52 protein-coding genes, 1 tRNA gene, 1 rRNA gene and 2 pseudogenes (1 of these 56 running past the window's edge) are annotated in these 57,671 nt (G+C 68.6%); 12 read left to right on the top strand and 44 right to left on the bottom strand.

All coding sequences use genetic code 11. From position 1 onward, the window contains the following. Together ACGGCP_RS06895 and ACGGCP_RS06890 are read right to left on the bottom strand one after the other, a co-directional pair. Positions 1-124, bottom strand: a pseudogene (locus ACGGCP_RS06895) (phage holin family protein); its annotated part reaches 161 nt to the left of the window's first position; the annotation flags it as partial. A 46-nt stretch (positions 125-170) separates the two neighbouring features. After that, positions 171-854, bottom strand: coding sequence for a hypothetical protein (locus tag ACGGCP_RS06890; RefSeq protein ID WP_392962203.1), 684 nt, complete (start codon positions 852-854; stop codon positions 171-173). Between the two features lie 156 nt (positions 855-1,010). Between ACGGCP_RS06890 and ACGGCP_RS06885 the strand changes: the two genes are divergently transcribed. Together ACGGCP_RS06885 and ACGGCP_RS06880 are read left to right on the top strand one after the other, a co-directional pair. Further along, positions 1,011-1,409, top strand: a complete 399-nt coding sequence (locus ACGGCP_RS06885; protein WP_392962200.1) for a hypothetical protein — start codon at positions 1,011-1,013, stop codon at positions 1,407-1,409. A 273-nt stretch (positions 1,410-1,682) separates the two neighbouring features. Continuing rightward, complete coding sequence (locus tag ACGGCP_RS06880) at positions 1,683-3,158, top strand: tyrosine-type recombinase/integrase (protein ID WP_392962198.1); 1,476 nt, start codon at positions 1,683-1,685, stop codon at positions 3,156-3,158. Between the two features lie 857 nt (positions 3,159-4,015). Here the strand turns inward: ACGGCP_RS06880 and ACGGCP_RS06875 are convergent. The 5 genes from ACGGCP_RS06875 to ACGGCP_RS06855 all read right to left on the bottom strand — a co-directional run bounded on the left by ACGGCP_RS06875 (position 4,016) and on the right by ACGGCP_RS06855 (position 7,589). Further along, positions 4,016-4,450 (bottom strand): NUDIX hydrolase, encoded by a 435-nt coding sequence (locus ACGGCP_RS06875; protein WP_392962195.1) that lies wholly within the window; start codon positions 4,448-4,450, stop codon positions 4,016-4,018. Continuing rightward, positions 4,443-5,714: a DegT/DnrJ/EryC1/StrS family aminotransferase gene (locus tag ACGGCP_RS06870; RefSeq protein ID WP_392962193.1), complete on the bottom strand. Its 1,272-nt coding sequence runs from the start codon at positions 5,712-5,714 to the stop codon at positions 4,443-4,445. The genes ACGGCP_RS06875 and ACGGCP_RS06870 overlap by 8 nt, the downstream gene beginning before the upstream one ends. Continuing rightward, positions 5,711-6,703, bottom strand: coding sequence for a Gfo/Idh/MocA family protein (locus ACGGCP_RS06865; RefSeq protein WP_392962190.1), 993 nt, complete (start codon positions 6,701-6,703; stop codon positions 5,711-5,713). Before ACGGCP_RS06865 ends, ACGGCP_RS06870 begins: the two co-directional genes overlap by 4 nt. Positions 6,704-6,786: 83 nt before the next feature. Further along, positions 6,787-7,215, bottom strand: coding sequence for a hypothetical protein (locus ACGGCP_RS06860; RefSeq protein WP_392962187.1), 429 nt, complete (start codon positions 7,213-7,215; stop codon positions 6,787-6,789). Then, complete coding sequence (locus tag ACGGCP_RS06855; protein WP_392962184.1) at positions 7,212-7,589, bottom strand: hypothetical protein; 378 nt, start codon at positions 7,587-7,589, stop codon at positions 7,212-7,214. Before ACGGCP_RS06855 ends, ACGGCP_RS06860 begins: the two co-directional genes overlap by 4 nt. 97 nt (positions 7,590-7,686) lie before the next feature. Here ACGGCP_RS06855 and ACGGCP_RS06850 point away from each other — a divergent pair, with 97 nt between their 5' ends. The 3 genes from ACGGCP_RS06850 to mobF all read left to right on the top strand — a co-directional run bounded on the left by ACGGCP_RS06850 (position 7,687) and on the right by mobF (position 14,616). Continuing rightward, positions 7,687-9,084, top strand: a complete 1,398-nt coding sequence (locus ACGGCP_RS06850; protein ID WP_392962181.1) for a helix-turn-helix domain-containing protein — start codon at positions 7,687-7,689, stop codon at positions 9,082-9,084. Beyond that, entirely contained in the window at positions 9,081-9,626 is a 546-nt protein-coding gene (locus tag ACGGCP_RS06845; protein WP_392962178.1) for a flavoprotein, read from the top strand. The genes ACGGCP_RS06850 and ACGGCP_RS06845 overlap by 4 nt, the downstream gene beginning before the upstream one ends. 307 nt (positions 9,627-9,933) lie before the next feature. Continuing rightward, a complete protein-coding gene (gene mobF, locus ACGGCP_RS06840; protein ID WP_392962175.1) occupies positions 9,934-14,616 on the top strand; it encodes a MobF family relaxase in 4,683 nt (1,560 codons plus the stop codon). A gap of 264 nt (positions 14,617-14,880) precedes the next feature. Here the strand turns inward: mobF and ACGGCP_RS06835 are convergent, their stop codons facing one another. The 4 genes and pseudogenes from ACGGCP_RS06835 to ACGGCP_RS06820 all read right to left on the bottom strand — a co-directional run bounded on the left by ACGGCP_RS06835 (position 14,881) and on the right by ACGGCP_RS06820 (position 17,575). Further along, positions 14,881-15,906, bottom strand: coding sequence for an ISL3 family transposase (locus tag ACGGCP_RS06835; RefSeq protein ID WP_392962172.1), 1,026 nt, complete (start codon positions 15,904-15,906; stop codon positions 14,881-14,883). 108 nt (positions 15,907-16,014) lie between these two features. Then, a pseudogene (locus ACGGCP_RS06830) lies at positions 16,015-16,201 on the bottom strand (DUF1737 domain-containing protein). Then, positions 16,185-16,679, bottom strand: a complete 495-nt coding sequence (locus ACGGCP_RS06825; protein ID WP_392962170.1) for a GNAT family N-acetyltransferase — start codon at positions 16,677-16,679, stop codon at positions 16,185-16,187. The pseudogene ACGGCP_RS06830 and the gene ACGGCP_RS06825 overlap by 17 nt, the downstream one beginning before the upstream one ends. 56 nt (positions 16,680-16,735) lie before the next feature. Beyond that, a complete protein-coding gene (locus tag ACGGCP_RS06820) occupies positions 16,736-17,575 on the bottom strand; it encodes an alpha/beta fold hydrolase (protein ID WP_392962167.1) in 840 nt (279 codons plus the stop codon). A 72-nt stretch (positions 17,576-17,647) separates the two neighbouring features. Here ACGGCP_RS06820 and ACGGCP_RS06815 point away from each other — a divergent pair, with 72 nt between their 5' ends. Beyond that, positions 17,648-18,598 (top strand): GlxA family transcriptional regulator, encoded by a 951-nt coding sequence (locus ACGGCP_RS06815; RefSeq protein WP_392962165.1) that lies wholly within the window; start codon positions 17,648-17,650, stop codon positions 18,596-18,598. A 513-nt stretch (positions 18,599-19,111) separates the two neighbouring features. Here the strand turns inward: ACGGCP_RS06815 and ACGGCP_RS06810 are convergent. From ACGGCP_RS06810 to hemW, 21 genes are all read right to left on the bottom strand, one after another. Continuing rightward, complete coding sequence (locus tag ACGGCP_RS06810) at positions 19,112-19,573, bottom strand: cupin domain-containing protein (protein ID WP_392962162.1); 462 nt, start codon at positions 19,571-19,573, stop codon at positions 19,112-19,114. Further along, positions 19,570-20,337 (bottom strand): cysteine hydrolase family protein, encoded by a 768-nt coding sequence (locus ACGGCP_RS06805; protein ID WP_392962159.1) that lies wholly within the window; start codon positions 20,335-20,337, stop codon positions 19,570-19,572. Before ACGGCP_RS06805 ends, ACGGCP_RS06810 begins: the two co-directional genes overlap by 4 nt. Beyond that, a complete protein-coding gene (locus ACGGCP_RS06800; protein WP_392962157.1) occupies positions 20,334-21,914 on the bottom strand; it encodes an AtzH-like domain-containing protein in 1,581 nt (526 codons plus the stop codon). Before ACGGCP_RS06800 ends, ACGGCP_RS06805 begins: the two co-directional genes overlap by 4 nt. Further along, the gene (locus tag ACGGCP_RS06795) at positions 21,907-23,127 is read right to left on the bottom strand and encodes an amidohydrolase (RefSeq protein ID WP_392962155.1); all 1,221 of its coding nucleotides are present in this window, start codon (positions 23,125-23,127) and stop codon (positions 21,907-21,909) included. The genes ACGGCP_RS06800 and ACGGCP_RS06795 overlap by 8 nt, the downstream gene beginning before the upstream one ends. 71 nt (positions 23,128-23,198) lie before the next feature. After that, positions 23,199-24,368: an ABC transporter substrate-binding protein gene (locus ACGGCP_RS06790; RefSeq protein WP_392962153.1), complete on the bottom strand. Its 1,170-nt coding sequence runs from the start codon at positions 24,366-24,368 to the stop codon at positions 23,199-23,201. Positions 24,369-24,413: 45 nt separating this feature from the next. Continuing rightward, entirely contained in the window at positions 24,414-25,250 is an 837-nt protein-coding gene (locus tag ACGGCP_RS06785) for an ABC transporter permease (protein WP_392962150.1), read from the bottom strand. Further along, positions 25,247-26,059 carry an ABC transporter ATP-binding protein gene (locus tag ACGGCP_RS06780; protein WP_392962147.1) on the bottom strand — a complete coding sequence of 271 codons (813 nt, stop codon included), beginning with the start codon at positions 26,057-26,059 and terminating at the stop codon, positions 25,247-25,249. Before ACGGCP_RS06780 ends, ACGGCP_RS06785 begins: the two co-directional genes overlap by 4 nt. A 305-nt stretch (positions 26,060-26,364) precedes the next feature. Continuing rightward, complete coding sequence (locus tag ACGGCP_RS06775) at positions 26,365-27,054, bottom strand: GntR family transcriptional regulator (protein ID WP_392962144.1); 690 nt, start codon at positions 27,052-27,054, stop codon at positions 26,365-26,367. A gap of 965 nt (positions 27,055-28,019) precedes the next feature. Beyond that, positions 28,020-28,096: transfer RNA gene (locus ACGGCP_RS06770), tRNA-Met, on the bottom strand. 154 nt (positions 28,097-28,250) lie between these two features. Beyond that, positions 28,251-29,174 (bottom strand): GTPase Era, encoded by a 924-nt coding sequence (gene era, locus ACGGCP_RS06765; RefSeq protein ID WP_392962142.1) that lies wholly within the window; start codon positions 29,172-29,174, stop codon positions 28,251-28,253. Next, a complete protein-coding gene (locus ACGGCP_RS06760; protein WP_392962140.1) occupies positions 29,167-29,505 on the bottom strand; it encodes a cytidine deaminase in 339 nt (112 codons plus the stop codon). The genes era and ACGGCP_RS06760 overlap by 8 nt, the downstream gene beginning before the upstream one ends. Then, positions 29,498-30,796, bottom strand: a complete 1,299-nt coding sequence (locus tag ACGGCP_RS06755) for a hemolysin family protein (RefSeq protein WP_392962137.1) — start codon at positions 30,794-30,796, stop codon at positions 29,498-29,500. Before ACGGCP_RS06755 ends, ACGGCP_RS06760 begins: the two co-directional genes overlap by 8 nt. Before the next feature lie 6 nt (positions 30,797-30,802). Beyond that, a complete protein-coding gene (gene ybeY / locus ACGGCP_RS06750) occupies positions 30,803-31,276 on the bottom strand; it encodes an rRNA maturation RNase YbeY (protein ID WP_392962134.1) in 474 nt (157 codons plus the stop codon). Further along, positions 31,254-33,377, bottom strand: a complete 2,124-nt coding sequence (locus ACGGCP_RS06745) for a PhoH family protein (protein ID WP_392962131.1) — start codon at positions 33,375-33,377, stop codon at positions 31,254-31,256. Before ACGGCP_RS06745 ends, ybeY begins: the two co-directional genes overlap by 23 nt. A 142-nt stretch (positions 33,378-33,519) precedes the next feature. Continuing rightward, positions 33,520-33,873: a histidine triad nucleotide-binding protein gene (locus ACGGCP_RS06740; RefSeq protein ID WP_392962128.1), complete on the bottom strand. Its 354-nt coding sequence runs from the start codon at positions 33,871-33,873 to the stop codon at positions 33,520-33,522. Positions 33,874-33,887: 14 nt separating this feature from the next. Next, on the bottom strand, positions 33,888-34,613 hold the full coding sequence (locus ACGGCP_RS06735) for a 16S rRNA (uracil(1498)-N(3))-methyltransferase (RefSeq protein WP_392962125.1): 726 nt from the start codon (positions 34,611-34,613) through the stop codon (positions 33,888-33,890). A 20-nt stretch (positions 34,614-34,633) separates the two neighbouring features. Continuing rightward, positions 34,634-35,119 (bottom strand): hypothetical protein, encoded by a 486-nt coding sequence (locus ACGGCP_RS06730; protein WP_392962122.1) that lies wholly within the window; start codon positions 35,117-35,119, stop codon positions 34,634-34,636. Positions 35,120-35,365: 246 nt separating this feature from the next. Then, a complete protein-coding gene (gene dnaJ, locus ACGGCP_RS06725; protein ID WP_392962120.1) occupies positions 35,366-36,499 on the bottom strand; it encodes a molecular chaperone DnaJ in 1,134 nt (377 codons plus the stop codon). A gap of 15 nt (positions 36,500-36,514) precedes the next feature. After that, entirely contained in the window at positions 36,515-37,531 is a 1,017-nt protein-coding gene (gene hrcA, locus ACGGCP_RS06720; RefSeq protein ID WP_392962117.1) for a heat-inducible transcriptional repressor HrcA, read from the bottom strand. A 110-nt stretch (positions 37,532-37,641) separates the two neighbouring features. Beyond that, positions 37,642-38,766 (bottom strand): CapA family protein, encoded by a 1,125-nt coding sequence (locus tag ACGGCP_RS06715; protein ID WP_392962114.1) that lies wholly within the window; start codon positions 38,764-38,766, stop codon positions 37,642-37,644. A gap of 154 nt (positions 38,767-38,920) precedes the next feature. After that, the gene (gene hemW / locus ACGGCP_RS06710; RefSeq protein WP_392963561.1) at positions 38,921-40,081 is read right to left on the bottom strand and encodes a radical SAM family heme chaperone HemW; all 1,161 of its coding nucleotides are present in this window, start codon (positions 40,079-40,081) and stop codon (positions 38,921-38,923) included. A gap of 66 nt (positions 40,082-40,147) precedes the next feature. On the opposite strand from hemW, the gene ACGGCP_RS06705 reads away from it, so the two are divergent. From ACGGCP_RS06705 to ACGGCP_RS06690, 4 genes are all read left to right on the top strand, one after another. Further along, positions 40,148-40,939: an enoyl-CoA hydratase-related protein gene (locus tag ACGGCP_RS06705; protein WP_392962111.1), complete on the top strand. Its 792-nt coding sequence runs from the start codon at positions 40,148-40,150 to the stop codon at positions 40,937-40,939. 50 nt (positions 40,940-40,989) lie between these two features. After that, entirely contained in the window at positions 40,990-41,823 is an 834-nt protein-coding gene (locus ACGGCP_RS06700) for a hypothetical protein (protein ID WP_392962108.1), read from the top strand. 121 nt (positions 41,824-41,944) lie between these two features. Continuing rightward, positions 41,945-43,603, top strand: coding sequence for an alkaline phosphatase D family protein (locus ACGGCP_RS06695; protein ID WP_392962105.1), 1,659 nt, complete (start codon positions 41,945-41,947; stop codon positions 43,601-43,603). Positions 43,604-43,816: 213 nt separating this feature from the next. After that, positions 43,817-44,485, top strand: coding sequence for a hypothetical protein (locus ACGGCP_RS06690; RefSeq protein ID WP_392962103.1), 669 nt, complete (start codon positions 43,817-43,819; stop codon positions 44,483-44,485). A gap of 59 nt (positions 44,486-44,544) precedes the next feature. Here the strand turns inward: ACGGCP_RS06690 and lepA are convergent, their stop codons facing one another. Further along, the gene (lepA, locus tag ACGGCP_RS06685; RefSeq protein ID WP_392962100.1) at positions 44,545-46,377 is read right to left on the bottom strand and encodes a translation elongation factor 4; all 1,833 of its coding nucleotides are present in this window, start codon (positions 46,375-46,377) and stop codon (positions 44,545-44,547) included. A 368-nt stretch (positions 46,378-46,745) separates the two neighbouring features. Next, the gene (locus ACGGCP_RS06680; protein WP_392962097.1) at positions 46,746-47,768 is read right to left on the bottom strand and encodes a hypothetical protein; all 1,023 of its coding nucleotides are present in this window, start codon (positions 47,766-47,768) and stop codon (positions 46,746-46,748) included. A gap of 89 nt (positions 47,769-47,857) precedes the next feature. On the opposite strand from ACGGCP_RS06680, the gene ACGGCP_RS06675 reads away from it, so the two are divergent. Both ACGGCP_RS06675 and rpsT read left to right on the top strand, forming a co-directional pair. Beyond that, positions 47,858-48,454, top strand: a complete 597-nt coding sequence (locus tag ACGGCP_RS06675; RefSeq protein ID WP_392962094.1) for a TetR/AcrR family transcriptional regulator — start codon at positions 47,858-47,860, stop codon at positions 48,452-48,454. Between the two features lie 257 nt (positions 48,455-48,711). Then, entirely contained in the window at positions 48,712-48,984 is a 273-nt protein-coding gene (gene rpsT, locus ACGGCP_RS06670) for a 30S ribosomal protein S20 (RefSeq protein ID WP_205328010.1), read from the top strand. A 316-nt stretch (positions 48,985-49,300) separates the two neighbouring features. Here the strand turns inward: rpsT and ACGGCP_RS06665 are convergent, their stop codons facing one another. From ACGGCP_RS06665 to rrf, 10 genes are all read right to left on the bottom strand, one after another. Then, on the bottom strand, positions 49,301-49,552 hold the full coding sequence (locus tag ACGGCP_RS06665; RefSeq protein WP_392962090.1) for a hypothetical protein: 252 nt from the start codon (positions 49,550-49,552) through the stop codon (positions 49,301-49,303). Then, entirely contained in the window at positions 49,545-50,588 is a 1,044-nt protein-coding gene (gene holA, locus ACGGCP_RS06660) for a DNA polymerase III subunit delta (RefSeq protein WP_392962088.1), read from the bottom strand. The genes ACGGCP_RS06665 and holA overlap by 8 nt, the downstream gene beginning before the upstream one ends. Before the next feature lie 196 nt (positions 50,589-50,784). Beyond that, the gene (locus tag ACGGCP_RS06655) at positions 50,785-53,100 is read right to left on the bottom strand and encodes a ComEC/Rec2 family competence protein (protein WP_392962085.1); all 2,316 of its coding nucleotides are present in this window, start codon (positions 53,098-53,100) and stop codon (positions 50,785-50,787) included. A 72-nt stretch (positions 53,101-53,172) separates the two neighbouring features. Then, the gene (locus ACGGCP_RS06650; protein WP_392962082.1) at positions 53,173-53,907 is read right to left on the bottom strand and encodes a helix-hairpin-helix domain-containing protein; all 735 of its coding nucleotides are present in this window, start codon (positions 53,905-53,907) and stop codon (positions 53,173-53,175) included. A gap of 380 nt (positions 53,908-54,287) precedes the next feature. Then, a complete protein-coding gene (locus tag ACGGCP_RS06645) occupies positions 54,288-55,136 on the bottom strand; it encodes a DegV family protein (protein ID WP_392962079.1) in 849 nt (282 codons plus the stop codon). Between the two features lie 13 nt (positions 55,137-55,149). Further along, entirely contained in the window at positions 55,150-55,614 is a 465-nt protein-coding gene (locus tag ACGGCP_RS06640) for a hypothetical protein (RefSeq protein WP_392962077.1), read from the bottom strand. Between the two features lie 98 nt (positions 55,615-55,712). After that, a complete protein-coding gene (locus ACGGCP_RS06635; protein WP_392962074.1) occupies positions 55,713-56,369 on the bottom strand; it encodes a histidine phosphatase family protein in 657 nt (218 codons plus the stop codon). Continuing rightward, on the bottom strand, positions 56,366-56,788 hold the full coding sequence (gene rsfS / locus ACGGCP_RS06630; RefSeq protein ID WP_392962071.1) for a ribosome silencing factor: 423 nt from the start codon (positions 56,786-56,788) through the stop codon (positions 56,366-56,368). Before rsfS ends, ACGGCP_RS06635 begins: the two co-directional genes overlap by 4 nt. A 119-nt stretch (positions 56,789-56,907) precedes the next feature. Beyond that, positions 56,908-57,510, bottom strand: coding sequence for a nicotinate-nucleotide adenylyltransferase (nadD, locus tag ACGGCP_RS06625; protein WP_392962068.1), 603 nt, complete (start codon positions 57,508-57,510; stop codon positions 56,908-56,910). 69 nt (positions 57,511-57,579) lie between these two features. Then, positions 57,580-57,671, bottom strand: a 5S ribosomal RNA gene (gene rrf / locus ACGGCP_RS06620); the annotation flags it as partial.

The raw sequence follows: 57,671 nt of genomic DNA, 5'->3' as shown, positions 1-57,671 counted from the left end.
CGACCCCGATGAGCGTCACCGCGTTCTCGGCCGTGCTCGAACCGTCGACATGGATCCCGCTCAAGAACCACGCCGCGAACGCGAGCGCCGCGGCCGTGACCAGCGTGTGAACTATGAACCGCATGGCCTGGACGCTACCGCCGACCCGAGGCCCCCTCAGCCGATTCCGGTCAGAACGTCTTCGGCAGCAGCACCAGCACCAGCGCCGCGCCCAGGAACGTGGCGAACGAGGCGACCGAGAGCAACCATTGCGACCGGACCGTCCGCGACCGCCCGGCAACGCCCGCGAAGAACAGCGCGAGCGCGAGGATCACGGCCATGAACACGTAGTTGTCGGACCGCTGGTTGTCCTCGTGCGCCCGCTGCGTCGCGGCCTCCGCCTCCGCCACGAGTTCCGCCTCGGCCTGCTCCGACGCCAGCGTGTACTCGGGCATGACGAACGGCGTCGCGGGCGCGGCCGGATCGATCGGCGGGTGCGTGTCCACCCACGCGTCGACGGCCACCCGGAACTCGGGCCGAAACCGCTCGTACAGGAAACCGGAGACTTCGGCGGGGTCGGGCGCGTAGCCCCCCGCCGGGCGGGGGACCGCCCCGGACGCGATGTCCTCCTGCAGCGCTCCGAGCCAGGCGGTGAACGACACGACGTCCCCGAGTCGGTCCTGGCCCGCGTCGGTCGCGGCCTTGGCCGACTCCGTACGCGCGGCCCCGGCCTCGGCGAACGCGATCGCCTGCAGGCCGCTCCATTTGGCGCTCTGGAACCCGGCCCAGGCGGTGCCGACGGCGGCCAGCGCCATCACGATCGTCAGCGCCAGATCGAGCCACCGGTGCATCTCCGGCCGCGCCTCGTCCCCCATGGCCGCACTCCGATCCGTCCCCGATGGACCCGAACGTATCGGTGTCCGCAGCCGGGCATCGGCGATTCCGGCGGCGCGAACATTCGGAGACTCCAGGCGCGCAGGCGACCCCGGAGAGATGATCGATCCTGGAAGCACACTGATCGGGGAACCAAGATGATCAAGACCAGCCGCGCCCTGCCAGGGGCCGTCCTCCTCATCCTCGGCGGCCTGGTGCAGGCCGTCCAGGGCATCGCCGCCCTCGCCACCGGTGGCTACTTCGTCGCCCCGCCCGACTACGACTTCGGGATCAGCATCAGCGCCTGGGGCTTCGTCCACCTCGCCGTCGGCGTCCTCGCCATCGCGGTCGGCGTCGGCGTCCTCCGCGCGAGCCCCGTGGCCCGACTCCTCGGCCTCGCCCTCGCCGCCGCCTCGCTGCTGTCGAACTTCCTGTGGCTCCCCATCGAACCGCTGTGGTCGATAGTCCTCATAGCCCTCGCCGCACTGGCCCTATGGTCCCTCGCAACAGCAGGACCCGCACTCCTCCCACCGAAGGACACCAATCCCGCGCACTAATCCAGAACACAGAAAAACCCGGTTCCCTCTTTCGAGGAAACCGGGTTTTCCATCCAGTAGCGGGAGGCGGATTTGAACCACCGACCTCCAGGTTATGAGCGGCATTTGTCGTATATGCAGATCGATGGTTTCAGGCCCTAGATCTCCGTATCGTCCGAGGTCACACCCGACACATGCATGACATTGCATGTCATCTCAGGTTGGGCAGTGACCGCCCGTGGCAGGACATCCCACGGACAGATGACGGACGAGAATCGACGGAGGACCACCCCCGTGGGCTACTGCAAGAAGCGACCGAACAAGAACGGCAACCCCCGCTACACGGCCGTGTACATCGACAACGACGGCCTGGAACGATCAGCGGGCACCTTCCCCACCTTCAAGGAAGCCACCGAGAAGTGGAAGGACGCGGAGGCCAAGGTCAACGCCGGCCGCGGCGCCCACCTCATCCGAGGCCGCGTCCTGTTCCAGAGCTACGTAGAGGAGACCTGGCTGCCGAACCTCGCGGTGGAGGTCAAGACCAAAGAGAACTACACCTACAACGTCTACGCCCACCTCATGGCGTTCTTCGGGCACCGCCGCATGCTCGACATCTACACCAGCGACATCCGCGAATGGCTCACTGGACTCAAGAACGCCGGGGTCACGGCCGCGACCCGCAAGCGCTTGAAGCAGCTTCTCAGCTCAATCCTCTCCACCGCAGTCGACGACGAAGTCATCACCGGAAACCCCTGCCTGCTGGTCAAGACCGACACCGTCCCGGTCAAGCCCTTGACGATCGTCACCCCGACCCAGTTCGACAAGTTCCACGAAGCGCTCCCCGACGACATGTCCAGGCTCCTGGTCGAAACCGCCATCGAGACGGGAACCCGCTGGGGCGAACTCACGGAACTCCGCGTCATGGACTGGAACTCCGACCGCAAGGCCTTCACCGTCGCCCGCGCAGTCGTCCAGGTGAACCCCGAGTTCCACCCCGAAGGCGGCCGGTTCTTCGTCAAGGACTATCCGAAGGACGGCGAATACAGGATCATCCGAGTAGCCGACCACCTCGCGACCAAGATCGACACCCACATAGCTGACAAGGGCCTCAAGAAGAACGACCTGGTCTTCTGGTACTCCCCCACCACCAAGAAACCCCGGCGAACCACACCGCTCTCCGAGGGGAAGCCGCTGGGCCGAACCGCTCCGAACGAACGCGGCCGAACCTATGCCCACGGCACTATAAGCGCCTACACCGCGGGCCGCTGTCGCTGCGCCCACTGCCGTTCAGCGATGGCCGCCTACCGCAGCAAGCGCCGCGCTGAGGGAAAAGACAACCCGCGCCAGGGCCGCCGCTGGGACACCGACGGCCACATCCCGAACCAGTGGTTCCGCGAACAGATCATCAGGCCCGCGCTCTCGAAGGCCGACATCCCCGTCGACCTCCGTATGCATCTCCTCCGTCACGCCCACGCCTCCTGGCTACTCAACGGCGGAGCCGACCTCATGGTCGTGAAGGAACGCCTCGGCCACTCCAGCATCATGACCACCGAGCGTTACCTCCACACCGTCGAGAACGCTGACGAAACCGCCCTGGCCGCGCTCGACAAGGTCCGCCAGCGCCGACCCGTCGAACCCCAGTCAACCGACTGGAACCTTGGGGCCATTCCCTCACAGCGCCAACCACTCTCAAACGAAGAACTCATCGCTCAGATGGCAACCCTTCAAGCCGAACTCACCAAACGGCTCAGCACAGGATCGACATCCTGACGTAGCCGTTCATGTCGTGGGGCGGTGCCGCGTTCGCGGCACCGCCCCACAGCGATTACCGCAGACAGACCGGGGGACACACTCCACTTCTCCGAACACGCCGACGGATCTCTGACGGCGACGCTGCGGAGCGATCCGGATCAAAATTATGTCGTCGAAACGGAGACGACAGCAGCTCCCGCCGATCACTATGCTCATTCCGACGGAGAGCAAGGGAGATAGGGCATGGGACGTAACCTGGCGAGATTTGTCGAGGCCGACCAGCCCGTCCGGTACCTATGCGTCTTCGACCACTCCCTGGTGCACTGCCCGCAGTGCGATCGGATGGCGATCCGAAGGGCCGGGCGGGTGACTTGCGGTGATTGCGGGTACTCCTATCTGCGGAAATCCAAGCCGGACAAGGATCGGCCCCCTCAGGCAGTCATGTGCCCACAGTGCAACCGCTACGTGGGAACCTATCGAAACGTGCATCTGAAGCGGCTTCGCTGCCACGGCTGCGGTTGGACGAAGGAACCGGTTGCAAGAGTGCCCCAGCCTGCGCCGCCTAGGGATCACGGACTTCGGCTTTGGCTCGAGACTGACTTTCGCGGCCAGTCGCTGTGGGCGTTGAACGAGCAGCACCTGAGCTTCTTGGAGTCGTACGTCGCTGCCGGGGTACGGGAGACTAACTCGTTCAACAGCACCATCGCGAGCCGGCTCCCAGCCTGGATTAAGTCCGGCAAGAACCGCGAGGACCTGCTTCGGACGCTGGCGAAACTGCGAGCGCGGCTGCCCTGATACTTCGCAATCTGCTTAAACTTCCGATCCCGCGTGCTCCCTGCCGAACACGATCCATGCGCCCTGTCGAAATCAGCGATTCAGGCCAGCGTGGCCAGCGTCTGCTTAACCGACTCGCTCACCGGGAGCTTGTCGGTGATCTCGCGCCATTGGAAGTCGTCATGCTCGGTCAGAACAACGGGTTCGGTGGCACTGACCTCGATGGCGAAGTTGAACTGGCGGCTCGGTTTGCCGCTGCCGCTGGTGTAGTCGAAGTGGCTGAGGTAGGCGGTGAACCTCGCGATGTCGAGGCCGGTCTCCTCCTTCACCTCCCGAGCGAGTGCGGCGTCGAGCCGTTCACCCGGATCGACCTTGCCACTTGGCAGTTCCCACAGACCACCCATGAAGTCGTCGGCAGGACGCTTGAGCAGCAGAACCCGGCCCTGGCCGTCGGTGACAACAGCACCGACGACGAGTTGGGCAATCCCGTCGTTCTCGGCTTCGGCGGTGAGCTTGTCGATGAGCTGGTCATCCATGTTGGACTCCTATAGCGATCAGATCGGTGTGGTGGGCGCTGACCTTCCGGAACGCCTCGATGTAAGCGTCGGCGGTCTCCTGGTCGTCCTCGCGGTGCCAGACCGGGAGTTTGATGATGCTCTCGTGGAAGGCTTCGGCGCGAGGGAACTGCCCTGGAGCATAGGCGAAGCGCCGTGACAGTGCCGGGAACAGCGGACCCGGTTCCTGGAAGAGCGGCAGCAGGTTCAGCGGGCAGGTGGAGCCGGGCCGGTCGGCCTCCGAAGCGCCTTCAGCCTCGATCGCGGCGAAGTATTGGTCGAGCGGGAGCCCGCCGACTTGTTCGGGCCGGTATCGCAGGATCAGCCCGTACCAGGACGAGCGGTCCCCCTCCACAGGTTCGATCGGCTCAATGCCCGGCACCTCCCGAAGCCGCTCGCACAGGTGGACGGCTATGCGGTCTCGGCCGGCGAGGTAGTCGTCGAGGTGAGCGAGTTGTTCGAGCCCGATGGCGGCGGCGAGGGGATGGATGCGGTGCTTGAGCCCCATGCCGGTGACCGCGTAGCGGTAGAGCGGGTCGGTCTCGGGGATCTCGCTCTTGCAGCGTTTGTTGTACTGGCCGTGGAGCAGTGCCCGGTGGTAGGTCTCTGCGTCGTCGGTGAGCAGGAAGCCGCCTTCCCCCGCGGAGAGGGGCTTGGGGCCGTTCATGCTGAAGGCCCCCGCATCTCCGAACAATCCGACCTTCTTGCCTCCCGCTGTAGCCCCGTGAGCGTGGGACCCGTCCTCGAACAGCTTGAGTTGGTGCAGGTCGGCGATGCGCCGCAGTTCGCCGACATCGGCCGGAGTGCCCCACATGTGGGTGACGACGATGGCCCTGGTGCGGTGGGTGATCCGTGCGGTCACGTCGGCGGGGTCGAGGTTGCCCCGTTCGTCGCACTCGGCGAGGACCGGGATCGCGCCGAGGTGCAGCAGCGGGGTGACGGTGGCGAAGAACGTGTAGGCCGGGACGATGACCTCCATGCCCGGCCCGATTCCGGCCGCCGCGTACATCGAGTAGAGCGCCGTGGTCCCCGATGAGGTGAGCAACGCGTGCCGGACCCCGAAGTAATCGGCCAGCGCGTCTTCGAGATCGGCGACGACCCCGGAGCGGTCGTAGATCGACACCGACCGGCCGAGTTGGGCGGCCACGGCCTTGTTCGTGGCGTCGGTGATCGGCGGCCAGGTGAAGTGCGGGGCGGGCATGAGCACGGCGGGCGTGCCGCCGAGCAGGGCGAGCGGGGAGCTCACAGCAGCTCCTTCGGGTTGACGGCCCCATACGTGCGCACGGAGGCGTAGCAGGCGGAGATGAAGGCCAGGTGGGCGAGGTGTTCGGCGGGGCCGCTCGGGTTGGGGCGGGTGCCGTCGAGGATCCGGGCGAAGTGGTCGATCTGCGCGGTCGCGGCGGCAGGCCATGCCTGTTCGCGGGCGAGGGATTCGATGACCTCGCCGTGGTTGTCGAGGCGTCGGATGCGGCCCCTTTCGAGGTCAACGATGCCTTTCGAGCCGACCAGGCGGATGTGCTCGCTCTTCGGGCCGATGAAGCGCGAGAGCAGCGCTGAGCCGTAGAGCCCACTGTCGTAAGAGAAGTGAATGAGGGCGGTGTCTTCGGCGTCGTAGGACCGGTCGGGACGGGCCGACGCGGAGGTGTCGGCCAGGATGCGGTCGGGCAGGCCGAAGTACCACAGGATCATGTCGATCAGGTGGTAGCCCATGTCGATGACGCACCCGCCGCCGGCTTCGGAGACGCGACCGCGCCAGCCTTCGGAGGGGTCGTCGATGTGCAGGGTGTACTGGGCGTCGATGACGAACGGTGTGCCGATCTGGTCGGCGAGCTGGGTGAAGCTGGTGTAGATGGGGTTGAAGCGGCGCTGGAGCGTCACCATCAGCTCGATGCCGGAGCGCTCGCAGAGCGCGGCGAGGTCCCGGGCCTCGTCGAGGCTGGTCGCGAAGGGCTTCTCCTTGAGCACGTGGACGCCGTGTTCAGCGGCGGTTTCGATGACTTCGCGCCCGACATGGTGGGGGACGCAGACCACCACCAGGTCCAGTTCCTCGGAGGCGAACATCTCGCGGAAGTCGTTGTAACCCTTCACGTGCAGCTGGTACTGGAGTTCGTGGACGAGGTCGGGGTTCTCGTCGCAGATCGCGACGAGTTCCACGGCGTCGGAGGCGGCCAGGCCGGGAAGGTGGTCTTCGCGGGCCTGCGCACCGAGGCCGACGACTGCGGCTTTAAGGGTCATGGATCGTTCCTCTCGGGGGTCGAGGGAGATGGATGTCGAGGGAGTTGGGCCGCCGCGCCCACCACGCGGCGGCCCGGAGAGGGTCAGCAAGTCTGCGGTGCCTGATCGGTTTGGTAGACCAACTCGCCGAGCTCGGAGTTGACCTCAGCAGCGATCTCCGGGTCGAGCGCTTCGCCGAGCACGACGGCCCGGTAGAGCGCGGTGGATTTGAGGACGATCAGCGCCGTGCTCTGTGAGCAGGGGTCGAGCCATTCGGGGATCGAATTCAAGTGCGGGCTCCGATTGTCACCCCAGACGATCGGGCCGACATCCACCGGAGCGAAATCGCGGTCCCATGAATCGGGTCGGCATCGCAACCACAGCCTTCGCTCCGCGGCAAGCTGCACCTCGAACCGGAGCCCGGCCTCGACGAACCGGCCCAGCGCCGTCCCGGCCGGAAGGAACCATGAGGCCCGCTGCATCCGGCCACTATCCGTCGCCGATGCGGGAACGCGTCCCAGTTTGAGCCTCATGCCGTCTCGCCTTTGGCAAGCGCGCGCTCAGCGACGATCTCTCCTCGGTGTCGCCACTGCAAATGGGCCGCGGCCAGAATCCGAGCCGCACGGTTCGACTCCGCGAACCAGCCTTCCATTTCCTTGCAGCACAGCAGCCTCGGCGTCCGGGTCTCCAGCGCTTCGACCACACCCGTCGGCTCACCATCGACGGCGAGCGAGAGCCGGTCGACACCGCTCTGGAAGTACCAGATGAAGGTGAACCTCCGGTTGTCGATCTCGGTCATCTCCAGCGGCAGCGCGTCACCGAGCAGGCTCGCGTCTTCCGGGGACATCTCGGCCCGGATCTCGTCGCCGGTTCGTCCCGCTACGGGGAGTGCGTGATTCGTCTCCATGCCTGTAGCCTGGGGCACAAGCAAGATGCCGGGCAAGCATCTGAAGCGGACAGAGCCACCGCTCGACGGTTGTCCGCTTCAGAGCGGGGAGACGCTCATGCCACACCCATCAAAACCGCTGAATCCGGAGCGCGGGCTCCCCGAGTGGTTCGGCGCTGAACTGCGCCACCATCGTCGCCGAGCCGGCCTGTCGCAGGACGACCTCGGCCAGCGCGTCCACTTCTCCGGCGACCTGATCGGGAAGATCGAAAAGGCCGATCGGACCTGCTCCCTCGCGCTTGCCGAAGACCTCGACCGTGTTCTCGAAACCGACGGCGTCCTTGCTCGCGCGTGGCGTCTAGTCGAAGCGCAAGCGGACAGCCACTCCGCTGAACCGGACAGACACCCCCGATCACCCATCAAGGCGAGCAACATCATCGAGTCCCGGGGGATGCTGGAGCGGGACGACCGCACCGCTTCCGAGAAGGGGCTCCCTGTGCTGCGACGAGAGATCTTGAGTGTTGCGCTCAACTGGGGCGCCACCGTACTGCTCGCCCCGATCACCCCTGCGGTGACCGCATTGGTCGACGCGCTCGGCGGTGGCAGCCTCGACGAGACGAGACGACCGGTTGATCTGGTGAACCTCTCGATCCGCCTGGTGAGAGTCAAGAACCTTATGCAGGCGTCCGCGTTCGACCACGCGACTGGGCTACTGCCCGCCCTCCTGCGTGACCTCGAAGCCACCGCGAACCACGTCCACGAATCCGAGAACCAGCACCTCCGAATGCTCACCGCCGACGCACACCAAGTGACCGCGACAGTGCTGCTGAAGCAGGGTGACCCGGCCTCCGCAGCACTCGCAGTGAACCGTTCGATCGACGCCGCCATCTCCAGCGAAGACCCACTGACGATCGCGACCGCGTTCCGTACCGCCAGCCATACCTTGCTACGGACGAACCGGAGCACGATGGCAACCGACCTGGCCGCGTCCCATGCCGCGAACCTCGACCCCTATCCCGCCACTCCGGACCGACTCTCCACCCAGGGTTCGCTTCTCCTCAAAGCCGCAGTCGCAGCGGCCACCGGCGACCAGCGAAGCGCTGCCGAGAGCTACCTCGACGCAGCCGCCGACACCGCCGATCGTCTCGGAGTCGACGGCAACTACTGCTGGACCGGATTCGGGCCCACCAACGTCGAACTCCACCGCCTTCACGTCGCCCTGGAGCTCGGCGACCTCGACCAAGCCACCGCTGAAGCCAGACGCATCAACGCCGACCGCATCGCGCTCCCCGACCGCAAGGCCCGCTATGCCGTCGACGCCGCTGCCGCGTACGCCGGAACCGGTCGCTTCGAGGACGCGCTCGAATCCCTATGGCTCGCTGAGTCGACAGCGCCGCAAGAGACCCGGACGATCAAGTCCGTCCCGGAAACGATGAAGACCGTCCACCGCTCCGGTAGCGACCGCATACGCTCGGATGCCAGCGCCCTCGCCGAACGACTGGAGCAACCCGCGTGACCGCAACAAGAACCGTCTACCTCATCGTCTGCGCGGCGCCACCCGCTGGCGATGCCGAGACCTTCGTCCGCCGAGCCATCGAGTCCGGCTGTGAATGCCACGTGATCGGCACTCCCTCCGCCGAAGGCTTCATGGACGTCGCCGCGCTCGAAGAGGCCAGCGGCCACCCCGTGACCTTCCAACACCGCCGCCCCGGCAGCCCGCGCCGAAACCGTCCAGAAGCCGACGCGGCAGTCATCGCCCCCGCCACTGCCAACACCGTGAACCGCCTCGCCGTCGGCTTCGGCGGCAACTACGCCCTCGATCTCGCCTCCGAACTGATCGGCCTTCACATCCCGATCGCCGTCGTCCCCTTCGTCAACACCGCCCTCGCCGAGCGCGCCCCCTTCAAACGCTCGGTCGCTTCCCTTCGCGAAGAAGGCGTCAAAGTTCTCCTGGATGAAGAAGGCTCGCGGCCCCACCCTCCGCACGGGGGCGCCGCGTACCGCGAGAAGTTCCCCTGGGAAGCCGCTCTGGCCGCTGTCGCGAACTTTTCCGGGTAACTCAATTCAAGCACCACTCTTATCGCACAGCAACCAGTCGATTCTTTGTTATCGACAATTTCAGTCATGCTTTGACAGATCGAGAACATCAATGTCAAAAGTTGATACGAATATAGTCAATCAATGACATGAACTGCTATCTACCAGCATGTTTATCAAATCAGTGTGTCAGGCCATGGAGGACCACACACCTCTTGCACGTTTCGTGAATAAGGATTCTACGACAGGACGGTGCCCTGTTTCCGGGGCTATGTTTGACCCTCGCGAATTGCCGGTCGAGTGACCTGGGCGGGGGTGGTGTGCGTTGATGACGGTCCATAAGCTCTCGGTCGGGGACGGCTACACCTACCTCACGAAGCAGGTCGCCGGCGGCGATGTCCAGCGCGCGCCGGGTCAGTCGGCGGCCGACTACTACGGGCAGGCCGGGAACCCCGAGGGCCGCTGGCTCGGCTCCGGCCTCGCCGCTCTCGACCTCTCGACTGGGCAGGCGGTGCGCGAGGAGCAGATGCGGAACCTCTTCGGCTCCGGGATCCACCCCGACGCCGAACAGATACTCGACACCTACCTGGAACAGAATCTCAAGCCGGGCGCGACGAACGTGCAGCGCGACCGGGCGTTCGCGGCGGCGAAGCGCGCGGTGAAGCTGGGACAGAAGTTCCCCGAGTACGAGACGTTGGAGCCCTACGCCGACCGTGTCGCGAAGCGACTCGACTTGATCGAGTCCGAGACCGGGCGGGCGGCGACGACCACGGAGACCGCGAAGGTCAAGCGGGAGGAAGCGTCCCGGCAGCGGACCAGCGTCGCGGGCTATGACCTGGTGTTCTCGCCGGTGAAGTCGGTGTCGATCCTGTTCGGAATCCACCCCGACGAGCGGGTCCGCGCCGAGGTGAAGGCCGCGCACGACGCCGCCGTCGCGTCGGTGATCGCGATGCTGGAGCAGCACGCCGCGTTCACCCGCTCCGGTGTCGGCGGCGTCGCGCAGATCGAGACCACCGGGCTGATCGCCGCGGCCTTCGATCACTTCGATTCCCGGGCCGGCGACCCCGACCTCCATACGCACCTGGCCGTCGTCAACAAGGTCCAAGGCAGGGACGGGAAGTGGCGGTCCCTCGACGGTTCCGCACTCTACGCCCTCGGCGTCGCGGCGTCGGAGACCTACAACTCCGCGATCGAAGCCGAGATGACCGCCCGACTCGGTGTCGTCTTCGCCGACCGGCCCGGCCCGGTCCGCAACGGCCGCCCGGTGCGCGAGATCGTCGGCATCGACGAGCGCGTGGTGAAGCATTTCTCGGCGCGGCGCAGCGACATCGAACGCCGCTACACCGAACTCCGCTCGCACTACCAGGCGACGCACGGCCGCGAGCCAGACGCGAAGACCGCGTACGAGCTGGCGCAGCAGGCCACACTCGAGACGCGCGGAGCGAAAGACATGATCCGCTCGCTGGAGCAGATGCGCGCCGACTGGACCGCCGACCTCACCGGCCGGTTCGGGTCAAAGTCCATCGACCAGATCAACACCGTCGTAGGTGCTGCGCTGGAGCCGGTCGCGGCCTTGGAGACCGGCCAGGTCCGCGATCTCGCGAGCCGCGTCGTGGACACGATCGCCGAAGAGCGGGCGACGTGGACGCGGTGGAACGTTCACGCCGAGACCATGCGCCAGCTCCGCGCCGAACATGTCTTCACCACCCCCGCAGCGCAACAAGAAGGCGCTGAGCAGATCGTGGCCGCCGCGCTCGGCGAAGGCGTCTCGATCCGCATTGGCATGCCCGCCCCCGTCGAGGCCCCCGAGGTCCTGCGCCGCTCGGACGGGGTGTCAGTGTTCGAGAAGCACGAAGGCCACCGGTTCACCTCCCAAACGATCCTCAACGCCGAGACCCGCCTGGTCGACGCTGCAAATACCGCCACCGTCTACAGCACCAGCGCCACGGCCGTCCGTTCGCGGCTCGATGTCTTCGAGCAGGAAACCGACCGGACGCTCGACGCCGGACAGCGGCAATTGGTCGAAGCCTTCGCGACCGACGACCGGCTCCTCGCCGTCGGGATCGGCCCCGCCGGCTCGGGGAAGACCACGGCGATGCGCGCCTACAAGGAGGTGCTTGCCGCCGACGGACGTCGTCTGGTCGGCCTCGCCCCTTCCGCGAAGGCCGCCAAAGTTCTCGAGAACGACTTGGGCATCCCGTGCTCGACCGTCGACATGTTCCTGTGGAAGATCAGCCCCGGCAACCGGCTCTCCGGCCCCGAACTCGCCGCGTCCCTCCGACCCGTCTCCGGTGCTGAACAAGAGGGCGCGGGCCGGGCCCGCGCTGGCGCGGATCGATCCGCCCCCCTTGGCCCTGACCTGCTCGGACTCCGACCCGGCGACGTCCTCCTCGTTGACGAAGCCTCAATGGCAGGGACGTTGAACCTCGACCGCGTCACCGCCATCGCGAGCCTCGCGGGCGCGCAAGTGCGGCTGCTGGGCGACACGCACCAGCTCGGCGCGGTCGCCTCCGGCGGCGCGCTGCGCCTCATCGCGGCAAAGGCCGGTGCGACCGAACTCGACGAACTCCACCGCTTCGCAGACCCCCAGTTCGCCGAGGCGTCCCTGAAACTGCGCGTTGGCGACGGCAACGCCCTCGACTACTTCGAGCTGCGCGGGAGGCTCGTCGGTGGCACCGAGGACGCCATGACCGACGCCATCTATGCGGCGTGGAAGGCCGACACCGCCGCGGGCAAACGCAGCCTCATGCTCGCCCACCACAACACGACCGTCACCAACCTCTCGGCGAAAGCCCGTGCCGACCGCGTCGCGGCCGGCGACGTCAAGTCCCGCGGCATCGCCCTGCACGACGGGAACACCGCCGGTCACGGGGACTGGGTCGTCACGCGGGAGAACGACTCCCGGCTGCGGTACTGCCGCGGCAAGGACACCGTCCGCAACGGCGAGACCTGGACCGTGGTGCGCACGTTCAAGGACGGGTCGATGAAAGTCAAGAACCACGACTCGAAAGCCACCACCACACTGCCCGCCTGGTATGTCGAAAAGCAGGTCGAACTCGCCTACGCAAGCACCATCGACCGCTCGCAGGGTATGACCGTCGACACGGCCCACCCGCTCCTCACTGCGGGGATGAACCGCAGCGCATTGTATGTTGCGCTCACCCGGGCCGCCGAGACCACGACGCTGTACGCCGTCACCCACACCCCGCTCCCGGCCGCACCCGACGACCGGACCTGGCGGCCCGGCTGGGACCCCGACGCCACCGCCGCCCGCGAAATCGCCGAACAGATCCTCAACACCAAGCCCGACGACCAAGCCGCCACCGAGGCGATCGAGCAGGCCGCGCACCAGGCGGAATCCCTGTCGACCCTGGTGCCGCAGTACCGGTATGCCGTCGACCGGATCGCCACCGCCCACTACGCCGACCTCATCGAACAGAAACTCAAGCCGCTCCTGGATGCCGACGCCTGGGCCGACCTGCGAGACAACGGGCACGGCGCGCTCGCCCGCACCCTCGCCGCCGCCGAAGCCAAGGGCTGGAAGGCCGAACAGCTCCTCGACCTTGCCTGCCGCCGCACCCTCGACGACGCCATCTCCCCCGCCGCGGTCCTGACCACCAGGGTCCAGAAACTCACCGGCGATCACCCCGCGCCCCCGCCCGGACTCCAACCCGAGCCGCGCGACGTCGCCTACTACGCCCGCCTCATCAACGACCACCACCCCCGCCTCCACCTCAACCCCACGACGGCCCTCAACCCGCCCGCCACGAAGCACCCCGCGACGGGCGCGAACCGCGTCGCCGCACAGCCCGACGCCGACCGCTACCGGTCAGAACTCGCCGCCGTGCTCGGCAATCAGCGGGCAGCCCGCATCCACGACGAGCGGGCGTGGCCCGCGGTGGTCGGGGCGCTCGGCCGAGCCGAAGACACCGGCCAGCACTCCATCGACGCGATCCGCCGCGCCCTCGCACAACGCGAACTCGACGAGAGCCGATCCCTGAGCGAACTCCTCGCCTGGCGCCTCGACCGCCAAACACGCCTCATCGCCTACGACCCGACCCATTCGGGGCAGGCGTGGCCGGCGATCGCGTGGACGCTGAAGGCATGGGAGACCCACACAGGTTCCGATGCCGCCTATCTCGTTGACGCTCTCGCCCCCGGCCGCGGCCTCGACAACCTCGCCATCGCCGTCAGTCACACCACCACCGAAACCATCAACCGCGACAACCGATCCGAGAACCCAACCGGGCTCCCCTGGCTTGACTACCCCGCCCACATCCTCGACAGCGACGCCGCCGAAGAGGGACTACAGGAGTTCGCCGCGAACCTCGCCGAGACCATCAAGCATCGCGCCGACGCCCTCACCGAGACCACCCTGACCGACCGGCCCGAATGGATCCGCGCATTCGGCCCCGAGCCCGCCGACCCCACCGGGCGCGAAGCCCTCGAAGCCGCCATCCGCCTCGCCACCGCCCACCGCGACCAGCACGATGTGACCGGCACGGACCCCGCCAATCCGCTCGGACCGTACCCGACCACCGGCCGCGCCGGACACCAGGAATGGTGGGCCTCAGCCGCCGCCGTCCTCGCCCGCAACACCACCGACGACACCACGACCCCGACCAGTCTCGGAGCGACCGTGGAGCAGCACCTCGCCGGAGCGATCGCCTGCGACCTCTACAACGCCGTCCCCGAAACCGAACGACCCGAACTCCACACCACCCTTGCGGCCAAGTTCGACCCCATCACTACGGCCGCCTTCGAACGCGCTCCCGAGGCCATCGTCAGCGACCCAGCCACCGCGAAGGCACTCCTCGCCGCCCTCACCGAAACCGGCCACCTCACCCCGCGAACCGCCGCCGACCTCGGCATCACCAAACCACAACTCGAGGAAGGCAATGCGCAGATTGTCTCCCAGAGCCGATCGGTTGGGTCTGAGATCGAGCTACCGGTGGCCGGAATCTTCTCTGGCCTACAGGTCAGTCCTTCCTCAGGGCATCGTCTCGTCTAGCCCTCAGCATCGCTGATCACGACTTCAAGGCAGTCGCGTGCTGGGCTCTCGTTCCTCTTGGTGTGCACGCTGTCAACGGACGGTGGGAAGGCTCTCAATCGGATTCGAGTGGCGCTTGAGCATCTTGATGCGGTTGACGTGACCTTCGACCCGGCCGGAGTTGTGGTGCAGCGTGAGCCCAGCACAGCCGCGAGATCCCGTTCCAGGCCCTCGGCGAACCGGGCCATGGTGGTGATGCCGCAGGCCAGAGCCCGTTCGATCCAGTCATCGAGACGGTGGCCTTCGAGACCGGTGAGGTCGGCCAGGTCGGGGTGGGCCGCCAGGAGTTGCTTGCGGCGTAGAGCATCGTCTTCGTCGAGCCGATCGGGCGGGCAGGTCAACAGCTTGGAGAGGTCCATGTTGATCAGTGCCGAGCTGCTGGACTTGTGCCCAGCGGCGGCGGGTGTTCTGGGCGCGGCGGCCCTCGGCGACCCGGTCGACGTCGGGGGCCGCGTCTTCGGGCCTGCGCGGCACTGGCTCGGGCTCATCGGTGAGGCGGGCCCAGCGGCGGTTTGCCGCGATGGAGCGGTCGACGGCGTCGCAGAGGTTCTTCCAGAGGTGCCACCGGTCGGCGACCTGCACCGCGTCCGGTTGCGCTGCGGTGATGGCGGCTCCGTAGGCGGCGGCGCGGTCGCGGCAGACGACCTCGATGCCCTGCTTGCCGGTCAGCCATGCGGCGACGGTCTCGGCGCTGCGGTCGGGTAGGACGTCGAGGACCCGGCGGCCGTCCTGGTCGACGATGACGGTGCCGTAGGTGTGGCGTTTGCGGAAGGCGAAGTCGTTGATGCCGATCACCGGCGTCGTCTCCGGCGGTTCGGGGTCGGGGAGGGCGCGGACGGCGCGGAGCAGCGTGTGGCGGCTGCGTGCGATGCCGAGCATGCCGGCGATCCTGGCCCCGGCTCGCCCGGCCAGGGCGGTTCCGAGCCGATCGATGACCTCCTGCGCGGCGGGTGTGGTGCGACGGTACCGGCCGGTGAGCCCATCGACCTGCTCGGCGAAAGTCGCCTGCTCGCAGGCGTCATTGGCGTATCGGAACCGGCGGACCGTCAAATGGATCCGCATGGCCGACAGCGCCGGTCCCACATCGGTCAGGGTCCGCTGGTAACGGCTGTGCAGGTGCTCGGTGACGATCCCGCAGGCCGGGCGCAGGGCTTCGGAGGTCCTGGTCGCCGCGATGACTACCAAATGGTCGTTGTCTCGGTCGATATCGGTTACATCGAGGCCGCCGAGGTGCGGGTACAGCAGTGCCAACAGAGTTGAGTCCACACCAGAAGAAATCGACCTAACCTGGTGGCTCCCCTGCTTCCTCAACGGCTGCAACGAAATCAGGGCCGACATTCATACGCTGCTGACGGACCGTTACCACTCCGTCGGCCAGACCAGTGCCTGAGCGACGACGACCCGTTCGCCGTTGAACGTCACGGCAGGGCCCCTCGTGCAGTTCGTAACCGAGGCTGAGCGCCTCGCTCACGCGTCGGCAGAACGTCTCGTCGTCCGGGCCGGTCAGGACCCGGTAGACGGGCAGTCCGTCAGGTGGTGCGCTCATCGAAACCCTCCTCGCTTCCTGAGCCGCCACCCGTGTCGGCTGCGGCGCGGCCCAGGTTGTACTTGAAATAGGCTGCGGTTTCGGTGAACCCCAGCCGGTCGTAGAACCGGGCCGCGCGGCGGGTGGGCACCGTCACCTCGACGTCACCGGCCTGTCCTGCCTTGTCGACAGCGGCGCGGACCAGGAGCGATCCGATCCCGCGGCCCCGATCGGCCTCGTCCACGGCGAGCTCCAGGACCTCCAGGACGGTGCCGCCGGCGAACAGCGTCGGCGCACGCGCGGCCAGGAGGTACCCCGCCACCGCTCCATCCCGCTCGGCGACCAGGAACTCGGCGGAGCCGGCCGCGGCGGCCTCCATGACGCTCGGGAAGGTGCGGTCCTCGAAGACCGCCCGCTCAGGCCGGTAGCTGGTGGCGAAGCCGCAGAGCAGACGGTAGATGTCCGCCGCATCCTCATGCGCCGCAACGCGAACCGTCATAGCCGCCTCCTCTCGCGGCGCGGGACCGCCGCCGCACACGGATCATATTCGGGCATCTATGCGGTGAAGAAGTCGGCGAGTGCGCGGGCGACCTGGTCGGGTGCGTTCTCCATGGGGATGTGTCCCGCGTCGGGTATGCGGACGAGGGCCGTGTTGGGGATTTCCGCGGCGAACCGTTCGGCGTACGCGACCTTCTGGAAGACGTCGTCCTCGCCCCAGATCAACAGCTTCGGCGTCGTCGACTGGAGCAGTGCCGGAAGCAGCTCCATGGTGTACCGGTAGTCGGCCGCGCCCGCGAGGTGCATCCAGGAGCGGCGGACGCCCGCCTCTCTCCACGGCTCCAGGTACTCGCCGATCAGCGGCTCGGCGGCGGCGCCAGCGAGCGCCGTCGTCACCGCCTTCCTGCGGGCGGCGAGCAGCTCCTCCGCGGTGATGGCGGCGACGGCCTCCGGGTCCCTGAAGTGGGCCACGCTCGACACCGGCCAGGAGTCGTAGGTGACCGAGTTGACCAGGGCCAGCCGCGCGACATGCAGACGATCGCGGACGAGGAGGTGCTGGGCGATGGCGCCGCCGATGTCATGGCCCGCAACGAAGACCGGCCCGGAGATCCGCAGCGCGGACGCGAACCGCGCCACCCACTCGGCGAGCGCCGGGACCGTCGCGGTCGCCAGGTCGAGTTCGCCGCCGGAGCGGCCGAGCCCGGGCAGGTCGACCGCGACGGGCCGCAGGCCCGCCTCGGCCAGGCCGCCGAGGACCGGCTGCCAGACGCGGCTCCAGTAGGTGCCGTGCAGCAGCAGCACGACCGGGCCGTCCTGGTCCACGGTCAGGTAACTGGCCTGGCGGCCGTCGACGTCGACGGCGGTGCGCAGCACTGTCGTCGCATTGCTCTTGTTCATGCCGACCACTGTCGCCCGGATCGGGGCCCGACCCCCAGAGTCTGGAATGACATCTCCAGGTACATTCTTGCCATGAGCCTGCATCGTGTCGTGGCACTGGTCAACGCGCCCCAGTCGCCGTTCGAGCTCGGCTGCGCGGCCGAGGTGTTCGGCACAGTCCAGACGGGTGTGCCGTCCCGCTACGACTTCCGGGTCTGCGCCGAGCAGCCCGGTCCCGTGCCGACCAGCGCCGGTTTCGCGATGCTCGTCGACGCGGGACTGGAGGCCCTGCGGGAAGCGGACACCGTGGTCGTCCCGGGCTGGCTGCCGCACGGCGCCCCGGTGCCGGAGACCGTCATCGAGGCGCTGCGGGCCGCCCACCGGCGCGGGGCGAGGATCGTCGCGATCTGCACCGGGGCGTTCGTCCTCGCCGCGGCGGGCCTGCTCGAGGGCCGCCGCGCGACCACGCACTGGCGCCACACCGCCCGTCTCGCCGCGGCTTTCCCTGGCGTGCAAGTGGATGCGGACGTGCTCTACATCGACCACGGCGACGTGGCGACCAGCGCGGGCACCGGAGCGGGCATCGACCTGTGCCTGCACCTGCTGCGCTCCGACCACGGCGCCGCGTACGCCGCCCAGGTCGCGCGGGGCATGGTGCTGCCGCCGCGCCGGGAGGGCAGCCAGCTGCAGTACGCCGCGCAGCCCGCACCGGCCCGGACCGACGAGTCGTTGGCGCCGCTGCTGGAATGGGCCGCGTCCCGGCTCGACTCAAGGCTGACACTCGACCGCCTGGCCGAACACGCCGGACTGTCCAGCCGGAGCCTCGCCCGGCGGTTCAACGAGCAGCTGGGCACCAGCCCGGGGCAGTGGGTGCTCGATCAGCGCCTCGACGCGGCCCGGGTCCTGCTGGAGCAGACCGATCTGCCGGTCGAGGCCGTCGCGGCCCGGGTCGGGCTCGCCTCGGCGCTCAACCTGCGCCGCCGCTTCCGGGCACGCCTCGGCACCACACCCAGCGCGTACCGGCGGACCTTCAGCGAAACCTGACAAGCGAGTCCCCGCGCACTTCGACCTGCTCCGCAACGCATCTTGCTCGCGTAAGCCGAAGCACGGAATTCGAGACAGAACCGATTAAGACGGCCTCTGACACAACATCTCCGCCTTCATGCGGAACCTGGACGTTAGAACGTCAGCCACGGCTGTCGAAGTCAGCTTAGGTCCCAGCTCGTTTGACGAGAAATTCGGACGAAGAGATCCCAGTTGACTGTCTCCAGAAGCGATTCGGGCTGCTTGATCTCGATGACTTGCTCGCAACTGCGATGCCTCCTCATTCGTCGTCAGATCCACCTGGATGCGACCAGCGGAAGACTGCCACGCTGCAGACGATCGCGGCCGCGAAGATGATTCCGAGCGACCACCATGTTGAGTCGACGCTGAGGCTTCCGGTTCCTTGGAGTACCTGGCCGGTTTCGCCCGCGATCTTCAGCGCTATCTCGTCTTGGCTGGCTTGGTGACGCCTTCACCGGGATTCATTGGAGTCGATGCCCGACTTCATTGACCTCACTGGCGGAGTTGGCCAGGTTCGCGAATGAGCGTCCTCCGGTCGGTGTCGTCCCATTCAGTGATCGTGCCTCCGGCGACGAGTTCGGCGAAGCCGCCGGGCAGGGCGCCGTCATCGTCGGCCATGATCGTGACCGCGTAGAGCCGTTCGGTATCGGAGGTGTTGACGATTCGATGGGTGGAGCCCGGGTGCAGCACGAGCGCATCGCCGGCCTTCAGGTCGACGACATGCTCATCGCTGTGGGCTCGTCCGGTGCCCGACAGCACCACGAAGATTTCCGTGGACGCCGGATGCGAGTTGTCCGGTTGGCTGCCCCTGGGCTCCCACACTTCGTAGAACACGCTGGCGGACGAACCGTCGGCCGGGCCGGCCAGGAGCGCCAGCTTCACGGTGTCGGCCGGTGAGATGAGTTGGGGCGCGATGTCGTCGAAGTGTCGAACGACGGGCGGCGGTGTCTTCATGACGGATCCTCAATGTCGGTTGCGGGAGCGGCCAGCGCGGCTATCAAGTCGGCGGATTCGCAGGTGAAGCCGTAGCACTGCCGTGTGTTGTAAAGCGTCGCTTCATGGCAGAACGCGGGCGAGGTCGTGGCCGACGCACCGTCGACCAGAACGACGTCGTAGCCGAGGCAGGCCGCGTCGACAAGCGTCGAGGCGACGCACTGATCGGAGTTCACCCCGGCCAGGAACAGGGTGTCGACGCGCAGGTTCCGCAGCACCGAGTCGAGGGGCGTGTCCCAGAAGCCGCTCATTCGATACTTGTCGATCCTGATGTCCTCGGGTTCGGCGACCAGTCCGTCGACCAGCGCCGCGCCCCACGACCCCTGGGTCAGGACCTTGGAGCCGTTCGGCATGACCGATCCGATGCCGACGCCTCGGCCTTCCGGGTCGTAGACATGCGCGACCCCGGGCGGGATGTTGGCCTGGTCGTGCCGGTTGCCCCAGTTGACCCAGACGATCGGGAGCCCCGCATCGCGTGCGGCCGGAACGAGCGCCTGGAGCGACGCGATGGCGGGCCCGAGCACGGCGACGTCGACCCCGATCGAGGCCAACCAGCCTCCCTCGCTGCAGAAGTCGTTCTGCATGTCGATCACGATCAGTGCGCTGCGGGCGAGGTCGGCGGTGAGTGGTGTGGGAAGCGCGCTCAAGCTGAATGGGCGCTCGACGCGAGCGGGGCGGCGCAGATCGGTCCCCTGTGATGAGACGGTCCATCGGGGAGGCGTCATCTGGTCTCCTGGACGGTCGCGGCGAGGTCGAAGAGGGCCAGGTCCGTTCCGGGATGGCCGACGAGGCACAGCCCGACCGGGCGTCCGGCCGCGTCGCTCAGCAGCGGCATTGAGATGGCGGGAGCACCGGCGAGTCCCGCGAGGCAGGTCAGGCGCAGGGTGCCGGCGCGTTCGGTTTCGATCACGGTTTCAGGGGCCTTTCTCGCGGGCGCGCTGCTGGCGGTGCTGGGGAGCACGAGGACGCTGTCGGTCAGCCACTCACGGAGGATGCTCCTGGCCTGGGCGACGATCTGGGACGCCTCCTCGGCTTCGCTCGCCGTCACAGTGGACGCTGCGGTGAAGCGCCGTTCGATCGCGTCGCCGAGTGCGCCGGCGTGAGCGGAGATCCACGGGCCGTGGTGGTGCCACGCCTCGTATGCCTGGACGGTGCGGAAGGCGGTGAACCACCGATCCAGGGTCTCCGGCGGGAGGTCCTCGGTCACCGCGGGCGGCAGTCTCCCCGCGTCGAGCAGTTCGCCACGGCGAGCGGCCAGAGCGGCTCGTACGGACGCCGACGCATGCGCTTCGACCGCGGGCAGGATGAGTGTCCTCGCCGGAGCCGCAGTCGAGGTGCCGGAGACCAGCACTTCGGCCGCTCGTCGGGCGCTGCCGAGGTCGCGTGTCAGCCAGCCGACGGTGTCGAACGACGGCGACAGCGGCAGTACGCCTGTCGTCGGAACCGCTCCATGGGTCGGGCGAACGCCGATCAGGCCCTGGTAGGACGCGGGTACGCGGATCGATCCGGCGGTGTCCGTACCGAGTCCTATATCGACTTGGCGCAGTGCGACCGCGGCGGCGGGTCCGCTCGTCGATCCGCCGCCGATTCCATCCGGGACCGCGGGGTTGGGGGTGGTGCCGTAGTGCGCGTTCTGTCCGGCGAGGCTGTAGGCGAACTCGTCGGTCCGGGCGATCCCGGTGATCGCGGCGCCCGCTCGCAGCAGGGCGGTCACCGAAGGCGCGGTCGATTCCTGGGGATGCTGCTCGGACAGCCAGGTCGGATTTCCGGCTCCGATCGCCTGCCCCGCGACGGCGAAGAGGTCTTTCACCGCGACGGTCAGGCCGTCGAGGCGGCCGGACCCGGTCGGTGCCACCAGCGGGGTGCCAGCCACCCGCCATACGGCCCGGTCGAACACCGGCGAAGGGTCGAGGTCCCGCTTCGGGAGCGTCACGTGTGCGGCGGTGATCTTCCAGGCTCCCTCGATCCGCTGCCACAGTTGGGTCTGCAGACCGGTGGCACGGTTCGACGGCTCCTCGGTCGCGGCCATCACCAGGGCGGCATCGTCCCTGATGTGCTGCACCAGCAGGCGGGTGACCCGCCTGGTGGGTATCCGGGTGCGGCCGGCGCGGAATCCGGCGATCGCTTCGTGGCCCACCAGGAGCACGTTCCCGTCGCCGCGCACGGTGTCCTCGCCGGGGGCGAACAGATCGTTCAGCACCGCGATGTCGTTGGACTTCAGCGCCGTCTCGTATGCCTCGAACGCGTCGAGGAGACCGTCGGGCGCGGTCGTCGCTTCACCGTGTTCCGTGAGGTCAGGCATCATCACGGGCCTGGCCTGCGACGGCGAATGCGTCCGTGCCCGCCACGATCCGGCCGCCCTTGAAGACGAGCTTGCGCTCGGGAACGGCGACGACCGCGGCCGCGGGGGTGGGCGCGTCCACAGTGAAGAAATCGGCCTTCGAGCCTTCGGACAGGCCGTAGTCCGCCGCGCCGATGATCCGGGCCCCTCCGTAGGTGCCGGCGGCCAGCGCCAGCTCGATGTCCTTGTCGGAGATGAGCATGGCGCGGCCGGCGACGATGCCGATGCGGCGGAGCATGTCCCCGTCGCCGTACGGCGCCCACAGGTCTCGGACGCCGTCGTTGCCGATGCCGAGGGTCGCGCCGGCGGCGTGCATGACCCGCACGGGAACGACCGGCGACTCGGTCACCGCGCACGTCACCAGGGCCACTCCGGTCTCGGCGAGCAGGTCGGCGACCCGCCGCTGCTCGTCAGGACCCTGCTGGCCGATGGCGTAGGCGTGGCTGATGGTCACCCGTCCGGCCATGCCCAGGGCGCGGGTTCGTTCGGCGATCAGGCGGAACTCCCAGATGCCCATCGTCCCGCCGTCGTGCAGGTGGATGTCGATCTTGCTGCCGTGCTTCTCGGCCAGGCCGAAGATGACGTTGAGCTGGCCCGCGGGGTCGTCGTCGAAACCGGCCGGGTCGATACCGCCGACGACCTCGACACCGCTCTCCAGCGCCGCTCCCATGAGCTCGGTGACACCGGCGCGGTTGAGGAATCCGCCTTGCGGGAACGCGACGATCTCGACGTCGACGCGCCCTTCGTGTCGTGCCGCCGCGGCGCGCACGGCCTCGACCGAGCGCAGGCCGAGCGCGGGGTCGACGTCGACGTGGCTGCGCACGAGCGTCGTCCCCGCGGTGATCATCGCGTCCAGGAGGTTCCCGGCGTACTCCGCGCTGGGGATGCCGAGCGCATCGCGTCGCCGCTCACTGTTGGCGACCCGTTCCGCCAGGGTGGCGCCGCCGGGGTTGGAGCTCCACGGGGCGCCCCAGGTCGTCTTGTCGAGATGGCAGTGCGCGTCGACGAGACCGGGAAGGACGAGTGCCCCGCCGAGGTCGATCTCAGTGGCGGACGGCGCTTCCAAGCCGGGGCCGATCTTGGCGATGCGGCCGTCGACGAGGTGCAGGTCGGCGAGCGCCGGTTCAGCGCCGGGAATCCACGGTCGTCCGCCGCGGAGCAGGAGTTCGGACATGGTGACAGGGCCTTTCGGAAGAGGTTCGCGTAGGGGCGGGCGGATCGTGCGGTCCGCCTGCGGGTCTCGCGTCATTCGGACAGGGCGATGGCGGGGTCGATGAATCGGTTCGTGGCGATCTGCTCGGGGTCGAGGTCGTCCGGGACGGTGATGCCCTGTCGGCTGAAGACCGGGCGGAGGAGGTCGATGATCTCCTGGATGCGGGCGGGGTCCTGCGAGCCGAGGGCGCCGTCCGTTCCGTTGCCGACCAGGCCGTCGGTGCGCATGAGGTCGACGGCGAAGTCCGCGTTGGCCTCGCCGTAGACCCAGCCGCTGTTGTAGGCCGAGACGGCGTCAACGATGATGGCGTTGGCGGCCGCGGGATCCGCCATGTAGTCGGTCTGGCCGCGCTGCAGCACCGGAACCAGCTGCTCCAGGCACGCGGCGTTGTCCTCCAGCTCGCCCGAGCGGACCGTCCACGCCGACTTGTAGGAGGTGAATCCGGCGTCGTGCAGCAGCTGATAGGCGACCGGCTTCATCCAAGGCTCGATCACGTGCTCGTAGTTGTACGGTTCGGTGCTGGCGAAGCCCACTTGCGCGCTCGCTCCCCCGGCGGCGACGAAGTTGGCGGGAGAGCCGTCGTAGCTGCCGTCGACCTGGTCTTCGTCGAGGATGCCGGCGCCGGTGAGGTAGTCCATGAACGAGGACCCCTCGTAGTAGAGGACTGTCGCGCCCGCGTCCTTGAGGTCGGCGATCTCGTCCACCTCCGGGTAGGTCGCCGGGTCCCACATGATCATCATCGGGCTCTTGTCCAGGGGGGCCATGACCGCGGTGGTCGGGAACTCCGCTGCGGTCTGAACGGCCTCGTCGGTGTTGACCGCTCCGATCAGGATCGAGTCGTCGGAGTACATCTGGGAGACGACGCTCTGGAAGCCGATCGCCGGACCGCCGGCGCGGATCTCGATGTCGACGCCGGTGTACTCCCCGTCGGAGAACAGCGGACCGGTCACCTTCTTCGCGTCGGCGTCGATCCACGGGTCGGGTCCGAGCAGCTGGTAGGCGCCGCCGTGCTCGGCTTGCGGATTCCAGTCGGTCTGGACCACGACGGTCTCAGGGCACACCGCGCTCAGATCGACCGGCCCGATCTCAAACGATGCCGTTGCGCCCGGCCCGGGCCCGGTGGCGCCGCAGGCCGCGAGCCCCATGGCGCACAGTGCTGCGGTCGCGGCGGACGCGAGGTTGCGCGGTTGGAAGGACTTCATACTTTCTCCTTCAATGATTTCGGGGTCAAGGGCGGTGGCGAAGGGTTAGAGGCGCTCGCTGCCGTGCCAGTGGGCCGTCGCCCACCTGGACAGCCAGCTGAAGAAGAGGAAGACGATAACGCCGAGCGCGGACGCGAGGAGGACCGCGGCGAACATCTCGGGCGACTGCAGCCGGGCCCGGTAGGTGTCGATGAGGATGCCGATGCCCGGCGCGCCCTGTTTGAAGAAGAAGTCGCCGACGATCGCACCGACCACGGCCAGGCCGGCGGAGATGCGGATGCCCGCGAAGATGGCGGGCAGGGCCGCGGGCAGCTCCAGCTTGCGCAGCACCGTGAACCGGCTGCTGCGGCGCAGCGCGAACAGCTCGCGAAGCCCGGCGTCGACCGACTTCAGCCCGAACAACGTGTTCGAGACGATGGGGAACAAGGCGATCAGGACGCACACGAGCACACGGGCGCTGAATCCGAAGCCGAACCAGAAACCGATCAGCGGAACCAGCGCCAAGGTCGGGATGCATTGCAGCGCGACCGCGTACGGGAAGAGCGCGTGCTCGGCCCAGCGCGCCTGAGACATCAGCACCGCCCAGACGATCCCCAGCACCATCGCGATCAGCAGGCCGGCGCCGGCGACGATGGCGCTGCGCTGCAGGGCGTCGAACATGTTCGGGCCTTCAATGCCGAACAGTCCCTGACGGACGACCTGATCGGGCGGCGGCAGCAGAAAGCGGCGGGCGGGCGCCAGGGAGTAGGAGACGAGGCTCCAGCCTCCGAGCACCAATGCCAGGACGATCAACGGTGCGACGACGCGTTTCGCCGCGAGGCGGGAGCGGCCCGCGGCGCGGGCGGACGGGTCGGCCGCTGCGGTGGCGTGGGCGGTACTCATCGATGGGTCCCCCGCAGCGCGTGCGACACCCGGCCGACGAGGGCGGTGAACTCGGGCGTGTAGCGGATGTCGGGGACTCGGGGGAAGCCGAACGGTATATCGACTTCTTCGACGATGCGCCCGGGGCGCCCCGACATCACCACCACCCGAGTCGACAGGTAGACCGCCTCGCTGACCGAATGGGTGACGAAGAGGCCGGCGAAGCGCCGTTCGGCGAACAGGCCGGTGATCTCGTCCCCCAGGCGCTCTCGGGTGATCTCGTCGAGCGCTCCGAACGGCTCGTCGAACAAGAAGAGCTCGGGCTCGACGGTGAGCGACCGGGCCAGCGACACCCGCATCCGCATGCCGCCCGAGAGGGTGTGGGGCAGGTGCTGCGCGAATCCGGTGAGCCCCACCAGGTCGAGCGCGGTGTCCGCCCGGCGGTGGCGTTCGCTCTTCCGCACGCCGTCGAGCTCGGCGAACAACGCGACATTGTCCCGAACGGTGCGCCAAGGGAGGAGGGTCGCTTCCTGGAAGACGTAGCCGATGCGGTCGGTCTGGACCGCCGCCTGCCCGCCCGTGGCGGACTCCAGACCGGAGGCGATGCGCAGCAGCGACGACTTTCCGCAGCCAGAAGGCCCTACGACACTGACGAACTCCCCTGCCCGAACGGTCAGGTCGACACCTTGCAGCGCAACTGTTCCGTCGGGATACACCAGTTCCGAACCGGCGAAGTGCAGGACCGGGCCGGCGGGAGGGACGGGCGAGGCATGTTCGAGCGCTGGGGCCGCTCCTGAGCGATTGGCGGAAGGTCTGAGCGTCTGGTTCATCTTGGTCCTAGCAAACGATCGGAAGAGGGGATCGGGGAAGTAAGGATCGTCCATACACGACGGATCGTCCGACGGCCGGGCGATCGCGGGCGCGCTGCGATCCCGCGACATCAACCGGGTCATCGAACATCTCGTGAACGAGCGATGCCTTGAGTTCGTATACAATCCTTAAACTGTTTCCGAGTCCAGACACCGGAGTTAATTGCATGTTTCGTATACGATCGAGCCCGCCGACGCGCATGGCGCCATGACACGGACCGGCGCGGACGTCGGCAGCGACATGCCGCGACGGCCGTTCAGCAGGGTCAGGCGTTCTCGCCCGGCTCGGGGCTGCGCGTTCGCCGCGAGAGCTCATACTGCTTCCGATACCGGTGCTCGTCCTTGGCGACGTGCTCATTCATCAGATGCCCGGCCTGCACCGGCGAGCCGTCCAGAATCGCCGCGGCGATGGCCGAGTGGTCGCGCCAGGCTCCTACCACCGAATAGTTCGGGTCCAGCGTGAATCCCCAGGAGATGCGGCTGAGGAGACCTTCGAGCATGCGCTCCAGGTGCCGGTTCGCGGACGCACGGTGGACCAGACGGTGGAACTCCAGGCTGATGCCCGGCAGATCCTCATGGCACTGCTCCTGACTCGCGGCCAATTCGCCCTCACGGGCGATCGCGCTCAGGTCACCGGCGACTTCCCCGCCCTTGGCTTCGGCCGCCAGCTGCGCCGCCAGAACCTCCAATCCGCGGCGAACCTGCATGTAGTCAAGGACATCTCGGCCTGAGTTCTCCGAAACGGACGCGCCCTTGAACGGCGTCAGCGTGATGAACCCCTCGGCCTCGAGCCGGTTCAGCGCCTCCCGCACCGGGACGCGAGATACCCCGAACTCGCGCGCGACCAGCTCTTCTCGTATCCGATCGCCTGAACTCAGAGCGCCGGAGAGGATCTGCTCCCTCAGGGCATCGGCGATGGCATCACGATGCGGGCCGCGCGCATGCTGACTGGTCACGGGGTCCTGCCTGGTCGTCGATCTCGAATGCGGTATGAGCGGGTCAGCCGATGAGCGCTTGACCTCAGCTTCAGTGTGCCAGAGGGGAGCAAACACTCGGCCGCCTGCGTCCCGAGCCGCGATACCACTGATAACCCTGTGATCGTATACGTTCTGATGCTCCGCCCGCGGTACCGGCGTCTTGCCGATCGCGGACCGAGGGCCTCGAGTTCCCGCCGAATGCGACGCTCGACGATGCAAGCCGAGAATTCAGCGCGATCGAGCCGAAGCATGGTTCCCCATATCATCCAAGCGCCGCTGCGGCTTGCCGCGCATCAACCGCCCGACCGACCTCATGTAGGTATGTCTGTTTCGCGGGGCTACCGTCAGAGGCGGATGTCCTGTCCCACGGGTCTTGATGGTGTTGACACGGCCTCCGACGCCCAGAGCTGCAGCAGCGATACAAAGATGGCCGGGCACAATCGCGAGATTGGACCCGGCCACGTCCGTTCACATCTATTCACAACCGGTCACACGCGGTCACAAAGTCGGGTTGACAGTGTCCTCGTTCAAGACATGGGAAACTCATCTCTCGGGTCATAGGAAACTTTCCGATATCTGATCCAGGGCATGTCGAAAGCGTGCATCGAGCTGTGGACGGCCGAGTCGGCGATACGCGTCCCAGTACCCCGCCAGCCAGGGAGCTTCGGCCAGCCGGTCGACGTCGGTGTCAAACTGATCGATCGGTATGCGACCGCTGACCGCGATCGCGTTGAAGCAAGCGCCCGAATAATCCAAGTGCTCTAGCAGCTTGCCGACTCTCGGTTAAGGCCATTTCTTTGATGAGTGATCGACCTCACGTAGACCTGTCATTTTCGCAGGGCTACTGTCGGAGGCGGATGTCCTGTCCCACGGACGAATGACGGACAAGGCCGTTTGAGGCTATGAAAAAACCCTGGTCAACATATCGTTGACCAGGGTCTTCGTGGTAGCGGGAGGCGGATTTGAACCACCGACCTCCAGGTTATGAGCCTGGCGAGCTACCGAGCTGCTCTATCCCGCGTCGGTAGTTAAAGAGTACATGATCCCATTCAGTCACTGCTACAGCGGGGTCCGTGAGTGGGGTCACCGCTTGTTCACCTGGTATTTCTCGTGAATGGGAAATGAAACGGCCCGACTCCTCGCATTCGAGGGGCCGGGCCGTCCGCGTTTTCCGGTCAGAAACCGAGTCGTTCGAGCATCTTCGGGTCGCGCTGCCAGTCCTTGGCGACGCGCACGTGGAGGTCGAGGTAGACGCGGCTGTCGATGAGCTGGGCGATGCCCTTGCGGGCCTTGGTGCCGACGCGCTTGAGGCGCTCGCCGCCCTTGCCGATGATGATGCCCTTCTGGCTGTCGCGCTCGACGTAGATCTCGGCCCAGATCTTCTTGCGCGGGCCGCCGTCGGAGTCCTCGTCCTCGATGTCCTCGATGACGACGGCGAGGGAGTGCGGGAGCTCGTCGCGGACGCCTTCGAGGGCGGCCTCGCGGATGAGCTCGGCCATCATGACCCGCTCGGGCTCCTCGGTGATCATCCCGTCCGGGTAGAGCTGGGGGGATTCGGGGAGTTTGTCCGAGAGGACGCCGACGAGCTCGTCGAGGTTCTCGCCGGTCTTCGCCGAGACCGGCACGATGTCCGCGAAGTCGGCAAGGGCGGCCACGTTCGTCAGGTGGCGCACGAGCGCGTCCTTGGAGACGAGGTCGATCTTGGTGACGACCGCGACGACCTTGGCGTTCAGGTTCGCGATCTCGCCGGCGATGAACTTGTCGCCGGGGCCGGGCTTCTCGTTGGCTGGCAGGCACAGACCGATGACGTCCACTTCGGACCAGGTCTGGCGGACGAGGTCGTTAAGCCGCTCGCCCAAGAGCGTGCGCGGACGGTGCAGGCCGGGCGTGTCGACCAGGATGAGCTGGGAGTCGGGCTTGTGCAGGATCGCGCGGACCACGTGGCGGGTCGTCTGCGGGCGCTTGGAGGTGATCGCGATCTTCTGGCCCATGATCGCGTTGGTCAGCGTGGACTTGCCCGCGTTCGGGCGGCCTACGAAGCAGGCGAAGCCTGCGCGAAATGCTTCATGCGAAGCGGAGCTTCGGCCGTTGCTAGGCAAGACGGGTCACCTCTTTGCGAATGACCGACCAGACGGTGAGGTCGGCGCTGATCTCCCGGGCGGCCTGGAGGCCGTCCTCGTCGGACGCGGCGCCGAAGAGCACCGCGGCCTCAAGCTTGTCCGCTCCGGCAGCGAAGGCCTGGGCGACGGCCGCCTGGAGGGCCGTGAGCTGCAAGGAGGGGAGGTCGACGGCCGCCGAGGCGTAGGTGCGGCCGATGCCGTCGCGCACGGCCGCGCCGGTGGTCTGCTGGACTCGCCCGGCGGCCCCGCGGGCCAGCGTGGCGAGCTTCGCGTCCTCGGCGTCGAGGGCGTCGACGTGCAGGTCAGACATTGATCTTGTGCCTCTCATCGTTCACGGTGGCGGGGGCGTCGGCTTCGGGCAGGCGCGCGACGCGCACCGTCTCGATGCGGTTGCGGCGGCCAACGGTACCTTCAGCGGTCAGTTCGAGCCCGCCGAGGCGGGCGCGGTCACCCGCGAGCGGGACCTTCCCGAGCTCGGCAGCGAGCAGCCCGGCGACGGTGTCGACGTCGAGTTCGGGCAGGTCCACGTCGAACAGCGCCTCCAGGTCCTGCACGGAGAGCCGGGCGGTGACGCGGGCGGTGCGGTCGTCGAGCCAGGACACCGGCGGCAGCTCGTTGTCGTACTCGTCGGTGATCTCGCCGACGATCTCCTCGAGGATGTCCTCGATGGTGATGAGCCCGGCGGTCCCGCCGTACTCGTCGACGACCGTGGCGATGTGGATGCGGGCGGTCTGCATCTCGCGCAGCAGGTCGTCCACCGGCTTCGAGTCCGGCACGAACGTCACCGCGCGCATGACCTCGCTGACGTGCGGGTTCACGCGGTCGTCGAGGCGGACCAGGTCCTTGAGGTAGACCACGCCGCGCACGTCGTCGAGGTCTTCGCCGACGACGGGGATGCGCGAGAAGCCCGAGCGGAGCGCGACCTGCTCGGCCTCGTCCGCGTGCATGTCCGCGGGGACCCAGACCATCGCGGTGCGCGGGACCATGACCTCGCGGGCCACGGTGTCGCCCAAGGCGAACACGGAGGCGATCATGTCGCGCTCCTCGTGGTCGACGGTGCCCTGGGCCTCGGCGGCGTCGACCAGTTCGCGGATCTCGATCTCGGAGGTCGCGAACGGGCCCTCGCGGAAGCCCTTGCCGGGCGTGACCGCGTTGCCGACCAGGATCAGGAGCTTCGCGAGCGGGCCGAGCGCGGTGCCGAGCAGCGCGACGGGCCCGGCGACGGCGAGCGCGATCGGGTAGGCGTGCTGGCGGCCGATCGTGCGCGGCCCGACGCCGATGGCGACGAACGACACGACGGTCATGATCGCGGCCGAGATGCCGACGGCGAGCCACGAGTCCTGCCAGGAGTCGAAGGCCACGACGGCCACTATCGCGATCGCCGCGGCCTCGCAGGCGAGGCGCAGCAGGATGAGCAGGTTGAGGTGGCGCGGCAGGTCCTCGATGATCTTCACGAGGGACCCTGCGCCGCGCTCGCGCTGCTCGGCGAGCTCCGCGGCCCGGGCGGGCGAGACGGCCGTGAGGGCCGAGTCGACCATGGCCGCGGCCCCGGCGACGGCGGTCAGTGCGACCGCCGCGGCCAGGAGCGTGTACGGGATCATGCGGGCCTAACTCTCCGCTGCGGCGTCGCGTTTCGCCCGCCAGGCGTCGAGCAGCCGGTTCTGCAGGCCGAACATCTCCTTGGCCTGCTCCGGTTCGGCGTGGTCGTAGCCGAGGATGTGGAGCACGCCGTGGACGGTCAGCATGTGCATCTCGTCCGCCGTCGAGTGCCCGGCGTCCTTGGCCTGGGCCTCGGCCACCTCGGGCGAGAGCACGAGGTCGCCGAGGATCGGCGTGCCCGGCTCGGAGGAGTCGGGGCGGCCGGGCATGGCGTCGTCCATCGGGAACGAGAGCACGTCCGTGGGGCCGGTGCCGCCCATCCAGCGCTTGTTGAGCTCGGTCATGTGCTCGATGTCGACGATGAGGACCGAGAGCTCCGCGAGCGGGTTCACGCCCATCTCGTGGAGGGCGAACTCCGAGACGGCGCGGATGCCCGACTCGTCTACTGCCCGGCCGGACTCATTGATGATCTCGATGCCCACGGTTTCCTCGTTGCCCCTTCTTGGGGTCGCCGGTTCTGGCGTCCCACTTCTCGTAGGCGTTCACGATATCGCTGACCAGCTGGTGCCTGACGACATCTTCCGCCCGGAGGGTGGCGAAGTGCACGTCCTCGACGTCCTGGAGGATGTCGCGGACGACGCGCAGCCCGGAGGTGGCGTTGTTCGGCAGGTCGACCTGGGTGATGTCGCCGGTGACGACGATCTTCGACCCGAAGCCGAGCCGGGTGAGGAACATCTTCATCTGCTCGGGCGTGGTGTTCTGCGCCTCGTCGAGGATGATGAACGAGTCGTTCAGGGTGTTGTGCGTGACCAGGTAGTCCTCGGTGACGTACAGCGAGTCGGCGGCGCCGACCTGAATGCACACCGCTTCCTCTTCACCCGCGTACTCGATGCTGTCGATGAACCGCATCGGACGGCCACCGCCGCCGCTGGCGTGGTACTTCGCCCGCTTGCGCTCGAGCCGGAACGGCTCGATCCCTTCGGGGAGGCGGATGTCGATGATGTGTGCGTCCTGGCGGTGCCGCACCTCGCGACCGTTGGCCAGACCGGGCTTGCGGCCCGCAGCCGGCCGGCGGCGGCTGTAAGCGATGCCGCCCAACGACTGGACGAGTTCGATCACGTGGTCGTGGAGCACAATCGAGGTCGTCGTGTACTGGATTCGGCAAGTTCGGCCCTTTTGGGCCACGGGCCCGCCGTCCGAGTCGAGCAGACCCTGCAGCAGGGACAGCCGGATCTCCGGAGTGTTGAAGCGGTAGTCCTCCGGGATGAACTTGCTGTGCGACCTGGTTCCCAGCAGTTCGAGTTCACGCAGCACTGCGGTCACCGGATTGGCAATGGTGATCACGTCGCCGGGTTCCGCGATGCGGTTGAGCGTGTAGTCCGGACCGGAGAGGTGCCGGACCCGGATACCCGGAACCGCGGTCTCGAGAGCCGACGCGAGGTCGGCGTCTTCGGTGCTGAACGAAGGAGTGGTGGATCCCGTCAGGCATCCGTCTCCGAGCAGGAGGCCCAGTGCGTAGGGATCCATGGGCACTTCTCGGGCCGGGAACTCTGCAGGCTTGCTGACGAGCGGGAGCTCGTACTTGCGCTGGTGATGGACCCGGAGATCATCGATCATCTCCTGGGTTTCAAGAATCCGGAAAGGCTTGCCACGGCGCTTGTCGGCGGCGGTCTTGACCGCCCACAGGTGCTCGTTGCAGGCCAGCACCGAGGCGCCGTCCTGGGTGGTGACCCGGTACATCTCCTTCTTCCCCTGCGGGAAGACGCCAAGCACCGGGGTCGGTTCGCCGTTCGAGCCGACGACAAGATCGCCGACTTCGAGGTCACCGATAGGCCGCCAGCCGTCCGGGGTCAAGACGTTGGTAAACAGGGGCTGGGCCCTGCCCCTCATGAAAGCCAGGGGCGCGACCTCGATCGTGCCCGCCTCCATGAGCTTCGGGATCGACGCGGGGTCGATCATGTCGTGGAGCGCGTCGTAGAGCGGGCGCAGGTACGGGTCGATCTTCTCGAACAGCGTGCCCGGCAGGAAGCCGAGCTTCTCCCCGGCCTCGACGGCGGGGCGGGTGAGGATGATCCGGTTGATCTCCTTGGCCTGCAGCGCCTGCACGGCCTTGGCCATGGCGAGGTAGGTCTTGCCGGTGCCCGCGGGGCCGATGCCGAAGACGATCGTGTTGTTGTCGATCGCCTCGACGTAGTGCTTCTGGCCGAGCGTCTTGGGGCGGATCGCCTTGCCGCGCTTGGAGACGATGTTCTGCGTGAGCACATCGACGGGCCGCTCGCCGGGAGCGGACTTGAGCATGTTCTCGGTGCGCCGGATCATGTCCGGGTCGACGCTCTCACCGCTCTCGACCAAGGCGAGCAGCTCCTTCACGAGTCGTTCGGCGGCGTGCAGCGCGCCGTTGAGTCCGGTGAGGGTGATGGTGTCTCCGCGCACGTGGAGGTCGACGCCGGGATTGCGGCGCTCGATGTAGCGGAGGTTCTCGTCGGCGCGGCCCAGCAGTGCCATGAGCGAGCTCTGGTCGCCGACGGTGATCGTGGACGAGATCGTCGAGTTTTGCTTGCCGTTGTCAGAGCGGTCGGTCATAGGCTTCGCCCGCTGAGGGCTGTTCGCCACCTGCTTCCAAAGTGAGACTCGCAGCGGCCTGTGTGGCCGCTGTTCTACATGCCTCAATGGTAGTTGCCGCCTGCGACAGGCGACAACGAGTAATCGCGGAGCCGGTGTGATTTCAGTTCGAAAGCATCCGTCCGAGCGGTTTCCCGCCCGCCACGTGGAAGTGGACGTGGAAGACGTCCTGTCCGCCGTCCGAGCCCGTGTTGGCGAAGAGCCGCCATCCCGACTCGTCGACGCCTTCGGCCGACGCGACCTCGGCGGTCGCGCGCAGGACCTCCCCCGCGAGCGCCGGGTCGGCCGCGGTGAGCTCGTCCACGTTCGCGTAGTGGTCCTTGGGCACGACGAGGACGTGTGTGGGGGCCTTCGGGTAGAGGTCGCGGAACGCGAGCACGCGCTCGGTCTCCAGGACCTTCGTGGAGGGGATGTCCCCGGCGACGATCTTGCAGAAGATGCAGTCGGTGTCGGTCATGCCCGGAATCCTAGTCACCAGCGGCCGAGGCGGGCTTGGAGGACGGCGAGGGCGGCTGGGCCTGCGGTGGAGGTGCGCAGGACGGTGTCGCCGAGGCGGATGGGTTCGCCGAACTCCTTGAGGGCGTTGAGTTCGTCGGGGCTGATGGAGCCCTCGGGGCCGATGACGACGGCGATCTCGCCGGTTTCGGGGAGTTCGACCCGGGAGAGCGGTTCGTGGGCCTCTTCGTGGAGGACGAGGACCTTGGCGGCGCCGCGCAGGCGGGCGACGAGCTGCTTGGTGGTGTGGAGTTCGGCGACCCGCGCGAGGTGCGGGCGGCGGGCCTGCTTGGAGGCCTCGCGGGCGGTGGCCTCCCATTTGGCGCGGGCCTTGTCGCCGCGGGGGCCCTTCCATTGGACGATGGATCGCGAAGCGGCCCAGGGGATCACCTCGTCGACGCCGATCTCGGTGAGCATCTGGACGGCGCGTTCGCCGCGGTCGCCTTTGGGGAGCGCCTGGACGACGGTGAGCTTCGGGTCGGGGGCGGGGACGTCGCGCCGGTCGAAGATCTGGACGCGCACCGAGCCGCGCTCGGCGTGCGTGACGCGGGCGGCGGCGGTGCCGCCGGAGCCGTCGCTGAGGATCAGGGTCTCGCCGGGCTGGAGCCGCTGCACGTCGGCGGCGTGGTGCCCTTCGGGCCCGTCGAGGGTGTAGTCGTCGTCGGCCGGGACGGCGTCGACGAGGAAGACCGGTGCGCTCACCGGGACAGCTTAGTCCGGTGTCAGCCGATGAAGTCCCAGGCGCGGTCCCAGCGGACCCGGCTCTCGATCTCGCGGGCCGTCTTGGTTCCGGAGAGGACGCCTTGGCGGCGTTTGAGGAGGCCGCGCGGGAGGTGGTACGGGACGAGGTCGACGTAGCCGTTCTTGTCGGCAGGCGGGCTCCACCGGGCGGCGTTCACGGGGACGCGCCATTCGGGGTTCTTGGGGGCCTGGGTGGTGCTCTTGAGGACCCAGTAGCCGCGCCCGGAGTAGCCGAGGACGTAGCAGGGCCGGGCTTTGGACTGGGAGGGGTCGTCCTGGTGCGGGAAGTCGGCCCACCAGCGTTCCCGGGGCTGGGGTCCGCCCTGAGGCGCGGGGGCGTAGCGGCGGGCCTGGGTCGGTCCGGTCGCGGGGCGGCGCACCCGGTAGACGAGGTAGGCGATGACGGCGATGCCGACAATTGCTACGCACCAGAGCGATTCGGAGGCGCTGTCGAGGAGCTCGATCACAGCGGTCGAGTGTAATCGGGGCGCCCAGGGAGGCGGGGCGGCCGAAGCGCGGCCGTTCAGTAGGTCTGGTTCGGGCCCATGCCGTTGGCGCCGCCGGTGCCGTCGCATGCCGGCAGGGGGCCTGGCCGATCGCTTGGCGGCCCGAGCCCGCGCACTGGCAGCAGCGGCCGCCGTCAGGGTTCTCGCTCGTGATGTGGAACGGCGCCAGGCGTTTCCGCTCGGCGCCGTTCCTCAGTCCGTAAGTCGCTACGCGTGGCCGTTGAAGGCGTCGCGCATGCGGCTAAAAAACCCGCTGCCGCCTTTGACCTCTTTGATCTCCTCGTCGCGGAGGCTGGCGAGCTTCTTCAGGAGCTCTTCCTGCTCGGCGTCGATCTTGGTGGGGGTGCGGACGTCGAGTTCGACGAAGAGGTCGCCGCGGGTGCCGCCGCCGCGCAGGCGCGGGACGCCGTGGCCGCGGACCTTCTTGATGGTGCCGGGCTGCGTGCCTGCGGCGACCTCGACTTCGACCTGGTCGTCGAGGGTGTGGATGTTGAGCTTGGTGCCGAGCGCGGCCTGCGTCATGGGGACGCGGACGCGGCAGCGCAGGTCGGAGCCTTCGCGGGTGAAGACCTCGTGGGGCTTCTCGTGGACCTCGACGTAGAGGTCGCCGGCGGGCCCGCCGCCGGGGCCGACTTCGCCTTCGCCGGAGAGGCGGATGCGCATGCCGTCCTCGACGCCGGCGGGAACCTTCACGGTGATCCGGCGGCGCGAGCGCACGCGGCCTTCGCCGCCGCACTTGCGGCACGGGTCGGTGATGATGGTGCCGTAGCCGGAGCAGGCCGAGCACGGGCGCGCGGTACGCACCTGGCCGAGGATCGTACGCTGTACGACTTGGACCTCGCCGGAGCCGCTGCACGTGGAGCAGGTCTGCGGTTCGGCGTCGCCTTCGGTGCAGGAGCCGTTGCAGGAGTCGCAGAGGATCGCGGTGTCGACGGTGAGCGTCGACTCGGTGCCGAACGCGACTTCTTCGAGGTCGAGGTCCAGGCGCAGCAGCGCGTCGTTGCCAGGGCGGGTGCGCGAGCGCGGGCCGCGGCGGCCGAAGCCGCCCATGGAGCCGCCGAAGAAGGCGTCCATGATGTCCTCGAAGCCCATGAAGGGCGCGCCGCCGCCCGCTGCGCCGCCTCGGGCGAACGGGTCGCCGCCGGCGTCGACGATCGCGCGCTTCTGCGGGTCCATGAGGACCTCGAAGGCGGCGTTGATCTCCTGGAGGCGCTCTTGCGCGTCCGGTTCGTCGCTGACGTCGGGGTGGTACTTGCGCGCCAGCTTCCGGTACGCCTTCTTGAGTTCGTCGTCGGTGGCGTTCCGGTCGACGCCGAGAATGCCGTAGTAGTCCTTAGCCACGTGCGCTCTGTCCTGTCAGCGGTTCTGTTCCAAAATCTCGGACACGTACCGGGCGACGGCGCGGACGGCCGCGATCGTGCCCGGGTAGTCCATGCGGGTGGGTCCGAGGACGCCCATGTGGCCGACCACCGAACCCGGTCCGTATCCGGCGGTGACCACGGTGGTCTCGCGGAAGTCGTCGAGGTTGTTCTCGTCGCCGATGCGCACCGTCAGGAGCGCGTTGGAGTCGGCGCGGCCCAGCAGCTGCATGAGCACGACCTCCTCCTCGAGGGCTTCGAGGATGGGCCGCAGGGACCCGGCGAAGAAGTTCCCGGGGCGCGTCAGGTTCGCGGCGCCCGCGACGGCGACGCGCTCCTCGGTGCGCGCCACGACCGTGTCCAGGAGCACGCGCGCCAGCGCGGAGGCGGTGGCGTGCTGCTCGGGGCGGGCGAGCCCTGCGAGGTCGGCGATGATGCGCGGGGCGTCGGCGAGCGGTTTGCCCTGGAGCTGCTCGTTGACGAGGCGGCGCAGGTCGAGGACGTCGTCCTCGCTGAGTTCGGCGGGCATCTCGACGTAGCGCTGCTCGACGCGGCCGGTGTCGGTGATCATGACGACCATGAGCCGGGTGGGCGTGAGCGAGACGAGTTCGAGGTGGCGGACCGAGGAGCGGTTGAGGCTCGGGTACTGGACGACGGCGACCTGGTGGGTGAGCTGGGCGAGCAGGCGCACGGTGCGGGTGACGACGTCGTCGAGGTCGATGGCTTCGGAGAGGAAGCGGTGGACGGCGCGGCGCTCGGCGGCCGAGAGCGGTTTGATCTTGCCGAGGCGGTCGACGAAGAGGCGATAGCCCTTGGCGGTCGGGATGCGCCCGGCCGAGGTGTGGGGCTGCTGGATGTATCCGGCCTCTTCGAGGTAGGCCATGTCGTTTCGCACGGTGGCTGCGGAGACGCCGAGGGCGTGGCGCTGCGAGACGGCTTTGGAGCCGACGGGCTCCTGAGTGGCCACGTAGTCCTCGACGATGGCGCGCAGCACTTCGAGTTTGCGATCGTCCATCGCCGCCACGTCCCCTCCGTCGTTCGGTGTGCCCCGGACCGGACCCGGGTTCAGTCGGCCGGACTCAAGTCTGGCACTCCCGGTCCGGGAGTGCCAGTCTACGTGTGCGGTCAGGCGGAGGGGATGACGAGCGCGCCGTCGTCGCCGACGGTCACTCCGGCGTCCCCGAAGTCGTCGGCGAGTTCGTTGAAGTCGTCGAACGCGCCGTTGTCCTCGTCGGGCTGGGGGTAGCCGTCGCCGTCCATGCGGGTGGCGGTGACGTTGGCGGCGGTGAGGGTGCCGTCTTCGCGGATGGTGACGGTGAGCACGGCGGAGCGGCCGAGGGGGCCGTCGGTGGCGAAGAGGCCTTGGCCGCCGCCGAAGTTGCCGAGGGAGTGGACGATGAGCTTGCCGTTGTACCACTCGATGCCGCGCAGGACGTGCGGTCCGTGGCCGACGAAGATGTCGGCGCCGTTGTCGATGCAGGTGTGGACGAATTCGCGGGTGTTGCCGCGGTCTTCGCCGATGTAGTTCTCGACGCCTTCGGGGACGTGCCGGTGGTCGGTGCCTTCGGCGCCGACGTGGGCGGTGGCGACGACGATGTCGGCCTGTTCCTTGGCGGAGGCGACGAGCGCGGCGACGGCGTCGAGGTCGCGCAGGTCGGTGTAGAAGCTGTAGGGCGCGAAGCCGACGATGCCGACGGTGAGACCGCTCTCGGTCTCGACGAGGCAGACCTCGTCTTTGATGCCGCTGACCTGCATGCCTGCGGCTTCGGCGGCGTCCTGGGTCTCGGTGGCGCCGTCGGGTCCGGCGTCCCAGCCGTGGTTGTTGGCCTGGTTGAGGACGTCGAATCCGGCGTCGGCGAAGACCTGGGCGTATTCGCCGGGGAGGCGGAAGTAGGTGCACTCGCCGCCGCCGCACTTGTCGAACTCCTGGGTGGAGAGGGCGCCTTCGAGGTTGGCGATGACGACGTCGCCGTGGAGGAGGTCGGTGACGCCGCTGAAGAAGCTCGCGCCGTCGTCGGAGGCCATCTGGTTGGGGTAGGAGCCGGGCATGGTGTCGCCCACGTGCGTGATGGTGATCTCGCGGGGTTCGGGCGAGGGGGCCTCGGAGGTGGGCTCTTCGGCGGCCTGGCCGCCTTCGTCCTCGACGGGGGGCGGCTCTTCCTCGCCGCAGGCGGCGGCCGCGGCGAGTCCGGCGGCGGAGGCGGCGACGAGCAGGCCGCGGCGGCCGAGTGTGGGCGTTGCTGTGCGCATGGGTGCGGGCTCCGGGTGGTGTTCGTTATTGGGGGGTCCGTGCGCGGACGTCACCTGGGAGGTGCCGCGGCCTCTAGGGGGAGGCGCGCGGGGCGTCACGACAGGCGAATGCGGTTCGCCTTCACGAATCTATCGTTGACCGGCCGGAACGCCGTCAGGAGGTGAGGTCTCTCACGACCGCGTCCGCGAGGAGTCGACCGCGCAGCGTGAGCTTGAGGCGTTCGTCCTCGATGACGGCGAGTCCGTCGGCCGCCGCCTGCTCGGCGGCCGCCTTGCCGGTCGGACGCAGCAACGATAGCGGGAGTCCGCTCGCCAGGCGGGTGCGCAGGAGGATGCGCTCGAGGTACTGGTCGTCGTCAGTGAGGTGCTCGTGCCCGGCCGCGGGGAGGCCTTCGGCGAGCGCGGCGCCGTACGTCGAGGGGTGCTTGTGGTTCCACCAGCGGACGCCGGGCAGGTGCGAGTGGGCGCCCGGTCCGGCGCCCCACCAGTGGCCGCCCTCCCAGTACAGGAGGTTGTGGCGGCATTGGGCCGCTTCGGTTCTGGCCCAGTTGGAGACTTCGTACCAGTTGAATCCGGCTGCGGAGAGGACTTCTTCGGCGGCGAGGTAGCGGTCGGCGGCGACGTCGTCGGAGGGCTGCGGGACCTGCCCGGAGCGGATGCGGCGGGCCAGCGCGGTGCCGTCCTCGACGATGAGCGCGTAGGCGGAGACGTGGTCGACGCCGGCGTCGACGGCCGCGTGGAGGCTCGCGGCGAAGTCAGCACTGGTCTCTCCGGGCGTGCCGTAGATGAGGTCGAGGCTGACGTGCGCGAACCCGGCCTTGTGGGCGTAGGCGACGGCGTCGAGGGCCTTCTGCGGGGAGTGCTCGCGGTCGAGGATCTTGAGGACGTGGGAGGCGGTGGACTGCATGCCGACCGAGAGGCGGGTGAAGCCGCCGTCGTGGAGTTCGGCGAGGTAGTCGGCGTCGACGGATTCGGGGTTGGCCTCGGTGGTGGCCTCGTAGCCGTCGGCGAGCCCGAAGGTCGCGTCGATCTCGGCGAGGATCGAGGCGAGGTCGGCCGCGGTGAGGAGGGTGGGGGTGCCGCCGCCGAAGAAGACGGTGTCGACCTTCGATTTCCGGTCGAAGCGCGCGGCGGCGTCGCGGATCTCGGCGCGGACGATCGAGGCGTACGTGTCCCGCGAGACCCCTGCGCCGAGTTCGGAGGCGGTGTAGGTGTTGAAGTCGCAGTAGCCGCAGCGGGAGACGCAGAACGGGACGTGCACGTAGAACCCGAACCCGGCGTCCCCTGTCGCGGGGTCGGCGGCGGCCGCCGCGATCGAGGCGGCGGGCGAATTCGGGTCGGCTACTGGCGAGACGGTGCGCACGCCCACTACGGTACTGGCGTGGAACGCAATGACGCACCGATCGCCTACCGCGCCGAACAGGCAGTGGCGACCATTACCCTCAACGCGCCCGAACGGCGCAACGCCCTCTCGACGCATCTCATCGCCGAGCTGCGCACCGCGCTCGCCCGGGCCGTCGCCGACCGCGACGTGCGCGTGGTCGTGCTCGACCACGCCGGGCCCGTGTTCTGCGCGGGCGCCGACCTGAAGGAGTCGGTAGCGGCGAGCAGTGTCGCGGCGCTTCCGGCGGCGCACCTGGCCGAGCTGCTGGCCGACATCGCGGAGGCCCCGGTGCCGGTGGTGGCGGTCGTGCGCGGGGCCGCGCGCGGCGGCGGTCTCGGGCTCATCGCGGCCGCCGACTTCACGATCGCCTCGCTCGAGGTCGAGATGGCGTTCAGCGAGGTCAGGCTGGGCGTGGTCCCGGCCGTGATCGGCCCGGTGGTGGCGAGGCGGATCACCCCGGCGCGGATGCGGGAGCTGTTCCTGGCGGGCGGCGGGATCGTCGTCGAGGACGCGGACGTGTTCACGGGCGAGGACGCCGCCGAGTGGGGCCTGGTGTCGGCCGCGGTCTATGAGGAGCATCTCGATTCGGTGGTCGAGGACCTGGTCGCGAGGCTGGAGCTGGGCGGTCCGTCGGCGCAGGCGGGGATCAAGGCGCTTACGGCCGCACCGGATCTGCGCGGGGAGTTGCGCAAGGCGGCTGCCGTGACGGCTGAGTACTTCTTCTCCGAAGAGGGCCGGGAAGGCACCCGTTCGTTCCTTGAGAAGCGTCCTCCTTCTTGGGTAGGCTGATCAGCCGCCGACCGACCTGATCGGAGTCAACGTTGCGCGTTCTCCCCGCTGTGACCTCGCTCTTTCTCCTCGCGGCTCTCACGGCCTGCACCGAAGAGGCCCGGGAAGCCCTGCGGCCCAGCAAGACCGGGTGCTACCTGGGCTCGGGTGCCGAGGTGCACCTGAGCGCCGAGCAGGCCTCCAACGCGGCCACGATCGCTGCGGTGGGCATGCGCGAGGGCATGGACGAGCACGCCGTGGCCGTGGCGATCACCACGGCCATGCAGGAGTCCGAGCTCATCAACGTGAACTTCGGGCACGACGACTCGCTGGGGCTGTTCCAGCAGCGCCCGAGCATGGGCTGGGGCTCCGAGGAGGAGCTCATGGACCCCGTCTACGCCTCGTTCAAGTTCTACGAGAAGCTCCAGCGCACCGACGGGTGGGAGGACATGCGGCTCGGCGACGCGGCGCAGGCCGTCCAGATCAGCGCCTACCCCGAGCTGTACCGGCAGTGGGAGAGCGACGCCGAGGTCATCGCCGACGTGTTCGCCGGGGGCGAGGAGGCCGGGCTCGCCTGCGTCTCGGGGAGCCTGAGCGAACGGGCGGCGGACCCGGCGGTCCTCGCCGACGCGTACGCCTATCATTGGGGCACAGAAGTGTCCGAAGTAGACGATGCGCGGCTCGTGATCGAGACGGGCGGCGCCGCGGAGGGCTGGAACCGGGCCGCGTGGGCCGTCGCCAGGGCGTACGACCACGACGTCGCCTCCGTCTCCTTCAACGGGATGGTCTGGACCCCAGGCGAAGAGCAGTGGGCCGAACCCGACGCGGAGACCGACGGCGAAGCGCAGGTCGTCGAAGTCGCCGACTCCACGGCCGTGATCGTCACCTTCGCCGCCCCCGAATAACCGGACGCAGAGTTCCGCGCCGGTTCACCGGCGCGACCTCCAGAGGTTCCGGCGCATCCACGCTCGCTTGCTGGGCTGTACGGGTCACAAACCCGCGCAACTCCCCCGAAGCGAGGTCCATATGCGCCTGTCGCGCCGAATCCTGCTCGCCTCCTCCGCCGCCGGAGCCGCCATCGCGGTCCCCGCCGCCGGCTGGGCACAACCGAACACGAACACCCTCGACACCGACCCCTTCACCCTCGGCGTCGCCTCCGGCGACCCCGAACCCGACGGCGTCGTCCTCTGGACCCGCCTCGCCGTCGACCCCCTCGCCGAAGACGGCATGGGCGGCATGCCCAACGGCGCCTTCGACGTCAAGTGGGAGGTCGCCCGCGACGAGCGCTTCCGCCACCGCGTCGCCCACGGCGAAGTCCAGACCGCCCCCGAGATCGGCTACAGCGTCCACATCGAAGTCGAGGGCCTGCGCGCCGGCCACGAGTACTACTACCGGTTCAAGACCGGCAAGTGGACCTCCCCGGTCGGGCGCACCGTCACCGCCCCGCCGCGCAACGCCATGCCCGAGGAGCTGCGGATGGCCTTCGCGTCCTGCTCCCAGTACGAGCACGGCTACTTCACCGCCTACCGGCACATGGCCGAATCCCGCCCCGACCTCGTCCTCCACCTCGGCGACTACCAGTACGAGTACAAAGCCAAGGTCTACAACTCCCCCGACGGCAACGTGCGCGACCACGAAGGGCCCGAGACGGTCTCGCTCGCCACCTACCGCCAGCGCCACGCCCAGTACAAGGCCGACCCCGACCTCCAGCTCGCCCACGCCGCCGCGCCCTGGCTCGTCGTCTGGGACGACCACGAGACCGAGAACAACTGGGCAGACGAATTCCCCGAGGCCGGCTCCGACACCCCGAACCCGGCCGACTTCCTCGCCCGCCGCGCCGCCGCGTTCCAGGCGTACTGGGAGAACATGCCGCTGCGCCGCACCTCCGTCCCCGCGGGCATCGACATGCAGCTGTACCGCCGCGTCCGCTGGGGCCGCCTCGCGAACTTCCACATGATGGACACCCGCCAGTACCGCGACGACCAGGCCTGCGGCGACGGCACCCAGTCCAACTGCGCCGACGCGTGGGACGAGTCGCGCACCATCACCGGCGAGGCCCAGGAGGAGTGGCTCATCGACGGCTTCCACGCCTCCCGCGCCCGCTGGGACATCCTCGGCCAGCAGGTGTTCTTCACCCAGCGCGACAACACCGCGGCCGCCGACGTCCTGCGCACCAGCATGGACGGCTGGGACGGGTACGCCGCCTCCCGCCAGCGCCTCATCGACGGCTGGGTCGAGGCCGGGGTCCGCAACCCGGTCGTCCTCACCGGCGACGTCCACACCCACTGGGCCGGCGAGATCAAGACCGGCTTCCCCGGCCTCGACGGCGAGTCCGTCGGCGTCGAGCTCGTCGCCACCTCGATCACCTCCGGCGGCAACGGCGTCGACTCGGTCCCCGAGGACAACGCGGCCCTGAAGATCAACCCGCACATCAAGTTCCGCAACGCCCAGCGCGGCTACGTCGAGACGGTCATCACCCCCGAGGAGATGAACGTCGACTTCAAGGTCGTCCCGCAGGTGACCGTGCAGGACGCGCCCGTCTACACGCGCCGGTCCTACACCATCGCCGACCGCGAGCGGGCCCTCCACCAGACCTACGACCGCCCGGTCGACGTCGCCACCATGTCGACGAACACCAACCCGTTCGCGAACTCGGACGAGCTCGCCGACGACTACCTGAACTAGCACTGTCCCGCGGAAGGGCGGCCCCGGCGATCCCGGGGCCGCCCTTCCGCGCCTCCGTGATCCATTCGGGTTCTTTCGAATAGCGTTCGAAATTGCGCTGTATTGCCATATCCCCCACGCAATTGCGCGGAAAACTCCGTCCCCCGGAACGAGCCGGGAAAGGCTACAGTGAGCAGAGAAAGCACGCCCTTCTCTTTGCCCGGAGCAGCGATCATGACCTATCCGCCGCAACCGCCCGAATCGAATCCGCACGGCCCCTACCCAGGTGGCGGCCCCGCCGGACCGCCGCCGCACCAGGGCGGCGCGCCCCAAGGGCAGGGCGACTTCGCCTCCGAATGGGGCATCAAGGAAAACCCTTCCCGCCCTAAGAAAGTCAATCAGCTGACGCAATTGCTGTGGGTCTATGCCGCGGCCACGGTACTGGTGTTCGTGTTCTCGCTCATCGCCTCGGCGACCGCGCCCTGGTGGTACGGGACCGGGTTCCTCGTCGGCGGGGCCGTCTTCGGTCTGCTGTGGGGCGCGCTGGCGGTCGCGATCGCGTACTTCATCACGAAGGACAAGCTCGGCACGTTCGGGGCGCAGGACCCGCGCACGCCGCTGTACATCGGGCTCGGCGTCCTTGGCTTCTTCTCGCTCGGCGGGTTCGTCGGCGGCTGGGGGCTCGGCTGGTACGCGGCACTCGGCTCGCTGCTGGCGCTGGCGAAGCTCGCCGCGGTCGGCGCGGCGTTCTACCTGGTCTTCCAGCCCGAGGTCGAGCAGTACTTGAAGTCGCGGCCGGGCAACCAGCCGAAGCCGCCGCACCAGCCGCCGCCGCACGGCTACCCGCAGCAGCCCCCGGCCCCGCCGCAGGCGCCGCCGCCGGGCTACCCGCCGGAGATGTAAGCAGTGCAAGACGAAAAGGGGGCGGAGCCGCGCGGCTCCGCCCCTTTTCTCGCGTCCGTCTACTGCTCGTCGGTCCGCAGCGCGGCGATGAACGCCTCCTGGGGGACTTCGACGCGGCCGATGTTCTTCATGCGCTTCTTGCCCTCCTTCTGCTTCTCGAGGAGCTTGCGCTTGCGGGAGATGTCGCCGCCGTAGCACTTGGCGAGGACGTCCTTGCGCAGGGCGCGGATGGTCTCGCGGGCGATGATGCGCGAGCCGATCGCGGCCTGGATGGGCACCTCGAACTGCTGGCGCGGGATGAGCTTCTTGAGCCGCTCGGAGAGGCGCACGCCGTACGCGTAGGCCTGGTCCTTGTGGACGATCGCGGCGAACGCGTCGACCTTCTCGCCCTGGAGGAGGATGTCGACCTTGACGAGGTCGGACTCCTGGGAGCCTTCGATGTCGTAGTCGAGCGAGGCGTAGCCCTTGGTGCGGGACTTGAGCTGGTCGAAGAAGTCGAAGACGATCTCGGCGAGCGGCAGGCTGTACCGGAGCTCGACGCGGTCGGTGGAGAGGTAGTCCATGCCCATCTGGACGCCGCGCTTGGACTGGCACAGCTCCATGACCTGCCCGATGTACTCCTTCGGGGTCAGGATGGTGGCCTTGGCGACGGGCTCGGTGATCGAGTAGATCTTGCCCTCGGGGAACTCTGAGGGGTTGGTGACCTCGACTTCCTCGCCGTCCTCCTTGACGACCTGGTAGACCACGTTCGGCGCGGTCGAGATCAGGTCGAGGTTGAACTCGCGTTCGAGGCGCTCCTGGATGATCTCCAGGTGCAGGAGGCCGAGGAAGCCGACGCGGAAGCCGAAGCCGAGCGCGGCCGACGTCTCGGGCTCGTACTGGAGCGCGGCGTCGTTGAGCTGCAGCTTGTCGAGGGCCTCGCGGAGGTTGCCGTAGTCGGAGCCGTCGATCGGGTAGAGCCCGGAGTAGACCATCGGCTTGGCCTCGGTGTAGCCGGGGAGGGCCTCGGTGGCCGGGTTCTTGTTGAGGGTGACGGTGTCGCCGACCTTCGACTGGCGCACGTCCTTCACGCCGGTGATGAGGTAGCCGACCTCGCCGACGCTGAGGGCCTTGGAGACCACGGGCTCGGGGCTGATGACGCCGATCTCGAGGAGCTCGTGGTCGGCGCGGGTCGACATCATGCGGATGCGGTCGCGGGCGTTGAGCTTGCCGTCGACGACGCGGATGTAGGTGACGACGCCGCGGTAGACGTCGTAGACGGAGTCGAAGATCATCGCGCGGGCGGGCGCGTCGGGGTCGCCGACGGGCGCCGGGATCTGCGCGACGACCGCGTCGAGGAGCTCGGCGACGCCGACGCCGGTCTTGCCGGAGACGCGGAAGACGTCCTCGGGCTCGCAGCCGATGAGGTTCGCGATCTCCTCGGCGTACCGGTCGGGGTCGGCCGAGGGGAGGTCGATCTTGTTGAGCACCGGGATGATCGTGAGGTCGTTGCTCATCGCGAGGTAGAGGTTCGCGAGGGTCTGCGCCTCGATGCCCTGCGCGGCGTCCACGAGGAGGATCGCGCCTTCGCACGCGGCGAGGGAGCGGGAGACCTCGTAGGTGAAGTCGACGTGGCCGGGCGTGTCGATCATGTTGAGCACGAAGCCCTGGCCTTCGGCCTCGCCGGAGCGGGCGGTCCAGGGCATGCGCACGGCCTGGGACTTCACGGTGATGCCGCGTTCGCGCTCGATGTCCATCCGGTCGAGGTACTGCGCGCGCATCTGGCGGGCGTCGACGACCTCGGTGATCTGCAGCATGCGGTCGGCCAGCGTGGACTTGCCGTGGTCGATGTGCGCGATGATGCAGAAGTTCCGGATCGACTCCGGAGCGGTCGAGCCTGGCGCGTTGGTCACGGTGGCCTTCCTTGATCGAGCGGTGCCGAGTTTGCGGCTCGCAAGCCTCGCCATGCCTGCTTGCGAGCTGCGCGCGTGCACTGAGCACTGGCGCAGTCGAGCGGGGTGGCTAGCCAATTCTGCCTTACTCCTGCGGGAACCCCCGCCCACCCAGCAGGAAAAGGCTCCCGCTCACCCGAAGCAGCCCCCGATGCGCCCGCACCCGCCCGCAAAAGCCCGCCTTGTCGTACCCGCCTGGGACCACCGATACCGGGGGCGGCCGCGAACCACCGCCCTATCCGACCCCCGCTGCGCCGAAAACACCCGGCGGCCCCGGCCCGCGCCTGTGCGCGCGGGCCGGGGCCGCCGGTTCATCTCCCGTCCGGCCGCTACGCGCCCGCCGCCGCGGGCTCCTTCGCCTCCTCGGTCACGCCCTTCACCTTGGCGCGGACCGCGCCGATCGTGAAGAGCAGCACGCCGACGACGACCCATCCGGCGAGCACCAGGAGCGCCGCCTCGCCGCCGTTGCCGTCGAAGTACGCGGTCGAGCGCACCAGCGTCCCGCCCGCGCCCGGCGACAGGAACTGCCCGAACTCGCCCCACGGCGCGGGCAGCAGCTCCGGTGCGGCCGCCATGCCTGACAGCGGGTTGCCCACGAGCATCACGATCACCGCGCCCAGAATGAACCCGGGACGGCCCAGCAGCTTCGCCAGACCGAGGATGCCCCACGCGGTCGCCGCCATGGTGAGCGCCAGCGCCCCGGCGATCGCCAGGTAGTCGCCGTCGATCGCCTCGAGCACGTACATCAGGATCGCGGCGACGCCCGCGCCCACGGCCAGCGGCGCGAGGACCGCGGCGGCCGCCTGGCGGCCCGAGCCGCGCACGGTGAACGAGATGAGCGCGGCGATCACGATGCCGCCCACGGCCATCGGGAACGCCGACGCGGCGAGCCCCGCGCCGTTCGGGTCGTCTGCGGGCAGCGCGACCAGGTCCTCGACGTTCACGGCGACAGGCTGCCCGGCGGCCTGGCCCATCTGCGCCGCGACCTGCTCGGCGATGCCGGTCACGAGGCGCGTCACGGTCGGCGAGGCGGCCGAGGCGGTGTAGAGGTCGACCGACTCGGGCGTGATCGCGATGGCCGCGTAGACCTCGCGCTCCTTGATGAGGGTCTCGGCCTCGGCGGCGTCGGCGACGGCCGTGACGTCGAACCCGTCGGGCTCGGCCTCGTCGAGCTGCGCCTGGACCTGGTCGGCGGCCGCGTCGGGGCCGATGACGGCGATCGGGACTTCGTTGGGGCCCAGCCCGGCCGAAGGCCAGGCGAAGGCGAGGGTGAGGACGCCCACGATGAGCGCGAGACCCGCGCTGATCCCGATCACCCGGCCGACCGGTGTGGGCTTGGGGGTGGTTTCCATGATGGTTTCCAATCATCCGCAAGATACGGTCCGTATCTTGATTTCCTCAAGCTAACATAAGAAACGGTCGGTATCTAGAGGGGGCCCGGTTGGAACGCAAGACGACTTCCCGACGTCGCGGTGAGGCGCTTGAGCAGGCGATCCTCGATGCCGTATGGGACGAGTTCCGTGAAGTCGGCTTCTCCAAACTCACCATGGAAGGCGTCGCGAAGCGCGCGGGCACCAGCAAGCCCGTGCTGTATCGCCGCTGGTCGAGCCCGGTGGAGCTGATGATCGCGTGCGCGGCGAGCCGTGTCCCCAAGGCCGAGTCGGTGCCCGACACCGGCACCCTGCGCGGCGACACCATTGCGTTGCTCACACTCGCCCACGAGCGGATGCGCATCGTGGGCCAGACCGCGATGCTGAGCATGCTCGCCCAAGTCAGCGTCGACCCTGAGGCCCGCAAGGTGCTCATCGAGGGCATCGTCAACAACCTCTCGAAAGCGCTCAGCGGCACCGTCTACGCCCGGGCGATAGATCGCGGCGAGCTCGCCGAGGAACACCTCACCGAACGTCTCGCCCGACTCCCGATCGACTTGATGCGCAACGAGTTCATCCTCTTCGGCCACGTCGACACCGCCGCGATCGAGGAGATGCTCGACCAGGTGATCCTCCCCGCCCTCAGGGCCCGAGGCGCCACGGTCTGAACCGCCGCGCCTCACCCGCACGGCCGCCGCGGAAGGTCGTCCGGCACCCGCCCGCGAGGCCTTCGGGTATCGCGGGTAACAGCGGCGCACCGGGATTCGCGCCGCGCCCGCGACCTCGTGTAACCTGGTTCGCGGTCATGCTCCCAGGGCGTGTGCGATGCTCGGCTCCTGGTAACGTTGACAGGCGCTCGGAGTGCCCTCTGCCTCCGACGCGATCAATTAAGGAACCAAGCAATCACGAAACTGAGGCTTCACGCGTGGCGAACATCAAGTCCAAAGAAAAGCGCATTCTGACGAACGAGAAGCGCCGGATGCGCAACAAGGCAGTGAAGTCGTCGCTGAAGACGTCCGTCCGGAAGTTCCGTGAGGCGTCTGCCACCGGCGACGTCGCCGCCGCTGAGACCCACCTGCGCGCCGCCAGCCGCGAGCTGGACAAGGCTGCCACCAAGGGTGTCATCCACAAGAACCAGGCCGCCCAGCGCAAGTCCAAGCTGGCCGCGTCCTTCAACAAGCTCTCCGCCGCCGCCTAAGCGCGAGCGAACGAGCAGCGACAAAGCTTCAGAAGGCCCAGGGGTTCGCCCCTGGGCCTTCGGCGTTCCCGAGCGCGCGGCTCCTCCTGACATCCAACGCTTCCGGGCACCGCCACCTCCAGCCACAATCGCCCCCGGGCACCGTCACCGCCGGACTCCGCCACCTCCGGGAGCGCGGCTCGTCCAAGGCGAGCGGTTTCTCCGAGGACTGTCACACCCTCAAGCCATCATTGCAATCGGGGGCGGCGCAATCCGGACACACCCGACCCCCGGATCGGGACGACTCGGACCCACCCAGACACGCCCCGCACTGCGCTCAGCCGTGCCGCTCCAACGTGCCCGCGATCAGGTCGTTGAGCTTCACCATGCCCGCCACCGCGAGCGGCAGCACCGGCACCACCCACCACGACACCAACTCGGTCAGCGCCATCAGCACCGCAAGCGCGATCGAGCCCTCGAAGAGCACCACGCACCAGATGTTTGACAGGTACAGGTGCCGCAACCGCAGCATCCGCGCGTACCAGGGCCGGCGCGGCCGGGACACTCGCCCGTGACGGTACTCAGACACGACTGCCCTTCCCTGCCGCGCTCAACCGGGTGATCTCCAGGATCGCGTGCTCCAGCGCCCATCCCCGGTCGTCGGCCCCGCCCTTGACCTCCCCGTTCAACCGGGCGCACACGCGCATCGCCTCCGCGAGCGCATCAGCGGTCCAGTTGCGGGCCTGCTTGCGCGCCTTCTCGATCTGCCACGGCGCCATGCCGAGCTGCCCGGCGAGCTGCGCCGCACCGCCCCGCTCGGCCGCGACCCGAGACAGGTTCCGCACGGCCATCGCCAGCGCGTCCGCGATCGGCACCGCGTCGACGCCGACCTGCATCGCCCAGCGCAGCGCGCCGAGCGCCTCGGCCGCGTCACCGGCGATCGTCGCGTCGGCCACGGTGAACCCGGAGACCTCGGCGCGGCCGGAGTAGTACTGCGCCACGCTCTCCTGCGTGATCTTCCCGTCGGTGTCGGCGACGAGCTGCGCGCACGCCGAAGCGAGCTCACGCAGGTCCGACCCGACGGCCTGGATGATGGTGTCGGCGATCTCCGCCGAGGCCGAACGCGGCGACGCCCCCGCGTCGCGCAGTTCCCCGCGCACGAACGCCACCCGGTCGGGCTGGCGCTTGATCTTGGAGACGCGCACGACCTCCACGTCGAGCTTCTTCAGGCCTTCGGCGAGCCCCTTGCCCTTGTTGCCGCCGTTGTGGCACACGGCGAGGTAGATGCCGGGGGCGGGCTGCTTCGCGAAGGCGAGCACCGCGGGGGCGAGGTCCTTGTCGACATCCTGGCCCGACTCGATGATGCCGACGACCGCGCCGCCGAACAGTGTCGGGCTGGTCAGCTCCGCGAAGGCGCCCGCGGTGAGGTCACCGCCGTTGATGCGGTTGACGGCGGGCGCAGTCTCCCCTTCGGGGAGCTCGGCGCGCACCGCCCTCACGAAGTCGGCGGCGGCCCGCTCGGCGAGGAATTCGTCGTCGCCCTGGATCAGGCGGATGGGTTCGAGTGCAGCCACCGGACCATCCTCCCATGCCGCCCGCGGACCCCCGGGTTTCGACCGGGCCATCGTCTACCACACGACCACGGTCAGCTGCCCGGCGATGCCGAACCGCATCAGGACATCCCTCACCCATTCACCCGAAAGGCGACCTTCCGGCGCGGCTGCCCCGGAGCCCGTCCGACCAGACATGTCGTACCCCCACGCGATCATTGAAACCGGGGGATCCCGCGATCCGACACACCCGACCCCGGGGGCCGGAGCCTCAGTTCCCAGTCGTCACCTCGAACTCGTTGCCGTTGCGCACCACGGTGATCCGACCCGACTCGTCCGTCCGGAACACCAGTGCCCCGCCGTCCTCCAACACCCCGATCGGGCCCGGATCCGGGTGGCCGTACTCGTTGCCGCGTCCGACCCCGACCAGCGCCACCACGGGATCGGCCGCCTCCAAGAACTCCCGCACCTGGAACGACGACCCGTGATGCGGCACCTTCAACACGTCCACCCCGAGCACCGCCCCGCTCCCGAGCAGCGCGCGCTGGCCCTCCAGCTCGACGTCACCGGTCAAGAGCAGGCTCGTGCCGGCGACCTCCGCCCGCACCGCGACCGAGTTGTTGTTCGGGTCCGATCGCGTGCCGCTCAGCAACTCCGCCGGAGGCCCCAGCACCTCCAACCGCGTCGCCCCGAACTCGAAGACCTCCCCCGGCACCGCCTCAAGCACCGGCACCTCCCCGGCCCGCTCCTCGACGAGCTCGAACCCGTACGTCGCCTCCCCCGGCGGCGGCGCCAGGATCGCGTCGACCGCACGGCCCTCCATCGCGCCACCGATCCCGGCAGTGTGATCGATGTGGAAGTGCGACAAGACGAGCAGCGCGATCCGGTCCACCCCCAACTCGTCCAGACACGCGTCCACCGCCGCAGGCTCCGGCCCCACGTCGACCACCACGACCGCATCCCCCGCAGGCAGCACCAGCGCGTCGCCCTGACCGACATCGCACATCGTGACCACCCACCCCGAAGGCGGACCGCCGGTCATCAAGCACGCCGGAACCGTCCCCAGCCCGGCGGCGACGAGCACCGCGAGGACCGGCACCCGCAGCCTCCGCAACTGCAGCAGCACGACCAGCACCGCCAGCGCCGCAGCCGACCCCAGACCCCACCACACGCCGCCGGGCACCGGCACCAGCGCACCCGGAATCTCGGCACCGTTGCGCGCCAACCAGATCAGCCACCGGGCCGGAATCGCCGCGAGATGCGCCGCCACCTCCCCGGCCGGGAGCCACACCGCCGCCGCCGCAGCAGCACCCACCGCCAGCACCACCACCGGCGCGGCCACGAACGCCGCCAGCACGTTCACCGGAACCGACACCAGGCTCACCCCGCTGCCGAGCCCGATCAGCAGCGGCGTGACCGCCACCTGCGTCGCCAAAGGAATCGTGACCGCCAACGCCACCGACTGCGGCCAACCACGGTGCTCGAGCGGCCGCGCCCAGCGGAACGCCAGGAACAGCAAACCGACGCACGCCGCGACCGACAGCGCGAAACCCGCCTGCGCCGCCATGTCCGGGTCGGCCAGGATCACCACGAGCACCGCCGTCGCCAGCCCCGGCATCGCAGCCCTCGGACGGCCCGCGGCCAACGCCAGCAACGTCATCGCCGCCATCACCGCCGCCCGCAGCACACTCGGCTGCGGCCCTGCCACCACCACGATCGCCGCGATCGCGACCGCACCGGACGCCACGCGGCCGCGCGGACCAGCCCTGCACGCCAGTGCCACCGCCAGCACCGCCCCGACCACCAGGCTCAGGTGGTACCCCGAGACCACCACGAGATGCACCAGACCAGTCGCCCGGAAATCGGCGGCCAGCTCCGCGTCCATCATCGAGGTGTCGCCGACCGCAAGCGCTGGGATCAGGCCCGCCTCGGGCTGCGGCACCGCCCCGGAGGCCGCGGCCAAGCGCCCTCGCACATGCGCGGCCACCCGGCTCGGAAGCGACAGCGCCCCAACGAGTTCTGGAGGCCCGCGGGCGCTGACGACCGCAGCGGTCAGACGTCCCGCGTCCGCTTCACGCAGCACAACGGGAACTGTCAGCCGCTGCCCCGCGTTCACCTCCTGCCACTCCGCGCCGCTGGCGACCAGCAGCACCTGCCAATGACCCTCGAGCGCGACATCATCGGTCTTGAAGGACGTGAGGCGCGCGGTCGCAGTGACGAGCTCCGGCCGCCGGGTCGACGGCTTCGGTGCGGTATGCAGCACCAGCTCCGCTTCCCCGTGCGCTTCACCGGCAGTCGCCGCCGCGAGCCCGGCATGGTCCCGCACGGCCACATGCACTGTAGTCACGCCCGCGCTCAGCAGCCCGCCGAACGCGACCGTCGCGACAGCCGCCGCCAGACCCCGTTTCCGCTTCCGCCCCAAGACCACCAGGACCCCGCACCCGGCTCCGACGAGCGCGCCGCTGACCACATTGCCGTACAGGCCCGCGAGCGCCGCCGCCCACACTCCCGCCGCGACGAGCGGCAACCGCCAATCACGCCGCACGACTTCGGAAGGCGCTGGCCGCAGCGAGAACTCATAGCTCAACAGGCCCACCCCCGACGAAGACCAAGACCCACAGCGGCCCTGATTCAGCCCCACCCACGCCCACGACCCGACTCATAGCGTCACCTGGTCGCGAAGCTGTTCCAAGAGCGCCGATCCGATGCCCGACACCTCGGACAGCTCGTCGAGCGACTGGAAGCTGCCGTTGCTCTCGCGGTATTCGATGATCCGCTCGGCGAGGACGGGGCCGATCCCATTGAGGGCGTCCAGCTCAGTCGCGCTGGCCACGTTGACGTTCACGAGCCCGCCCGCGCTTCCCGCGCCGCCCGAGTCGTCTCCCGGCACCGGTGCCACGGCGCCCGAAGCGGCGGCGTCGGGGACCGCGACGAGGTCGCCGTCGGCGACGACGCGCGCGAGGTTGAGGAATCCGGGGTCGGCGCCCTCGGTCAGCCCGCCCGCTGCCTCGATAGCGTCGGCGACACGCGCCCCGGCCTCCAGCTCCACGATGCCCGGCTCGTTGACGGCGCCGGCGACCGAGACGATGATCGTCTGCGGTTCGGCCGCACTCGCTTCGACGGGTGCGGCGGGCGCGGTCGCGGCGGGTTCGGCGTCCGGCCAGGACAAGAGGGTCACCGACAATCCCACAGCCGCGACCAGCAGCGCGACGGTCACCAGCACCCACCGGTTGAGGTGCGAGAGCCCGAGCCGGTTCTGGAGGCGTTCGAGCCGGTCGTCGAAGCGACGTGCCGGTGGCGGCTTGACGACCGGCTCAGGTTCGGCCTCACCGGTATCGGCGTCGACGGTCTCCTTGCACACCCCGGGTTCGTCAGCAGGTTCGTTGAGCCGCATCCGAAGCCTCGCGGCGAGAGCGGCTGAATCTGGTGGCAGTTCGCGTTCCATACCGGGCTCAACGAACGAAGGACACGGCCGTCACTGCGATCTTTTCGGCCTGTGGATAACTCGAATCGCCCCTGTGGATAACCGCAACAAGTGTGGACGGAGCCCAAACCACCAGCCATAATGCGGCCCGCAAACCAGACCTCCAAATCACCGAGATGTCAGACCCATGTGGGAGAGTCGTCTCATTTCTTCGGTTGGTCGGAGGTGGATGCGGGTGGGAATGGGCACGCCCTATATCGCCGCCGCGGTCGCCGCCGCGGCGGCCGCGCCGCCCGCAGGCAGCGGCGCCCACCAATGAACCATTAGCCGCCGCCCAATCAAACTCCCACTCAGGGAAGACGCCTCGTGATCACGCCGACCAGACCAGGCCCGCAGTGAGCACCAACGGCCGCACCCACTTCCGTCACGTCGATCCGCCGCAACCGGCCCTCGAACCGCTCCCCGAGCCACCCCGCCAAGGCCTCGGCCCGACGCTCGGCGCCCAAGTGGTGCACCGTCATCTCAACCTCGGCCTCGCCCGCGTCGGCCACAGCGAGCGCCGCCAACCGCTGCAGCCCCCGAGTCGGCGTGCGCACCTTCTCCACCACGTCAATGCGCCCGTCCTCGACGCCAAGGATCGGCTTCACCGACAACGCCGTCCCAACGATCGCCCGGGCCGCGCTGATCCGCCCGCCGCGCCGCAGGTACTCGAGCGTGTCCAAGTAGAAGTACGTCGAGGTCCGCCCGATCGCCGACTGCGCCGCCGCAGCGGCCGCCAGCAACTCGGTCCCCTGCTCCGCCGCCTCGACCGCGGCGAGCGCCGGATACCCGACCCCCATGCCCGCGCCGAGCGAGTCGACCACCGCGACCCGCCCGCTGAACGCCGCCGCCGCGGCCTCCGCCGCGGCGACCGTCCCGGAAAGCCTCCCGGACAAATGCACCGAGACGACCCCGCTCGCACCCTCGTCCAACAGCCGCATGTACGTCGCCCGCAGCTCCTCCGGCGGCAGACCCGACGTCGTGACCTCGCGACCCTCCCGGATGGCGCGCACGATCACCTCGCCGCCGATGTCCTCGCCCTCGCGGTACTCGACGCCGTCGATCAGCACCGGAATCCCGAGCACCGTCAAACCGCCGTGCGCGGTGCGCAGCGGCTCAGGCAAAGCCGAAGTGGAATCGGTAACGACGACGACGGTCACGCGGCCACATTACCTAATCCAGGGTCTGGGCATCCTCCACCACGAAAGGGGTCCCCTGCTGGCAGGTCGACATCATCGTGTCGTCGACCGCGCCCTGCAGCGTCACCGAAGCGCCCGCGTACACCACCGACGCGTCGTAGTTCCCGAAGATCCCGTACACGGTGCCCTCGTACTCCAGCACCAGGCAACCGGCTTCGACGCCGGCCTCGATCGTCCCGCTGATCGTCATCGACGAACCGGGCTTGGACGAGTCGCCCAGCGACGGGTCCAGGTACGGGGTGGTCTCCTCCGGCACGGGGCTCTCCTCGGTCGTCTCTGGCGCGCTGGTCGGCTCGGCCGAGGTCACGGGAGTCGACGTCTCGCCGTCGGTCCCGCCGTCACCCGCGCCGCACGCGGCGAGCACAGCCACCATGAGCACGCCGACGAGCGGACCGGTCAGGCCCGCGATCCGTCGAACGCGCGAAGTCTGCGTTTTCATGCCGGTTTGACGCCTCCGAGCCCGGCGCGGTTGCACCTCGACCGAAGCGTACGACGCCGGAACCCGCCCAGTCCAGGATTCAGGGGTCCGGAACGGCACTACCGGGCCGCTTGCTGGCCCTTCGCGAGCGGACTCTGCCCGATCGCGTGCGGGGCCGGAACGCCCAGGTTGTAGCCGAACATGCGCCACTTGCCCGAACGCATACGCCGCAGCTCGGCCCAGTGCGCGTTGTCCATGCCCGAAAGGCTGCTCGCCGACGCCTCGTCGAAACCGAGGATCCCGCCGACGATCTGCCGCGCCGAACCGCCGTGGCACACCACGATCGCGGTGCCGTCGACCTCGGACTCGACCATGTCGCGCACCGCTTCGCCCGTGCGGCGGTGCAGGTCGGCCCAGGTCTCGATGTCAGGGTGCTGCAGCGGTTCCTGCGCGCGCCAACGCCGGTGCTCCTCAGGGAACTGCTCGGCGATCTCGCGCTGCGTCAGGCCCTCCCAAGGGCCGTAAGCACGTTCACGCAGGCGCTTGTCGAGCTCGATCTCCAGCCCGGTCAGCTCGGCGACAGGCTTGGCCGTGTCGACCGCCCGCTTCAGGTCCGAGGAGATGATCCGGACCGGCTCGTAGGCGGCCAGCTCAGGAGCAGCCTCGGCGGCCTGCGCGACACCGGTCGCATCGAGGTCGATGTCACTGGACCCCTGGATGCGACCGGCGATGTTCCACGCGGTCTGCCCGTGGCGGACGATCAGGAGCCGGTTCACTCGGCGTCCTCGACGTCTTCCCTGAGCGCCTCGATCTGGCGCGCACGCTCCGACTCGGTCTCATCGGCCCACTCGATCTCCGGGCAGTCCTTCCAGAGGCCGTCGAGACCGTAGTAGTCGCGGGCCTCCTTGTGGAAGACGTGCACCACGATCTCGTTGTAGTCCAGGAGCACCCACTGCTCGCCGCCCTTGCCCTCACGGCGCAGGGGACGGGTGTCGAACTCCTTGATGAGCTTCTCCTCGACCGCGTCGACGACCGCGTGGACCTGCCGCTCGTTCGAGGCCGAAACGATCACGAAGACGTCCGTGAGGGCGATCTTCGAGGTGACGTCCCGAAGGTTGATGGCGAAGGCCTTCTTGTCAGCCGCCGCCTGGGCAGCCGCGAAGGCCAGGGTCTGGGCGGTTTCACTTGCGGTCACGAACGCTCCTGACAATGGGATTCCCGCCGGCACTCACCGACGCAGCTCTAGTCTTACACGCGGGGTCCGACGACGACTTCCCCGTTTAGCGCCAGTCGCTGTGCGAAGCATCCCAGCGGTCAGCCGCGGTAGAGCCCCTGCTCCCGCACGTACGCCTCGACCGCATCACTCACCAGGTACCGGATCGGCTGCCCGTCCCTCACGCGCTGGCGGCACTCCGTCGAAGACAGGTCCACCGCGGGCATGTCGATGAACTCAACCCTCGCCCCGAACGACGTGTCGACCTCGCTGCGCGAGTGCCCCGGACGGTTCAACGCGATGAACCTCACTGCCCTGCAAAGCTCTTCGACCCGATGCCACGTGTGGAGGTTTTCCAGCGAATCGGCGCCGATGATGAAGTACAGGTCCACTTCCCCGTCGTACTCGGCCCGGACATCAGCCACGGTGTCGACCGCATACGTCGCCCCGACTCGATCGATGTCACAGGTGCTGACCCGGAACAGCGGAGCCGACTCGACCGCCAGACGCGTCATCGCCAACCGCGCGCTCGCATCGGTCACCTTGAGGTGGTGCTTCTGCCACGGATCACCCGTAGGAACGAACACCACTTCATCGAGCGCGCAACGGAACGCCGCCTCGCTAGCGGCCACAAGGTGCCCCAGATGCGGGGGATCGAAAGTCCCCCCGAAAACACCGACACGACGAACTGGCTGGTCAACCACAGCCGAATCCTATCGCGCAAAATAGAAAAGGCCCGACGCATAAGCGTCGGGCCATTCCTTTAAGTAAATGTTTGGCGGTGTCCTGCTCTCCCACACCCTCTCGAGTGCAGTACCATCGGCGCTGGAAGCCGTAACGACCGGGTTCGGAATGGGACCGGGTG

Source organism: Glycomyces sp. NPDC048151, assembly GCF_043202775.1.
In the GTDB taxonomy this organism is placed as follows: Bacteria; Actinomycetota; Actinomycetes; order Mycobacteriales; family Micromonosporaceae; genus Glycomyces.
This window is presented reverse-complemented; position numbering and strand designations above follow the sequence as displayed.

Excerpts from the sequence above, each read along its gene's own strand:
- ACGGCP_RS06890 (WP_392962203.1), bottom strand. The coding sequence starts at position 854 with ATGGGGGACGAGGCGCGGCCGGAGATGCACCGGTGGCTCGATCTGGCG.
- ACGGCP_RS06885 (WP_392962200.1), top strand. The coding sequence starts at position 1,011 with ATGATCAAGACCAGCCGCGCCCTGCCAGGGGCCGTCCTCCTCATCCTC.
- ACGGCP_RS06875 (WP_392962195.1), bottom strand. The coding sequence starts at position 4,450 with ATGGATGACCAGCTCATCGACAAGCTCACCGCCGAAGCCGAGAACGAC.
- ACGGCP_RS06865 (WP_392962190.1), bottom strand. The coding sequence starts at position 6,703 with ATGACCCTTAAAGCCGCAGTCGTCGGCCTCGGTGCGCAGGCCCGCGAA.
- ACGGCP_RS06860 (WP_392962187.1), bottom strand. The coding sequence starts at position 7,215 with ATGAGGCTCAAACTGGGACGCGTTCCCGCATCGGCGACGGATAGTGGC.
- ACGGCP_RS06855 (WP_392962184.1), bottom strand. The coding sequence starts at position 7,589 with ATGGAGACGAATCACGCACTCCCCGTAGCGGGACGAACCGGCGACGAG.
- ACGGCP_RS06850 (WP_392962181.1), top strand. The coding sequence starts at position 7,687 with ATGCCACACCCATCAAAACCGCTGAATCCGGAGCGCGGGCTCCCCGAG.
- mobF (WP_392962175.1), top strand. The coding sequence starts at position 9,934 with ATGACGGTCCATAAGCTCTCGGTCGGGGACGGCTACACCTACCTCACG.
- ACGGCP_RS06825 (WP_392962170.1), bottom strand. The coding sequence starts at position 16,679 with ATGACGGTTCGCGTTGCGGCGCATGAGGATGCGGCGGACATCTACCGT.
- ACGGCP_RS06820 (WP_392962167.1), bottom strand. The coding sequence starts at position 17,575 with ATGAACAAGAGCAATGCGACGACAGTGCTGCGCACCGCCGTCGACGTC.
- ACGGCP_RS06815 (WP_392962165.1), top strand. The coding sequence starts at position 17,648 with ATGAGCCTGCATCGTGTCGTGGCACTGGTCAACGCGCCCCAGTCGCCG.
- ACGGCP_RS06810 (WP_392962162.1), bottom strand. The coding sequence starts at position 19,573 with ATGAAGACACCGCCGCCCGTCGTTCGACACTTCGACGACATCGCGCCC.
- ACGGCP_RS06805 (WP_392962159.1), bottom strand. The coding sequence starts at position 20,337 with ATGACGCCTCCCCGATGGACCGTCTCATCACAGGGGACCGATCTGCGC.
- ACGGCP_RS06800 (WP_392962157.1), bottom strand. The coding sequence starts at position 21,914 with ATGCCTGACCTCACGGAACACGGTGAAGCGACGACCGCGCCCGACGGT.
- ACGGCP_RS06795 (WP_392962155.1), bottom strand. The coding sequence starts at position 23,127 with ATGTCCGAACTCCTGCTCCGCGGCGGACGACCGTGGATTCCCGGCGCT.
- ACGGCP_RS06790 (WP_392962153.1), bottom strand. The coding sequence starts at position 24,368 with ATGAAGTCCTTCCAACCGCGCAACCTCGCGTCCGCCGCGACCGCAGCA.
- ACGGCP_RS06785 (WP_392962150.1), bottom strand. The coding sequence starts at position 25,250 with ATGAGTACCGCCCACGCCACCGCAGCGGCCGACCCGTCCGCCCGCGCC.
- ACGGCP_RS06780 (WP_392962147.1), bottom strand. The coding sequence starts at position 26,059 with ATGAACCAGACGCTCAGACCTTCCGCCAATCGCTCAGGAGCGGCCCCA.
- ACGGCP_RS06760 (WP_392962140.1), bottom strand. The coding sequence starts at position 29,505 with ATGTCTGACCTGCACGTCGACGCCCTCGACGCCGAGGACGCGAAGCTC.
- ACGGCP_RS06755 (WP_392962137.1), bottom strand. The coding sequence starts at position 30,796 with ATGATCCCGTACACGCTCCTGGCCGCGGCGGTCGCACTGACCGCCGTC.
- ACGGCP_RS06745 (WP_392962131.1), bottom strand. The coding sequence starts at position 33,377 with ATGACCGACCGCTCTGACAACGGCAAGCAAAACTCGACGATCTCGTCC.
- ACGGCP_RS06740 (WP_392962128.1), bottom strand. The coding sequence starts at position 33,873 with ATGACCGACACCGACTGCATCTTCTGCAAGATCGTCGCCGGGGACATC.
- hrcA (WP_392962117.1), bottom strand. The coding sequence starts at position 37,531 with ATGGACGATCGCAAACTCGAAGTGCTGCGCGCCATCGTCGAGGACTAC.
- ACGGCP_RS06715 (WP_392962114.1), bottom strand. The coding sequence starts at position 38,766 with ATGCGCACAGCAACGCCCACACTCGGCCGCCGCGGCCTGCTCGTCGCC.
- ACGGCP_RS06695 (WP_392962105.1), top strand. The coding sequence starts at position 41,945 with ATGCGCCTGTCGCGCCGAATCCTGCTCGCCTCCTCCGCCGCCGGAGCC.
- ACGGCP_RS06690 (WP_392962103.1), top strand. The coding sequence starts at position 43,817 with ATGACCTATCCGCCGCAACCGCCCGAATCGAATCCGCACGGCCCCTAC.
- ACGGCP_RS06680 (WP_392962097.1), bottom strand. The coding sequence starts at position 47,768 with ATGGAAACCACCCCCAAGCCCACACCGGTCGGCCGGGTGATCGGGATC.
- holA (WP_392962088.1), bottom strand. The coding sequence starts at position 50,588 with ATGGCCCGGTCGAAACCCGGGGGTCCGCGGGCGGCATGGGAGGATGGT.
- ACGGCP_RS06650 (WP_392962082.1), bottom strand. The coding sequence starts at position 53,907 with ATGCGGCTCAACGAACCTGCTGACGAACCCGGGGTGTGCAAGGAGACC.
- ACGGCP_RS06640 (WP_392962077.1), bottom strand. The coding sequence starts at position 55,614 with ATGAAAACGCAGACTTCGCGCGTTCGACGGATCGCGGGCCTGACCGGT.